Origin of the sequence: Pinisolibacter aquiterrae (genome assembly GCF_019160155.1) — a bacterium.
Taxonomy (GTDB): Bacteria; Pseudomonadota; Alphaproteobacteria; order Rhizobiales; family Ancalomicrobiaceae; genus Pinisolibacter; species Pinisolibacter aquiterrae.
Window position 1 is genome coordinate 1 of sequence record NZ_JAFNIH010000040.1, and the last position, 41,765, is coordinate 41,765.

Genomic DNA, 41,765 nt, shown 5'->3' on the forward strand with positions numbered 1-41,765 from the left:
AACTCGTAGAACAGGGAGTCTTGAACGACTTGCCGATCGCCCATCATCGACTTCACTCCTGCCGCCGTGACACGAGTGAATCAGTGATCGACGCTCGGCGCAACGCCTGAGTTTTTCAACAGAATCGACCCGAAGCGGCCGTTCGGCGTCCGGGTTTTCATCCGGCACCGACCGTGCCGCCATGGCGCGACGTCGATTTCGCGTGCACGATCACGACATCGAAAACCCGTTCGGCCGAACCAGACAATGTATTCCCGGAACCTCCCGAGACTCGGCATTCGAGGCCGACTTCTCTTCGCTTCGCTGATCGGTCTGCTCGGCCTCGTCGCGCTCGGCGCGGTCGCGACCGAGAGCATCCGCCGGCAGATGATCGACGATCGCATCACCATGGTGCGCAATCTGACCGAGCTCGCCCATACCGTGATCGCGCGGGAATACGCCAGGCAGAAGGCCGGCGAGATCGATGAGGCGACCGCCAAGCGCAATGCCGTGGAAAGTCTGCGGGTGATGCGTTGGGCCAATGGAGAATATTTCTTCATCGACGACTTCGACGCCCGTTCGGTCCTGCTGCCGATCCAGCCGGACTACGAGGGCAAGGACGTCTCCGACCTCACCGATTCGAGCGGCACCCGCTTCGTCCTCGCCCAGCGCGATCTGGCGGTCGCCGGCGGCGGCGTGATCCGCTACGAATTCACCAAGCCCGGCACCGGGTCGGCGGCGGAGAAACTGTCACATGTCCGGCCGTTCGAGCCGTGGCGTTGGTTCGTGGCGACGGGCATCTATCTCGACGACGTCGACCGCGAGGTGCGCACGGTGCTCCTCCAGACGACCGGCCTCGGCGCGATCGTCGCGCTGGTGACCTGGCTCCTCGGACGCGCCGTCGCGCGCTCGATCAGCCGGCCGCTCGGTCACCTCACCGAGGCGATCGACCGATTGACGCGGCGCGACTTCGCCGTCGACATCCCCGAGGTCGAGCGGCGTGACGAGATCGGCGACATCGCCCGGGCGGTCGATCAACTGCGAACCACGCGGCGTGATTACGAAGCCCTCCAGGAGGCCTCGCGGGTCGAGCGGGAGACGGCGCTCGCCTATCAGCGCGAGAGCGCGGCGCGGTTCGAGAAGACGGCGCGGCTCGTGAGCATGGGGGAGATGGCGACCAGCCTCGCTCATGAACTGAACCAGCCCTTGGCCGCCATCGCCAACTACTGCATGGGGTCGGTCCGCCGTCTCGAGGCCGGCTCCGGCGACCGCGCGGGCCTTCTCTCGGCGATGCGCAAGGCCTCCTCCGAAGCGGCGCGGGCGTCGCGAATCGTCGCGAGGCTCCGCCGCTTCCTGCGCCGCAGCGAGCCTTCGGTCGAACCGCAGCGGCTCGCCGACATCATCGACGAGGCGACGACCATGGCCTCCGTCGATCTGCGCCGGCGCGGCCACGCGATCGTCATCGACGCGCCCGACGACCTGCCGCCGGTGCGCTGCGATCGCGTCATGATCGGTCAGGTCCTCTTCAATCTGATCCGCAACGGGATCGAGGCGATGGAGGCCCGTCCGGTCGAACGCCGGCTTCTGGTGGTGGCGGCGCGCGCCGAGGTCGGGCACGTCGAGGTCACGGTGACCGATTTCGGAACCGGCATCGCCGAAGGCGACCGCGACAGGATCTTTCAGGCGTTCTACACCTCGAAGCCGGAAGGTCTCGGCGTCGGGCTCAACATCTGTCGGTCGATCGTGGAATTCCACGGCGGGCGGATCTGGGTGACCGACAATCCGGAGGGAGGAGCAGTGTTCCACTTCACACTGTCGATCGCATGAAGAAGGCCGGTGAACCCATGCCCCCGATCGAGACGGTTCACGTCGTCGACGACGACGACGCGTTTCGCGATTCGCTGGTCTGGCTGATCGAAGCCAATCACCATCACGTCGTCGCCCATGCCAACGCCGAGGACTTTCTCGCCGTGTGCACGCCCGACATGGCGGGCTGTCTGGTGGTCGACGTCCGCATGCCCGGCCTCGGCGGGCTCGAGCTGCACGATCGGTTGGTGGCCATGGGCGTGGACCTGCCGACGATCGTCGTGACCGGCCACGGCGACGTGCCGATGGCGGTGGAGGCCTTCCGCAAGGGAGCGGTCGACTTCGTCCAGAAGCCGCTCGACGACGACTACATGCTCGCGCGCGTCGACTTCTGCCTCGCGCGGGATCGCAACCGCCGGCGCAAGGCGCTCCACGAGCGCGACGTCGTGGCGCGTCTCGCCGCCTTGTCGGCGCGGGAACGCGAGGTCCTCGACTGCGTGGTCCAGGGCAAGCTCAACAAGCAGATCGCCGACATTCTCGACATCTCCATCAAGACCGTGGAAGTGCACCGCAGCCGGGTGATGGAAAAGATGCGGGTCGGCACCGTCGCCGAATTGGTGCGGCTGTGCCTCGAAGTCGAAGCGGCGACCACCGGCGACGAAAGCCCCGAGTAGTCCTGGGACCACTCGGGGCTCGGCGTGTCTCGACGATCGGAGGGAGGTCAGTCGTCGAGCGGGAGGCCGCTGCGATCGCGGGTGAGGCCGACGGCGACGAGCGAGACGAGGCCGCAGGCGACGAGGAACACGATCACGGGCACGTAGCTGCCGCCGTAGCTCGCCAGGAGCGCGGTGGCGATCAGCGGCATCGGGCCGCCGACCAGCGCGGCGCCGACCTGATAGCCGAGGGAGACGCCGGTGTAGCGCACGTCGGCCGGGAAACTCTCGGCGAAGAAGGTGCCGAGCACGGACCCGTAGGTCGACCAGATCACCGAGAAGCCGACGACGATGGCGATGGTGGCGATCATCGGCGACTTCAGCGAGAGCAGCCAGAAGAACGCGGGAATGTAGGCCATCATCACGACGGTGCCGGTGAGGAACACCACCTTGCGGCCGATCCGATCGGAGAGACCGCCGAAGAACAGCATCATCGGAACGGCGACGACGGCGGCGAGCAACACCATGTTGAGCGCGTCGACCCGCTTGTAGCCGAGACCGACGAGATAGGAGATCGAGAAGGTCGCGAAGAGGAAGAAGGTCGAGGTTTCGATCACCTTGGCGCCGATCACGACCAGCACCGACCGCCAATGATCACGGAAGGTGGTGAAGAGCGGCACGCGCTTGGTGGTGCGACGGCTCGCGACCATGCGGAAGGAGGGCGTCTCGTCGATCTGATGACGGATCCACAGGCCGATGAAGACCAGGACGATCGACAGAACGAAGGGAATGCGCCAGCCCCAAGCGAGGAAGTCGGCTTCCGGGATCGCCGACGACAGGAGGGAGGTCACGACGTTGCCGAGCGCCAGGCCGAGCAGCGCGCCGGTCTGCGGCACCGCGCCATAGACGCCGCGCTTCTCGCGGGGCGAATATTCGACCGCCAGAAGAAGACCGCCGCCCCATTCGCCGCCGAGCGCGAGGCCCTGCACCAGACGCAACGCGGTAAGCAGGATCGGCGCCCAGACGCCGACGGTCGCATAGGTCGGCATCAGGCCGATCAGCATGGTGGAGACGCCCATCAGCGACAGGGTCACCACCAGCGTCTTCTTGCGGCCGATGCGATCGCCGATGTGGGAGAAGACGATGCCGCCGATCGGGCGGATCAGGAAGGCGAGGGCGAAGGAGGCGAGCGCCAGGAGCTGGCTCGTCAACGCGTCGGTCGACGGAAAGAACAGCCTGCCGAACACGATCGCCGACATCGTTCCATAAAGGAAGTAGTCGTACCATTCGATCATGCTGCCGATGGCGCTGCCGAAGAGCGCGCGACGGCGATCTCCCGGCGAGACCAGTTGCGCCTTGTCTTCCATGGCGTTCGGATACGCCTGTGCAATCGACGTCATCGTCGTTCTCCCTGATTTATATGAAATTCGTTGGGGGTCTCAGGCCGCGGAGGTCTTTCGCGCCTCGAGGATGTCGAGGGCGACGTCGATGATCATGTCCTCCTGACCACCGACCATGCGACGCTTGCCGAGTTCGGTCAGGATCTCGCGGGTGTCGACGCCGTAGAGCTTCGAGGCGTTCTCGGCATGGCGCAGGAACGACGAGTAGACCCCGGCGTAACCGAGCGACAGGCTCTCCCGGTCGACGCGGACCGGACGATCCTGGAGCGGGCGCGCCAGATCGTCGGCGGCGTCCATCAGCTTGAAGAGATCGCAGCCGGTCTCGATCCCCTTGCGGTTCAACACCGCGATCAGAGCCTCGAGCGGCGCATTGCCGGCGCCCGCGCCCATGCCGGCGAGCGAGGCATCGACGCGAACCGCTCCCGCCTCGATGCCGGCGACCGCATTGGCGACGCCGAGCGTCAGGTTGTGGTGAGTGTGGACGCCGATCTCGGTCTCCGGCTTCAGTGCCGCGCGAACGGCCGTCACCCGCGCCGAATAATCCTCCGGCAGGAGCGCGCCGGCCGAATCCGTCACGTAGACGCATTCGGCGCCGTAGCTCTCCATCAGCAGCGCCTGCTCGACCAACTTCTCCGGCCCGACCATGTGAGCCATCATCAGGAAGCCGACGGTGTCCATGCCGAGCGCCCGCGCCGCCTCGATGTGCTGGCGGGCGACGTCGGCCTCGGTGCAGTGGGTCGCGACCCGTACCGAGCGGGCACCGGCGGCATGGGCCACCTTCAGGTCGTGCACGGTGCCGATGCCCGGCACCAGCAGGATGGTCGGCACCGCGTGAGTGCAGACCTCGGCGACGGCCGCGATCCATTCCGCGTCGTCGTGGCTGCCGAAGCCGTAGTTGAAGGTCGAGCCGGCGACGCCGTCGCCATGGGTGATCTCGATCGCGTCGACCTTGGCCTCGTCGAGCGCCTTGGCGATCGCCTGCGCCGCCTCGATCGAATAGGAATGCCGGATCGAATGCATGCCGTCGCGCAGCGTGACGTCCTGGACGTAGAGCTTGTTCGGATTCGGACGAGCCATCACGCGGCCTCCTCGGTGCGCACCTTGGCGGCCCAGTGGTCGGCGGTGACCAGGGCGGCGGAGGTCATGATGTCGAGATTGCCGGCATAGGCCGGCAGGTAATGGGCGGCGCCCTCGACCTCGAGCATGATCGTGGTCTTCAGCCCCGAGCAGAGGCCGACGCCGGGGATCCGGACCGGCGCGTTGTCGCCGATCACCTCGAACTGGACCTTCTGCTTCAGACGGTAGCCGGGCACGTATTTCTGCACCGTCGCCACCATCTCCAGGATCGAGGCCTCGATCGCGGCGGGATCGCCGCCCTGGCTGAGCGTGAACACCGTGTCGCGCATGATCAGCGGCGGTTCGGCCGGGTTGAGGATGATGATCGCCTTGCCGTGTTCGGCGCCGCCGAGCACCTCGATCGCCTTCGAGGTCGTCTCGGTGAACTCGTCGATGTTGGCGCGGGTGCCGGGACCGGCGGACTTGGAGGAGATCGAGGCGACGATCTCGCCCCAGATCACGCGCTTCGAGGCGCGCTTCACCGCATAGACCATCGGGATCGTCGCCTGGCCGCCGCAGGTGACCATGTTGACGTTGGTCTCGTCGATGTTGGCGTCGCCGTTGATGGCGGGGATGGTGAAGGGGCCGATCGCCGCCGGGGTCAGGTCGATGACCTTCTTGCCGTCGGCCCGGAGCAACGCGTCGTTGTGGAGATGCGCCTTCGCCGAGGTGGCGTCGAACACCACCTTGATGTCCCTGTATTCCGGCATCTTGCGCAGGCCGTCGATGCCCTCGTGGGTCACCGGGACCTTCAACCGGGCGGCGCGGGCGAGACCGTCGGAGGCGGGATCGATGCCGACCATCGCCCCCATCTCCAGGTTCTCAGACGTCCGCATGATCTTGATCATCAGATCCGTGCCGATGTTGCCCGATCCGATGATCGCGCATTTGACCTTGGCCATGAGTTCTCCTTCGCATCTCAGCGAAACATGGAAGAGCATTCACCGAGAAGACGCAGACCAAACAGGTCGGCGTGCCGAGCACCTGGCGAAACCCGGTTCGGTTCATGCTTCGTAATTGTTTGACGGAAGCAGCCTTGAATTCAGGCCGGATAGATCATCATCCGCTCGTCCCCCTGATTTATTTCTTGTTGGCGGGGATGCTAGGAGAAAACCGAATTTCGAGAAATTGGGGTATACCCCAATCGCCCCCTGCCGCCACGTCGCGCCCCCTCGGACGCCTGGCCGGGGCGAAGGCGCGGGAAGGCGCCGTGCGAATACCGTCGCGGTGTCGACGACCGCGCATGGCCGGACGCACCGAACGAGAGAGCGACCGGACCGCCGCCGTTCGCGGACGCCGCCTCCCGTGGAGGGACGGGAGCGCCGCCGGGCGTCGTCACGCGTTTCCGGCCGAAGCCCTGATCCAATCCAAGAAGAGTTCGGTCGCCGGCGACGGTTCGCGCTCGCGCGGCAGCGCCAGTTGGTATCCGCGATGCCAGACGACCTCTTCGGACAATGGAAAGACGAGGAACTCCTTGTCGACGAGATCGCGGACGAGGAGATCGACGCCGAGCGCGACGCCACCACCGGCAACCGCCGCGCGGATCATCACCTCGTAATTGTCGAAGACGGTGCGACGCAGAGTTTCCGGCGGACGAATTCCCGCCATCTGGAACCACTGCCCCCAACTCACCGAGAACTCGCCCTCGACGTTGCGATCGAGCAGGGTCGCGGACCAGAGATCGTCGATCGTCCTCAATGGGCCACGGCGCGCCAGATAGTCGGGCGAACACACCGGCCGGACACGGATGCCCACCAGCGGCAGGACCCGCAGATGCGGCCAATTGCCGTCACCGTATCGAATGGCGACGTCGATGTTCTTCTCCGCCGGATCGATGTCCGTGTTGTCGGTGAGGATGCGCAGATCGATTTCGGGGTGAGCGGCACGAAAGGCCTCGATCCGTGGGCCGAACCACAGGCTGGCGAAGGCGAGCGGCATGCCGATGGTCAGATAGGGCGACTTGGCCCGCGCCATCAAACGGGAGGCGGTGGCGGCGACGTGGGTGAGCCCGATCGTCACCGCGTCGAACATCTCCCGGCCCTCTTCGGTCAGAACCCGCCCGCGCCCCGATGGGCGAAACAGCTCGAGCCCGAGAAACTCCTCGATCCGGCGAATTTGGCGGCTCACGGCGGCCTGGGTCACTCCCAACTCCTCGGCCGCCAGCGTGAAGCTGCCGTTCCGCGCGGCCGCCTCGAACGCGACGATGCTGTTGGGCGGGGGCAGCCTGTGCCTCAGAGCCCCGACGGGGTCCATTTCGCATTCCTTTTTCTCATGTGAAATTGGAACAAAAAACCTACTAATTCCATAGTCTATTGGCTAGGCTGAAATCGATCCGGGAGCAAACCCGCCATTTTCCCATCAAGAACGCGATCTTTCCACGAGAAGTCGCGCGTGAACCTCGGCGATCCGCCTCGATGCTCGAAGAAAATGTAATTCGATATGTTAAAAAAAGTCAACAATGAATCCACTCGGAGCGGGGCTTCGGCGACCACCCGCGCGGCCTCGACCTTCGTCGATCTGGCGACGGCGGTGGCCTCGATCGCCGACGGCTCGCGGGTCGCGATCTCCAAGGTCGAGCCGATGGACGCGGCGCGAGCGCTCGCGCTGCTCGGGCGACGCGATCTCGCGCTGGTGGCCGTGCCGACCGCCGGTTTCGCCGCGGATCTGCTCGTCGCGGTCGGCGCCGTCGGCTCGATCGAGACGGGAGCGATCACTCTGCCGGGGCATGGTGGATCGCCGGCGGCGAGCCGCGCCCTCGCCGAGAGACGCCTGCGGCGCATCGAATCGGCCTGTCCCTTGCTCGAACTGCAGATCGAAGCGGGCGCTCTCGGGCTCCCGTTCACGCCGGTCCCCCATCTTCTCGGTTCCGACGTCGTCTCGTCGCGTGAGGATCTCCGCGTGATCGACGATCCCTTCGGGTCCGGCGACCGCATCGTCGTGGCTCCGGCGTTGCGCCCGGACGTGGCGTTGATCCACGGCCTGCGGGCCGATTTCGACGGCAACGTCGTCGTCTCCGCTCGCGGGGAGGATCGCCTCCTCGCTCGGGCCGCCCACGTCACGATCGTCACCGTCGAGGAGATCCGCGCCGACGCCACCGCGCAATTGGCCGACGACGAGATCGTCGTCCCCTCGATCTTCGTCACCGCGATCGCGCCGGCTCCGGGCGGGACGTGGCCGGTGGCGGACCCACACGGCAACGGCGCGGACGCCGCCGGTATCGCCGCCCATCTCGCCGCGTCGAGATCCGCCACGCCCGGAGCCGCGCATCTCGCGCTCGCGGCGGAGCGGCTCGAAGCCGAGCATCGACGCCCCCGCTGAGCCGCGCGCTCCGCCTCTCTCTCGATCCCCGTGATGGAAGGACCGATCTCAATGACCCGATCCCGAGGACTCCACCGTCGAGCGCTCCTTGCGAGCGCCGCCTCACTCGTCGCCCTGCCCTTCGCCGGCATCGAGAGCCTCTCCGCCGCGCCCACGGGCGCCGGCGGCGGCACGTTGACCTACGCGGTCTTCCCCGAGCCGACCAGCCTCGTCGCCATCTCGACCAGTGGCGGCGGCGATCGCCTGGTCAGCGCCAAGGTCGTCGAAGGACTGTTCACCTACGACTTCGAACTGAAGCCGAAGCCGCAACTGGCGCTGTCGTGGTCGGCGACCCCCGACGGCCTCGAATACACCTTCAATCTGCGACCGAACGTGAAATGGCACGACGGCAAACCGTTCACCTCGGCGGACGTCGCCTTCTCGCTCCTGCTCGTCAAGGAGATCCACCCGCGCGGCCGGGCCACCTTCGCCAACGTCCGGGCGGTGCGCACCCCCGATCCGCTGACCGCCGTGGTCGTCCTGTCGGCCCCCGCTCCCTATCTCGTCTACGCGCTCGCCGCCGGCGAGACGCCGATCGTGCCGAAACACGTCTACGAGACCGGAGACCCACGCACCAATCCCGCCAATCAGGCGCCGATCGGCACGGGACCCTTCGTCTTCAAGAGTTGGGCGAAGGGCAGTCACGCCGTCTACGAGCGCAACCGCGACTATTGGGACGCCGGCAAACCGCATCTCGACCGGCTCGTCGTCCGCTTCATCCCCGACGCCGGCGCGCGCGCCGCCGCGCTGGAGAGCGGCGAAGTGGACATTTCCGGCGGCAACCCGGTCGCCCTCTCCGATCTCGATCGGCTGAAGGCGCTGCCGAACCTCGCCATCACCACGGAGGGCAACAACTACCAGCCGCAGCAGGTGCAGCTCGAGTTCAACGTCGCCAATCGGTACTTCAAGGATCAGCGGGTTCGGCAGGCGGTCGCCCATGCGCTCGATCGCAAGGTGATCGTCGACACCATCTACTTCGGCTACGCCATCCCCGCGCCGTCGCCGATCAGCCCGCTCGACGCCCGCTTCTTCGATCCGACGGTGGAGACCTATCCGCTCGATCCGGCCAATGCCGAGGCGCTGCTCGACGCCGCCGGTCTGCCAAGGGGTGCGAACGGCAACCGCTTCGCCGTCACCCTCGACTACAACCCCTTCGCACCCGAGCGCCTGCAACTCGCCTATTACGTCAAACAGGCGCTGGCGAAGATCGGCATCGACGTCACGATCCGCACCCAGGACTTCCCGACCTTCGTCAAGCGGGTCTACACGGATCGTGATTTCGATTTCGAGATCAACGGACTGTCGAACATCGTCGACCCCACCGTCGGCGTCCAGCGCGCCTATTGGTCGAAGAACATCATCAAGGGCGTGCCGTTCTCGAACGGATCGGGCTACTCGAACCCGGAGGTCGACCGGCTGCTCGAGGCGGCGGCGATCGAGCCGTCGCACGAAAAGCGCGTCCAGTTGTTCAACGCATTCCAGCAGATCGTCGCCCGCGAGGTGCCGTTGATCAATCTGGTCACCAAGCTCGCGGCGACCGTCTACAACCAGCGGGTCTCCGACCACACGGTGACCGGCGACGGCCTCGAGGGCAACTTCTCCGACGTCCGCGTCGCGGCGAAGTGAGGCGCGAGACGGTGCGCGCCATCCTCGCCCCGCTGAAGGTGCTCGCCCACACGGTCCCGACGTCGGTCGGGATCGCCGTGGTGACCTTCCTGCTCGTGCAGCTCGCGCCGGGGGACGCCGTCGACGTGTTCGCCGGCGAATCCGGCGCGGCGACGGCGGAGACCATGGCCGGCCTCCGGCGCGCGCTGGGGCTCGATCTGCCCCTGCTCGACCGTCTCCTGGCCCATCTCTCCGGTCTCGTCCGCTTCGATTTCGGATGTTCGATCCGCTACAACGCGCCGGTCGCGAGCCTCGTCGCGGAGCGGCTGCCGAGCACGCTGGCGTTGATGGGCTGCGCCCTCGCCCTTGCGCTGGTCGTCGGCATCCTGCTCGGGACGCTGATGGCCTGCACCGCCGGATCCTGGCTCGATCGCGGCCTCTCGGCGGTGATCCTGTTCTTCTATTCGGTGCCCGGCTTCTGGATCGGCCTGATGTCGATCGTGTTCTTCGCCGTCCGGCTCGGCGTCCTGCCGACCGGGGGGATGGAGACGATCGGGGGCGACTTTTCCGGTCCGGGCGACGCGCTTCTCGACCGGCTGCGCCACATGGTGTTGCCGACGGTCTCGATGGCCCTCTTCTTCATCGCCATCTACGCGCGGCTGATGCGGTCCTCGACCTTGCAGGTATTGGGGCTCGACCACGTCCGGGTCGCCGCCGCCAAGGGACTGCCGCGATGGGTCGTGGTGCGGCGCCACGTGCTGCGCAACGCCCTGCTGCCGGTGACCACAATGGCCGGTGTCCACATCGGCGCGATGCTCGGCGGGGCCATCGTCATCGAGACGGTGTTCAGTTGGCCGGGACTCGGCCGCCTCGCCTACGAGGCCCTGATGAGCCGGGACTTCAAGATCCTGCTCGCGATCCTGTTTCTCTCGTCGATCCTCGTGATGTTCACCAATGCGTTGGTCGATCTGCTCCAGCTGTGGCTCGACCCGCGCATCCGGAGGCGCCGATGACCGCTCCTTCCCCGTCTGCTCCGGCCGCCGTCGCCGAGACGGCCGCGCGTCCGTCCCGCCCGACGATGCGCGCGCTCCGCGCCCTCGTCGGCTCGCGGCCGGCCGTCGCCGGGCTCGTCGTCCTCGGCCTCGTCGCTCTCGTCGCGATCCTCGCGCCGTTCGTCGCTCCGGGCGACCCTCTGGCGATGGTGGCCCGTCCCTTCGTTCGGCCGGGTGTGTCGGGCGCGGTGCCGCTCGGCTCCGACGCGCTCGGTCGCGACCTCTTCGCCGGCGTCGTCCACGGCGCCCGCGCCTCCCTGGTGATCGGCCTCGCCGCGACGGTGGTCGGTCTCCTGGTCGGTACTCTCGTCGGGGCCACGGCCGGCTATTTCGGAGGTCGCGCCGATCTCGTCCTGGTGCGCCTGATCGAGCTCTTCCAGACGATCCCGAACTTCGTGCTGGTGGTCGTCATGGTCGCGATCGTCCAGCCGACGATCGTCACCATCACCCTCGCCATCGGCATCGTCTCGTGGCCGCCGGTCGCCCGCCTCGTCCGAGCGGAGTTCCGCGCGCTCGGCGCTCGCGACTTCGTCCTCGCGGCCCGCGCCGCCGGCTGCGGCGATCTCCACATGATGCTGCGCGAGATCCTGCCGAATGCGCTGCCGCCGGTGATCTCCACCGCCTCGGTGATGGTCGCCTCCGCGATCCTGATGGAATCCGCCCTCTCCTTCCTCGGCATGGGCGATCCCAATCTGGTCAGTTGGGGGGCGATGGTGGGCGCCGGGCGGGATTCGCTGCGCTCGGCCTGGCACGTCTCCGCCGTTCCCGGCCTCGCCATCGTCGTCGTCGTGCTGGCGCTCAACTTCGTCGGCGAAGGATTGGAAGAGGCGTTCGATCCGCGCCGCACGGGAGAGCGCCGATGACGCGCGCGCCCCTTCTGCTGGTCGACGGTCTCTCCGTCGCCTTCCCCACCGCGACCCCGGTCCGCGACGTCGGCTTCACGGTCGGCGAGGGCGAGACGGTCGCGCTGGTCGGCGAGTCCGGTTCGGGCAAGTCACTGGTCGCCTCGTCGCTTCTACGCCTCCTGCCGGCCGGCGGCCGGATCGTCGGCGGGGCCGTTCGTTTCGAGGGCACCGACGTCACCCGTTCGACCGAGGCGGAGCTGACGCACCTGCGCGGGCGCCGGATCGCCATGGTCTTCCAGGAGCCGGCGACGGCGCTCGACCCGGTCATGACCATCGGCCGGCAGGTCGCCGAAGTGATCGAATGGCACGAAGGGGCGTCGAGACGCGCGGCGCGGGCGCGGGCGATCGAGTTGCTCGATCTCGTCCGCCTGCCCGATCCGTCCCGCCGGGTCGACTCCTATCCGCACGAGCTCTCCGGCGGCCAGCGGCAACGGGTGATGATCGCCATGGCGATCGCCTGCCGGCCGAAACTCGTCGTCGCCGACGAGCCGACCACCGCCCTCGACGTGACCATCCAGGCCCAGGTGCTCGAGCTTCTCGACCGGCTGCGTCGCGAACTCTCGATGGGGGTGCTGCTGATCAGCCACGATCTCGGGGTGGTCGGCCAATGGGCCGACCGAGTGGTGGTGCTCTATGCCGGCCGCAAGCTCGAGGAATTGCCGGCGGAACGGCTCTTCGACGGCGCCCGCCATCCCTACACACGGGGTCTCCTGGCCGCGTCGCCGCGACCGTCCGCCCTCGGCGCGGATGGTCTCCTCACCGAGATTCCGGGGCAGATCGACGGGGCCGATCGCCTGCCCGGCTGCCCCTTCTCGCCGCGCTGCGCCCTCGCCCGACCGAGTTGCGACGACCGGATGCCGGACCTCGTCGCGGTCGGACCGGAGCACACGGTCGCCTGTCCTGTCGCACCTCGGGGAGGGATCGCCGATGCCGTTGCTGTCGGTCGTTGACCTCGCCGTCTCCTACGGTTCGGGGCGAGATCGCCTTCGGGCGGTCGACGGCGTCTCCCTCGAAGTCGGACGGGGCGAGACGGTGGCCCTGGTCGGCGAATCCGGCTGCGGCAAGTCGACCCTCGGCCGCGCCGTGCTGCGGCTCGAGCCGGTCGAGCGCGGTCGGATCGATTTCGACGGAACCGATCTCGTCGGGCTCGGGGCGCACGCGCTGAAACGTCTGCGGCCCCGTCTGCAGATCGTCTTCCAAGATCCCTTGGGGTCGCTCAATCCGCGTCTCACGATCGGCGAGACGCTCGCCGTCCCACTCGCCGTCCAGGGGATCGGCAGGGCCGAACGGCACGAGCGGGTCGGCGCGATGCTCGCCGAGGTCGGCCTGCCGGTCGGCTCGGACCGGCTCTATCCGCACGAGTTCTCCGGCGGCCAACGCCAGCGCGTCGCCATTGCCCGAGCGCTCGTCTCGAAGCCGGATCTGGTCGTCTGCGACGAGCCCGTGTCCGCCCTCGATCTCTCGGTGCAGGCCCAGATCCTCAATCTGCTCGTCCGGCTGAAGCGGGAGTTCGGGCTCGCCTATCTCTTCGTCTCGCACGACTTGGCCGTCGTTCGCCACATCGCCGACCGGGTACTGGTGATGTATCTCGGCCGGGTGGTGGAGAGCGCGCCGAGCGAGGCGCTCTGGTCGCGCCCTCTCCATCCCTACACCCGCGCGCTGATCGAAGCGGTCCCCGATCCCGCCCGCCGCCGCCCCGCCGTGCCGCTCGCCGGCGATCTGCCGGACCCGCGCAATCCGCCGTCCGGCTGCCGATTCCGCAGCCGCTGCCCGATCGCGACCGCCCGCTGCGCCGAGGAGGACCCCGGCGTCCGCGAGATCGAACCCGGGCATGCCGTCGCCTGTCATCTCGCGCCGACGGGCTCGTTCGAAACCACCGTCCGAGGAGGCACCCCATGAGCGAACCGGACGACGTCACGGGCCTGATGGCCATCCTCTGTGCTCGCGAGATCCGGCCCGGTGACCGCTTCGGGATCGGTGTCGCCTCGCCGATCCCGAGCCTCGGCGCGCGGATCGCTCTGTCGCTCGGCGCGCGCGACGCGATCCCGATCGGCCGCAATCTGCCGGGCGGCGTGCCGCTCGCCGGGTCTCTCGACTTCACGGCGATGGTGCTGCAGGGGCGGGTCGACCTCTTCTTTCTGTCCGCCGCCCAGATCGACGCGACCGGCGCGATCAATCTCCAATACGTGGGCGACGGAGAGAGGCGGCGCGCCTTCTTCGGGGCCTTCGCGGCGCCGCTCTACTATCCGGCGGTCGGTCGCACCGTCCTCTTCCGCGAGGAACACAGTCCGAGGACCTTCGTCGAGCGGGTCGACTGGGTGACCGCGACGCCTCCGGAGGCGCCGCGCCACGACCGGCCGGTGGTCGTGGTGACGCCGAAGGCGGTGCTGAGGTTCTCCTCGGCGCGCGGGGGCTTCGAACTCGAGTCCTTTCATCCCGGCGAGACGATCGCCTCGGTTCGCGACGCGACCGGCTTCGATCTGCCGGCCGCCGCCGAGGTGCACGAGACCCCGGCGCCGAGCGCGGCCGAACGCGCGCTTCTCGCTCGGTTCCGCGCCGAGACCGCGTCTTCCCCATCCGATCCCGGCAAGGCCTGACACATGACCGAAACCTCCTCCTCCGAAGCGCGAGGGCCGTGGTGCCCCCCCGATCCGACCGACGAGCGGCCGCTCGCGGGGCTGCGCATTCTCGAACTCGCCACCATCATCGCCGGGCCCTTCGCCGGCATGTTGTTGGCCGATTTCGGGGCCGACGTGATCAAGGTCGAACACCCCGCCGGCGACCCGGCGCGGGCGCTCGGCAACAAGAAGAACGGCTCGGCTCTGGATTGGAAACGGCTCGCCCGCAACAAGCGGCTCGTCGCTCTCGACCTGCACGATCCCGAGGCCCAGGCCACGGTGCGCGGACTGGCGGCCTCGGCCGACGTGGTGATCGAGAACTTCCGGCCGGGCACGCTGGAGCGCTGGGGGCTCGGTTGGGACCGGCTCTCGGCCGACAATCCCGGTCTCGTGCTGCTGCGGGTCACCGGCTGGGGGCAGGACGGGCCCTATGCGCCGCGACCGGGCTTCGGTTCGATCACCGAGGCCATGGCCGGCTTCGCGGCGATCAACGGCGACCGGGACGGACCGCCGCTGCTGCCCCCGTTCGGCCTCGCCGATCACCTCTCGGGCCTCTACGGCGCCTTCTCGATCCTGACCGCGCTCAGGGAACGCGACCGCTCCGGCCGGGGACAGGTGATCGATCTCGCGATCTACGAGAGTCTCTTCTCGATCCTCGGCTCGATGGTGATCGACTACGACCAGCTCGGTTTCGTCCAAGAGCGGATGGGCAACCGGGTCCACTACTCCGCGCCGCGCAACGTCTACCGCACCGCCGACGACGAATGGGTGGCCCTCTCCGGCAGCACGCCGAACACCGCGCGGCGGGTCTTCACGGTGATCGGGCGCCCGGAGCTCGCCGACGATCCGCGCTTCGTCGACAACGCCGCCCGGCTCGCCCACGCCGACGAACTCGACGCCCTGGTCGCGGAGTGGATCGGCGCCCATCCGCTCGACGAGGTGCTCACCCGATTCGAGCAGGCGGAAGTGGCTCTGGCGCCGGTGCAGGCGATGGACCGGATCTTCACCGATCCTCATTTTCTCGCACGCGAAGCGATCGTCTCGGTGCCCGATCCCGAGCTGGGACCGATCCGGATGCAGGGCGTGTTTCCGAAGCTGACCCGGACCCCCGGTCGGATCGCCTGGGCCGGTCGCCACCGCGACGCGGATCGCGCGGCGGTGCTCTCCGGGGGCGAGCCCGCCGCCGAAAGCGCCTCGCCCGAGGGATCGCCGTCTCGCGGCGGCGGCGTCGCGCCATGAGAGATCCCGTCGACGTGCTCGTGGTCGGGGGCGGCATCCACGGCCTCTCCTCGGCCCTCCATCTCGCCCGTCGCGGCGCGCGTGTCGTGCTCCTGGAAAAGGATCGCGTCGCGCGCCATGCCTCGGGGGTGAACTTCGGCGGCATTCGCCGGCTGATGCGCGACGAGGCCGAGGTGCCGCTCGCCCTCGAGGCGATCGAAAGGTGGCACCACGTCGCCGACCTTCTCGGCGCCCCGTGCGGCTTCGTCGCCAACGGGCAGTTGGTGATCGCCGAGGCGGAGGCCGACTTCGAGCGCCTGAAGCGGCGCGCGGCGCGGATGCGGTCGCTCGGCTGGACGCACGAGCAGTTGATCGAGGGCGACGACCTCTTCGAACTGGTGCCGGCCGCCGCGCGCCATTGCCGAGGCGGGCTCCACGCGCCGGGGGACGGCTCGATCAATCCCTTCGTCGCGGCGACCGCCTTCCGTCGCGCCGTCGAGGCCGCCGGAGCGACGATCCACGAAGGGGTCACGGTCGAGGCGATCGCCCGGCACGGCGACCATTGGCAGGCGACCACGGCAGGCGAGATCTTCCGCGCCCGCCATCTCGTCAATGCCGGTGGCGCCTGGGCCGGCCGGCTCGCCGCCTCGATCGGGGAGCCGGTGCCGGTGGAGGTGATCTCGCCGATGCTGACGGTCACCACGCCGCGTCCGGCCTTCCTCGGCCCCGTCGTGCTCGGTGTCACGCGGCGCTGTTCGATCCGGCAGGCGCCCAACGGCACGGTGCTGGTCGGCGGGGCTTATCAAGGCCGCCCCGACCTCGCCACCGGCCTCGCCCGCGTCGACCATCGCAATCTGAAGACCAACGCGCAGGCGGTTCTCGGTCTCTTTCCCTCGATGCGCGACGCCGCGATCGTCCGGACCTGGTCGGGGATCGAGGCGCGCACGTCGGACGATCTTCCGATTCTCGGTCCGAGCGAGACCGAGCCCGATCTCGTCCACGCCTTCGGCTTTTCCGCCCACGGCTTCGCTCTCGGCCCGGTCACCGGCGAAATCGTCGCCGATCTCGTCGTCGACGGCACCACGCGCCACCCGATCCGGCCGTTCCGAATCGGTCGCTTCACCCTGACCGACGCGGACGAGATCGTCGCCCGCATCCGCTTCTGATCGGAGGATCGCGATGTTCCGCAGACCGACCGACCTCGCCGAACGAGCGCCCCTCGCCTTCGTCTGCGACGGCCGCCCACTCACCGGCCGTGTCGGCGACACGGTCGCGGCCGCCCTGCTCGTCGCCGGCGTGGCGCATCGGCGCGACGCCGGGACGGGGGCACCGCGCGGTCCCTATTGTCTCATGGGCGCCTGCCAGGAGTGCCGCGTGACGATCGACGGCGTTTCGGATCGGCGCGCCTGCCGAGAAACGCTCGCCGAAGGGATGGTGATCGAGACGCGCTCGCCGCTCGACCGGAAGGAAATCCCATGAACGTGCCCCTCGCGTCCTCCTTCGGCGACGTGCCGGAGGGTCCTGTCGATCTGGCGATCGTCGGCGCCGGCCCGGCCGGCCTGCGGGCCGCGATCACCGCCGCCGAGAACGGTCTCGCCGTCCTCCTGATCGACGACCATCCCGCGATCGGCGGCCAGATCCACCACGGTCTCCTCACCTCGCCGCTGCCCGAAGGGGCCGTCGCCGCAGCCGATCGGGACCACGTCCGACGTCTCGACGCGCGGATCGCGGCGTTGTCGATCCACCGGCTGCGGACCACGTCCGTCTGGTCGATCGAGCCGACGGACGGGGGCTTCGAACTCGGCGTCACGCGCGACGGGGCCGCCCGTCTGATCGGCGCACGCCGGGTGATTCTGGCGACCGGCACCCACGAGCGTCCCCTGCCGATCCCCGGCTGGACATTGCCCGGCGTATTGACGGCCGGCGCCGCTCAGCGCGCGCTGAAGGCGCAGGGTCTGGTGCCGGACGGACGCGTCGTCCTTGCCGGATCCGGGCCCCTGCTCCTTCTCGTGGCGAGCCAACTCCTCGCCGCCGGCGCCGAGGTGGTCGCCGTCGTCGATACGACGCCGCACGCGAACCTCGCGCATGCCGCCGCCGCTCTGCCGCGCTTCCTCCCGTCGCCGCCGGCGGCGCGGGGTCTCCGGCTGGCGTGGACGGTCGCGCGCGGAACCGAACTCGTCCTCGGCGCCCGCGATCCGCAGGTCTCCGGCGAGGGGCGGGCGTCCGGGCTTTCGTTCGTCGCCGGGCGTCACCGGCGCGAAATCGCCGCCGACGTGGTGTTGCTCCATGCGGGTCTCCTGCCCGACACGGTTCTCGCGCGCGCCGCCGGTTGCGACCTCGCCTGGGACGAGACGCTGCGGGGCTTCCGCCCGGTCCGCGACGACGACCTCGAGACGTCGCGGCCCGGTCTGGCGATCGCCGGTGACGGAGGCGACATCGGCGGGGCGGAGATCGCCGCCCTCGAAGGGGAGATCGCGGCGCTCGCCGCCGCCCGCGCCCTCGGCCGAACGGTCACGGCCGACCGGAGGGCCGCTCTGCACCGCCGCCGTCGGCGGCTCGCCCGGAGCCGCGCCTTCGTCGATCGCCTCTGGCGGATCGGCGACGAAACGGCGGCGCCGACGAACGACGCGACGATCGTCTGTCGTTGCGAGAGCCTGACCGCCGGGGCGATCGCCGAGGCGGCGGCCGATCCCTGCCTGCAACCCGATCAGATCAAGTCGCTGCTCCGCGTCGGCATGGGTCCGTGTCACGGCCGTCAATGCCTGACCGTGCTTACGGAAATCGTCGCCCGCGAGCGCGGACTTTCGCCGTCGGCGGTCGGGCTGCCGCGCGCCCGCACGCCGGCCGGACCTCTGCGTCTCGGCGAACTCGCCGAACTCGAGTGGAGCCGACCGGCATGACCCGCCCCCCGTGCGGCGGCGCCGATGGCCCGGTGGCGCGGCCGGCGACCCGTTCGAGCGCCGCGCCTCGGCGCGGCGCGTTCCATCCCCCCCGATCGACCTCGATAGACCCGAGAAAGGACATCCGATGCCCGAAGCCCTGATCCGCCCCCTCCCCGACACGGCGTTCACGCCGGAGCAGACGGCCGCCTACGATCGCAAGATCGCCCGTGACGGCCGCGTCACCAACATGCAGCGCACGCTCCTCCATTCGGTGCCGTCGTTCGACGCCTATATCGGGTGGTACGACCTGCGCGACATCGTGGTGCCGGTCTTCGGCGAGCGCGCGATCTGGATCTTCTGCCACACGATCTCGGCCGGCACCGACTGCCTGATCTGTTCGACCTTCTTCCGTCGGCTGCTGATCGACGCCGGCCTGTCGCCGGAAACCTACGAGCCGAGCGAAACCGAGCGCCTGCTCGAGTCCCTCGGCCGCACCTTCGTCGCCGGGGGGCACGGCGTCGATCCGGCGACCTGGTCGGCGCTCAGGGCCGGGTACACCGACGAGCAACTCGTGGCGCTGGTGTCGTTCGGCGGGCTGATGGTGGCGAACAACCTCTTCAACAACCTTCTGAATCCGCCCCTCGACGAATACCTGCACGACTACCGCAAGCCGGCGTCGGTCGACGCCTGACCCGAGGCAGACCCGGAGGATCGGCGACGATCCGACCGTCGCCGACTTCGTCGATCGCGTCCCCTTCCCGGTCGCCGGGGCCGGCGTCTTCGACGATCGCCGCGGCGCGTCGCGCCGGGGCCGGGCTCAGCGGCCGCGGAAGGACGGCGGGCGCTTGGCGAGGAAGGCGGCGACGCCCTCGCGGAAATCGGCCGTCCCGGTCCCCGCGACGAAGGCGGCGCGTTCGGCTTCCAGTTGCTCGGCGAGGCGGCGCGACGGTGCCTCGTCGAGGAGGCGCTTGAAACGGCCGAAGGCGTGCGTCGGTCCGCGCGCGATCGCCTCCGCCAGAGCCTGCCCGCGCGCCTCGAGTTCGCCCGCCGGCACCACTTCGGTGACGATGCCGATGTCGCGTGCCTCGGTCGCGGTCAATCGGCGGCCGGTCAGCATCAGTTCGAAGGCGCGCGCGCGGCCGACCCGGCGCTCCAGAAACCACGTGCCGCCGCAGTCTGGCGTGGCGCCGAGCCGGTCGTAGGCGACGAGGAAGGCCGCCGTCTCCTCCGCAACCACCACGTCGGCGCCGAGCACGAAGGAGAAGCCCGCGCCGGCGGCCGCGCCGCGCACCAGCGCCACGACCGGGGCCGGCGCCGCGCGCAAGGCCAGCACCGCCGGATGGACCGCATCGAGAAGCCCATGGACGATCGCCGCGACGTCCTCGCCCGCCGCCGCGAAGGAGCCGACGTCGCCGCCCGCCATGAAGGCGCGGCCGGCGCCCGAGAGCACGATCACCCGGACGTCCGGATCGCGCGTCACCCGCTCGACCGCCGCCGCGAAGGCCCGCGCCGTGGCGAGGTCGAGCGCGTTCAGCACCTCGGGGCGTTCGAAACGCAGCGTGGCGACGCCGGTCGCCGGGTCGATCAGGCAGGAGACGAGGTCGGAAGCCATCGCAGGGTCTCACTCGAGAGGCGGATCGTCGAACGCGGTCGGCGGGGTCGTCCCGTCAGGCGGCGGGGGTCATTTCGGCGCCATGCGCAGCGCGCCGTCGAGGCGGATCACCTCGCCGTTCAGCATGGGATTGTCGACGATGGCGAGCGCCAGCTTGGCATATTCGGAGGGGCGGCCGAGCCGCGAGGGGAAGGGCACCGAGGCGCCGAGACTGTCCTGCACCGCCTGCGGCAGGCCACGCAGCATGGCGGTCTCGAAGATGCCCGGCGCGATGGTGCAGACGCGGATCCCGACCTGGGCGAGCTCGCGGGCGATCGGCAGCGTCATGCCGACGACGCCACCCTTCGAGGCGGCGTAGGAGGCCTGACCGATCTGGCCGTCGAAGGCGGCGATCGAGGCGGTGTTGACGACGACGCCGCGTTCGCCGTCCTCGTTCGGCGCGAGCGTCGCGGCGCCGGCGGCGACCAGACGGATCAGGTTGAAGGTGCCGATCAGGTTGACCTCGATGCCGCGCCGGAAGTCGTCGAGGGCCATGGGGCCGGTCTTGCCGACGACGCGGGCGCCGGGCGCGATGCCGGCGCAATTGATCAGGATCCGCGCCGGACCGTGAGCGGCCGCCGCCGCGGCCACCGCCGTCTCGGCGCTCTCGGCGCTCGACACGTCGCATTTCACGGCGATGCCGCCGATCTCGGCCGCCACCGTCTCCGCCGCCGCGAAATTGAAGTCGAGGATGGCGACCTTCGCGCCCGCCGCCGCCAGCGCCCGAGCCGTCGCCTCGCCCAACCCCGAACCGCCACCCGTGACGATCGCCGTCTGCCCCTGAACCCGCATCGAATCTACCCTCTTCAATCGTCGTCTCGTGTTCGCCCGTGCGCGTGGCCCGAAGCCCTCACACCAGTTCGAAGGCCATCGCGGTCGCCTCGCCGCCGCCGATGCAGAGGCTGGCGACGCCGCGCTTCAGGCCGCGCGCCTTCAGCGCCGCGAGCAGCGTCACCACGATGCGCGCGCCCGAGGCGCCGATCGGATGGCCGAGCGCGCAGGCGCCGCCGTTGACGTTGACCGTCTCGTGGGCGAGCCCCATCTCGCGCATGGCGATCAGCGCCACCACCGCGAAGGCCTCGTTGATCTCCCAGAGATCGACGTCGCCCCGGGTCCAGCCGACTCGATCGAGCAGCTTCTCCATCGCGCCGACCGGCGCCGTGGTGAACCACGCCGGTTCGGCCGCGTGGCCGGCGTGGCCCTTGATCACCGCGAGCGGCGTCAGCCCGCGCTTCTCGGCCTCCGACATCCGCATCAGGGTCAGCGCCGCCGCGCCGTCGGAGATCGAGGAGGAATTGGCCGCCGTCACCGTGCCGCCGTCGCGGAAGGCCGGCTTCAGCTGACGGATCTTCTCGGGCTTCGCCTTGCCCGGCTGTTCGTCGATCGCGATCTCGCCCGCCTTGGTGGCGACCGGCACCACCTCCTCGGCGAAGCCGCCGGAGGCGATCGCGGCGAGCGAACGTTCGAGCGAGGCGAGCGCGTAGTCGTCCTGCGCCTCGCGGGTGAACTGGAAATGCGCCGCCGCGTCCTCGGCGAAGGTGCCCATCAGGCGACCCTTGGCGTAGGCGTCCTCGAGCCCGTCGAAGAACATGTGGTCGATCACCCGGCCGTGGCCGAGCCGGTAGCCGCCGCGCGCCCGGTCGAGCAGATAGGGGGCGTTGGACATGCTCTCCATGCCGCCGGCGACCACCACCCTCGCGCTGCCGGCGGCGATGGTGTCGTGGCCGAGCATCAAGGCCTTCATGCCCGATCCGCAGACCTTGCCGACGGTCGTCGACGGCACCGAGATCGGCAGACCGGCGCCGAGCACCGCCTGACGCGCCGGCGCCTGACCGACGCCGGCCGGCAGCACGCAGCCGACGAAGGCCTCGTCGACGTCGTCGCCGGAAAGACCGGCACGAGCGACCGCCGCTCGGATGGCGGTCGCGCCGAGGTCGGTCGCGCTCCTGCCGGCGAAATCCCCCTGGAAGCCGCCCATCGGGGTGCGGGCGGCGGAAGCGACGACGATCGGATCGGTGGACATGGCGAACCTCTGCTCGGATTGGATCGGGCCGTGGTCACGCCGAGGCGTAGAGCCCGGCGATTTCGGCGGCATATTTGGTCTGGATGTTGGAACGGCGGACCTTCATCGTCGCCGTCACCTCGTCGTCGTCGTGGTCGAGTTCCTTGGTCAGGAGGTGGAACTTGCGGATGTGCGAGACCTGGGCGAGGCCGGCGTTGGCGATCGCCACCTCGTGCTCGATCATCTCGCGCACCTTCGGGTTCTCGACCAGACTGCGGAAATGGGTGAAGGCTATGCCCTGCTCCTCGGCCCATTTCGACACCGTCTCGAAATCGATCTGGATCAGCGCGGAGACGTATTTCTTCGCCTCGCCGATGACGATGCACTCCTTGACGTAGGGGCTCGCCTTGACGGTGTTCTCGATCTCCGACGGCGACAGGTTCTTGCCGCCGGCGGTGATCATGATGTCCTTGAGGCGGTCGACGATGCGGTATTCGCCGTCGATCTCGGCGACGACGTCGCCGGTGTGGAGCCAGCCGTCGACGATCGCCGCCTTCGTCGCCGCCTCGTTCTTGTAGTAGCCGGCGAAGACCATGTCGCCCTTGACCAGCAACTCGTCGAAGTCGCCGCGCTTCAGCTCGACCCCGGCCGCCGCCGCGCCGACCGAGCCGGGCACCAGCCGGTCGAGCTTCTGCGCGGTGACGAGGCCCGAGGTCTCGGTGGCGCCGTAGACCTCGATCAGCGGCACGCCGAGCGTGCGGAAGAAGCGCACGATCTTGGGGCTGATCGGCGCCGCGCCGGTCAGAGCGATCTTCGCGCGCCGAAGGCCGATGAAGTTGAGGAGCGCCCGGAAGACGAGCACATGGGCGAGCCACGCGGTCACCCGCTGGGGGAGCGTGCGCTCGGCCGGCGGCACCTCGGCGAAGGGCTCGCAGGCGGCGTAGAAGCCGTCGAAGAGCTTCTTTCGGAGGCCGCCCGCCTCCATCGTCTTGATGTGGATCGACGAGGCGAGCTTCTCCCAGATGCGCGGCACGCCGAGGAACATCGAGGGCGCCACCTCGCGCAGGTCCTCCTGGACGGTGCGCAGGCTCTCGCCGAAATCGATGCGACTGCCGAGATGGAGCGGCGCCACCGTCGTCAGCATCTGCTCGGCGACGTGGCAGAGCGGCAGGTAGGAGAGATGGCTGGTGTCGGCGTCGAGGCCGAGGCGCTCGATCACCGCGATCGCCTCGGCGCGCAGGTTGCGCCAGCTCAGCATCGCCCCCTTGGGCCGGCCGGTCGAGCCGGAGGTGTAGATCATCAGCCCGATGTCGGCGAGGGTCTGGCGGGCGAGCCGCTCCTCGACGAGGCGCGGCCGGTCCCTCTCCTCGGCGCGGCCGAGCTCCTCGACGGTGGCGAAGGAGAGCACCAGATCGGCCGGATAGGCGCGCATGCCCTTGGTCTCGATCACCACGATGCGCTGCAGACGGGGCAGCTCGTGGCGCTTCTCGAGGACCTTGTCGACCTGTTCCTGATCCTCGCAGACGACGATCTCGGCGTCGCAGTGGCCGAGCACATAGGCGACCTCGACTGCCGGCGAGGTGGCGTAGACGCCGACCGTCACCGCGCCGACGAGGCCGGCGCCGAGCTGCGCCAGCACCCATTCGACCCGGTTCTCGGAGAGCACGGCGACATGGCCCTTCTCGGGAACCCCGAGAGCGGTGAGGCCGAGGCCGAAATGGGAGGCGCGTTCGAAGTAGCGCGCCCAGGAGAGCGGCCGCCAGATGCCGAATTCCTTCTGGCGAACGGCGGTGCGATCCGGCCGCAGGCGGGCCTGTTCGCGCAGCATCTGCGGCAGGGTGAGCTCGGGAAGGGTCGGAATCATGGAACGTCCTCGCGCCGTCAGGAGAGCCAGCGCTTGCGGCGCTTGTAGTGCTTGATTTCGCGGAAGCTCTTCTCCTCGCCGTTCGAACCGCCGAGACCGAGATAGAACTCGCGCACGTCCTGGTCCCGCATCAGTTTCTCGACCGGGCCGTCGATGACGATCTTGCCGGTCTCCATGATGTAGCCGGAGTGCGAGACCGCCATGGCGATCGCCGCGTTCTGCTCGACGAGCAGCATCGAGACGCCGCGTTCGCGGTTGATGCGGGCGATGATGGTGAAGATCTCTTCGGTGAGCCGGGGCGAGAGGCCGAGCGACGGCTCGTCGAGGAGGATGAGCTTCGGCTCGGCGATCAGCGCCCGGCCGATGGCGAGCATCTGCTGCTCGCCGCCGGAGAGATAGCCGGCCCGGCCCGACCGCCGCTCGTGGAGCCGCGGGAAATATTCGTAGACGAGATCGAAGGACGGCTTGCCGAGGTCCCGGCGCCCGGAGCGGGCGAAGGTGGCGGCGACGAGATTCTCCTCGACCGTCAGGTCCTCGAAGATCCGCCGCCCCTCCATCACGTGGAAGAGCCCCCGCCGCACCAGACCGTGCGGCGTGAGATGGGAGACGTCGTCTCCGTCGAAGGTGATGCGGCCGGCGGTGACCGCGCCGTCCTCGAGGGCGAGCAGGTTGGAGACGGCCTTGAGCGTCGTCGACTTGCCCGCCCCGTTGGAGCCGAGCAGGGCGACCACCTCGCCCCGGGGAACCCGGAGCGAGAGGCCACGCAGCACCTGGACCGTGTGGTTGTAGACCACTTCGATGTTGGCGATCTCGAGGATGGCGTCGGTCATCGCGTCTCTCACTTTCCGAGCTGGATCCAGTCGGAGTTCGGCAGCATCGCCTTCTTGACCGCGTCGTAGCGGTAGACGCGGCCGACCGGGATCGAATTGCCGGTGATCGTGATCGGCGTGCCGATGATGCCGCCGGTGTCGAAGTCCTTGATGGAGTTGAGCGCGGCCTTGAGGTTGGGGCCGTTCAGCTCCTTGCCGCCCTCGAGCACGCGCTTGGCCGACTCGAGATAGAGCATCGTCGTCAGGAAGCCCTGGAGGTAGGGCGTCGACTGGTACTCCGGACGCATCGCCCGGATCTTCTCCAGCATCGGCGACTTGCCCTCGGCGTCGTAGTAGTAGCGATAGGGCATCACGCCCATGAAGCCGTCGGCGGCCTCGCCGACCTTGCCCCAGAGCGAATTGTCCATCGACCAGAACGTGCCCATGAACTTGGTCTTCAGGCCGAGCTGCTTGGCCTGGTTCATGAACTCCGGCAGGGGCGCCAGCACGTAGCCGTGGAAGATGGTGAAGTCCGGATCGGCGCGGCGCAGCTTGAGGATCTCGGTCGAGACGTCGACGGCGGTCGGCGGGGTGACGATCTTGACCACCACGTCGAGGCCGAGCTTCTTGGCGTGCGCCTCGGAGGGGCCGATCGGATCGCGGCCGAACTCGGTGTCGGAGTGGACGAAGGCGATCTTGGCGCCGGGTTTGGTCTTGGCGATGTACTGCAGCAGGATGCCGACCATCTCGGTGTAGTCGGGTCCCGCCATGAACTGCAGCGGATAGGCCTTGGGATCGTTCAGCTCGGTGGCGAAGGAGGCGCCGGCCATCATCATCGTGCCCAGGCGGTTCAGCTCGGGGTTGATGGTCTTGGCGAAGCCGGTGGAGTCTCCGTAGTAGAGATTGACCTTGTTCTGGCTGGTGAGCTTGTTGAACACCGCGACCGACTGATCGACCTTGTAGGCGGTGTCCTCGGCCACGTAGACGACCTTGCGCCCGGCGATGCCGCCGGCGTCGTTGACGATCTTCACGTAGTCTTGGATGCCCGCGTGGACGCCGATGCCGGCGAAGGCGAAGACGCCGGTGAGCGGCATCGATCCGGCGATGACGATGTCGTCGGCGGCGCGCGCCGGCGCCCCGGCGAGCGTGGTGGCGGTGGCGAGCGCCAGGGCGAGGGCCGTGCGTCGAGTGATGCTCATGGGTTTCCTCCGAAGTTTCTTTTGATTTTCGGTCTGCGGATTTCCGCCGGTCGCGTCGAGGCGGCCGACCCTGTCGGGCCTCAGGTCTTGAACGGCCACAGATGGAAGAAGCGACGGATGCGGCGCCAGATCTCGGCGAGCCCGTGCGGCTCGAAGATCAGGAAGCCGATGATCAGACCGCCGAAGACGATGGTGCGGACCGGCGACAGCAGCGCCACGGCGTCCGAGAGGAAGGGCGACATCACGCCCACGCCGAGCTTCAGGACCTCCGGCACCATGGTCATGAACACCGCGCCGAGGATCGAGCCCAGGATCGAGCCCATGCCGCCGACGATGACGGCGGCGAGGAAGAAGATCGAATAGACGAAGGGGAAGCTCTCCGGCGTCACCACACGGAAGAAATAGGCCCACAGTCCGCCCGCCACACCGGCGTAGAAGGAGGAGAGCGCGAAACTCATCAGCTTGTACCGGAGCAGCGGGATGCCCAGCACCTCGGCCGAGATGTCGCGGTCGCGGATGGCGATGAAGGCCCGGCCGATGCGGGTGCGAAAGAGGTTGGAGGCCGAGAACACGGCGAGGAAGGCGATCGGCACGATCAGGAAGTAGAGCGCGAACGGCCGTCCGAACTCAACGCCGAGGATGCTCGCCGGCGGCAGCGAGATGCCGCTGACCCCATGGGTGACGGAGTTCCAGTTGGCGAAGACGAAGTGGAGGATGAAGGAGGAGGCGATCGTCGCGATGGCGAGATAGAGGCCCTTCACCCGGAGCGAGGGGATGCCGACCACCGCGCCGACCGCCGCGGTGATCGCGCCGGCGGCGATCAGATTGAGGAGGACCGGCGTGCCGAAGCGCGTCTCCGCCACCGCCACCGTATAGGCGCCGACCCCCATGAAGGCGGCCTGGCCGAGCGAGACGAGGCCGGTGAAGCCGGTGACGATGTTGAGCCCGGTCACCGAGATGACGTGGATGGCGACGAGGCAGGCCATGTAGAGCCAGTATTCGTTCGCCGTGAAGGGGAAGAGCGCGCAGACGGCGACGAAGAGGGCGAGCCAGACGCGCTGCGTCGGCGTGTCGAACAGCGCCTCGTCGGCGGCGTAACTCTCTTTGGCGGTGGCGATACGCATGTCAGAGCCTCTCGATCTCGACCGTGCCGAAGAGCCCGTAGGGCCTGACCATCAGCACCGCGATGAGCAGGCCGAAGGTGATCAACGTCTTGAATTCGCCGCCGAGGTAGGTCCCGGTCCAGGCTTCGATCAGCCCGACCAGAACCCCGCCGATCAGCGCGCCGACCACGGAATCGAGCCCGCCGACGATGACGACGACCAGCGCCGACAGGCCGAAGATGCCCATGGCGGGCGAGATGCCACCGACCGCGCCGACCAGGATGCCGGCGCCGGCCGCCGCCACACCGGCGAAGACCCAGGCCATCGAGAACACCACCGGCACGTCGATGCCGCAGGAATAGGCCGCGCCCTGATCGGTGGCGGTGGCGCGCAGCGCCACGCCGCCGCGCCAGAAGCGGAAGGCGAGGATGAAGAGCGTGATCACCGTCGCCGCCACCGCGAAGCCGATGACGATCTTGCGCGACACGTAGGCCGGCCCGAGGAACACCGGCGAGGTGCCCATGAAGTCCGGCAGTTGCGCCGGATCCGCGCCCCACAGCAGTTCGACGGCGCCGATCAGCACCGAGCCGAGCCCGATCGTCACCATCAGCACCGAGATCGCGCTCTCCCCCAGCATCGGCCGGATCACCGCGCGCTCGATCACCGCGCCGAGCAGACCGCCACAGGCGAGCGCGGCGGGAACCGCCGCCCACCACGGCAGGCCGAGGCCGGCGGAGAAGGAGAAGAAGGCATAGGCGCCGATCATCAGCATCTCGCCGATGGCGAGGTTCACCGCCCGCGTCGCCTTGTAGATCAACACGAAGGACAGGCCGGTCAGCGCCAGGAGCGCGCCGGAGCCGAGCCCGGCGAGCGACACCTCGAGGAAGAAGAGCCAATCGAAATCGATCATGCCGCGACCTCCCCCTGCACGGTGCGGCGAAGCACCTCGACGTCGCCCGAGCCGAGATAGGCGCGGATCACGTCTTCGTTCGACGTGACCTCGGCGGGCTTTCCGGCCGCGATCACCTGACCGAAATTCAGCACCACGACATGGTCCGACAGGTCCATCACCAGCCCCATGTCGTGTTCGACCATCAGGATGGTCACGCCCCATTCCTCCTTCACGTCGAGGATGAAGCGGGCCATGTCCTCGGTCTCCTCGCGGTTCATTCCGGCGACCGGCTCGTCGAGCATCAGGATCTTCGGCTTCATCGCGAGCGCGCGGGCGAGTTCGACCCGCTTGCGCAGGCCGTAGGCGAGCGAGGCCACCGGCTTGTTGCGGATGTGGTCGATCTCGAGGAAGTCGATGATCTTCTCCTCGACCTCGGCGCGCAGTTCCGTCTCCTCGCGGCGGGCGCGGCCGAAATAGGCGAGCGCGTCGAAGAGCGACGTCTTCATGTGCGCGTGACGGCCGAGCTTGATGTTGTCGAGCACGGTCATGCCGCGGAAGAGGGCGATGTTCTGGAAGGTGCGGGCGAGCCCGAGCTCGGCCCGCTGCGGTGGATGCAGGTGGCCGATGTCGGTGCCCTGGAAACGGATCGCGCCGCTCTTCGGCCGATAGAAGCCGGAGATGCAGTTGAACATCGAGGTCTTGCCGGCGCCGTTGGGGCCGATGATCGCCGTCACGGAGCCCTTCGGCACCGTGTAGGACACGTCGGTCAGCACCTTGAGGCCGCCGAAGGCCAGCGACAGATCGCGCACCTCGAGAATCGGCTCGCTCACATCACTCATGTTTCCTCCCAGTCCCGCCGCGGCGCCTTTTCGCGCTCTCGGGGACGATGTCGTGCCGTTCGTGTGGTTCATTCCCCCGGCGGCGCCAGGGTGCGGGCGTAGACCCGCTCCACCGGCTCGTCGAGGTCGCGCCCCGCCCTTTCGAAGCCCTTGCGCCAATCGACGAGATGTCGCCGCATCCAGGTCGCCGCCGCCGCCGCGTCATGGGCCCGGAGCGCGTCCAGGATCAGACGATGTGCCTGCAACATGCGTGGCGCGCCTTCCGGCAGACGCCGGCAGATCATCTCGGCGGTGGGAAAGAACAACAGGCTCGCCGGTTCGCGCGCGAGTTCCAACACGCGGTTGCCGGCCGCCTTGGCGAGAAGGGCATGAAAATCCGTATCGAGTTCGCAGAGCCGCACGGGGTCGTCCATGACCGCCTCGGACTCCGCGATGTTCTTCTCCATCGCCGCGAGGCTCTCCTCGCCGACGTTGACGACGGCATGGGCGACGGTCGCCATCTCGAGCGCCAGGGTGGCGTCGTAGAGTTCGCGAAAGGTCACCTCGTGCAGCACCATGGCGCGGCTCATGCGCGACGACAGACGCGAGTAGCGCGGCAGGCTGGCATAGAGCCGGCGATCCGGCCCCCGACTGACGTAGCCGCCCTCCTCCAGCGCGCGAATGCCCTCGCGCACCGTCGATCGATTGACGCCGAACTGGCGGCCGAGCTCGACCTCGGTGCCGATCGCCTCGCCCGCGCGCAGACGCCCGGTGACGATCTCGCGCTCGATCGCCTCGGCCACCAGCCGATAGGCCGCCGGCATCTGGATCTTCTCGAAACGCTCGCTGCCACCCGCCGCCATCACGCCGCTTCCACCCTCGAAATCTCGGTCGGGACACCGTCCCATGGTTTGTCCGACAAAGTCAATCGAAACGATTGAATTCCGCTCCGAAAAGTGAAGTTCTTTTTCTTCACATGGAGTTATGGGACGTCACGCCGCTCCGATTCTTTGTCCGACAAACTCGTTTTGCAATTCCCGCCGGTCGACCGGCCGAAACGTCCGGGCCCGCGCCGCGCGTCACCCTCCCGCGCCGGCGACGGCGCGGGCGATGACCATCCGCTGGATGTCGCTGGCGCCCTCGTAGATCTGGCAGACGCGCACGTCGCGATAGATGCGCTCGACCGGATAGTCGGCGAGATAGCCGTAGCCGCCGTGGATCTGGATCGCGTCGGAACAGACGCTCTCCGCCATCTCCGAGGCGAAGAGCTTGGCCATCGAGGCTTCCGTCAGGCAGGGGAGCCCGGCCTCGCGCAAGCTCGCGGCATGATGGACCATCTGGCGCGCCACCTCGATCCGGGTCGCCATGTCGGCGAGACGGAAGGCGACCGCCTGATGTTCGGTGAGCTTCTTGCCGAAGGTCTCGCGCTCGTTGGCGTAGTCGCGCGCCGCCTCGAAGGCCGCCCGCGCCATGCCGACCGACTGCGCGGCAATGCCGATGCGTCCGCCCTCGAGATTGGAGAGGGCGATCTTGTAGCCCTCGCCCTCGGCGCCGAGCCGGAGATCGTCGGAGAGCCGCATTCCCTCGAAATGGATCTGGCAGGTGTCGGAGGCGTGTTGACCGAGCTTCCTCTCGATCGAGCCGACGGTGTAGCCGGGCGTGTCGGTCGGCACGATGAAGGCGGTGATGCCCTTCTTGCCGCGCGCGGGGTCGGTGACGGCGAAGGCGACGATCACCTGCGCGGTCGAGCCGGAGGTGATGAACTGCTTGGTGCCGTCGAGGATCCAGTCGTCGCCGACGCGGCGCGCCCGGGTCTTCAGCGCCGAGGCGTCGGAGCCGGCGCCGGGCTCGGTGAGGGCGAAGCCGCCGATCCACTCGCCGGTCGCCATCCTGGGCAGGAAACGCGCCTTCTGCGCCTCGGTGCCGAACTTCAGGATCGGCATGCAGCCGACCGAATTGTGGACGCTCATGATGGTCGAGATCGCGCCGTTGCCGGCCGCGATCTCCTCGAGCGCGATCGCATAGGCGAGCTGGCCGGCGTTCGAGCCGCCCCAGTCCTCCGGCAGCAGCATGCCGAAGAAGCCGGTCTCACCCATGGCGGCGAGCGCCTCGCGGGGATGGGCGTGGGTCCGGTCCCATTCGGCCGAGAAGGGCTTCAGCCGTTCCTCGGCGAAGGCGCGGGCCATGTCGCGGATCTGGATCTTCTCTTCGTCGAGGATCATCGAGGCTCTCCGGCGGAGACGGGGACAGAATACATACGGTCGTTCGTTTCGGGCGCCATGGCAATCGAGAAGGTGGCCCTCCCGTCCCATCCGGGAGGGTTCCTCGGTGCCGATCGCGCGCCGTCACAGGCTCCGCGCGATCAGTTCCTTCATGATCTCGTTGGTGCCGCCGTAGATCTTCTGCACGCGGCTGTCGGCGTGGAGACGGGCGATCGGATATTCCATCATGTAGCCGTAGCCGCCGAACATCTGCAGGCAGGTGTCGACGATCTCGCACTGCTTCTCGGTGGTCCACCACTTGGCCATCGACACCGTCGGCACGTCGAGCCGGCCGGCGGCGAACTTCGCCACGCAGTCCTCGACGAAGACCCGGCCGATCCGCGCCTCGGTGGCGCATTCGGCGAGCTTGAAGGCGGTGTTCTGGAAGGCGGCGATCGGCTGGCCGAAGGCGGTGCGCTCCTTGGTGTAGGCGCGGGTCAGGTCGAGCGCCCGGTCGATCGAGCCGATCGCCCCGATCGCCAGCACCAGACGCTCGTAGGGCAGCTGCTCCATCAGCTGATAGAAGCCCCGCCCCTCCTCCGCGCCGAGGAGATTGGCGACCGGCACGCGGGCCTCGTCGAAGAAGAGCTCGGCGGTGTCCTGGGCCTTCTGGCCGAGCTTCTCGAGGTTGCGGCCGCGACGGAACCCGTCGAGCCCGTCGGTCTCCACGCAGAGGAGCGACACGCCCTTGGAGCCCTCGCCGCCGGTCTTGGTCACGGTCATCAAGAAGTTGGTGTTGATGCCGTTGGAGATGAAGATCTTCGAGCCGGAGAGGCGGTAGTCGTCGCCGTCCCTCACCGCGCGGGTCTTCACCGCCTTGAGGTCGGAGCCGGTGCCGGGCTCGGTCATGGCGATGGCGCCGATGAGTTCGCCGGAGGCGAGCCTCGGGAGCCAGCGCGTCTTCTGCTCGTCGCTGCCGTAGGCGAGCAGGTAATGGGCGGCGATCAGATGGACGTGGATGCCGAAGCCGGTGATACCGAGCTTCCCGAGCACGTCGAACAACACCGCGTCGTGGTGGATCGAGCCACCGACGCCGCCGTATTCCTCCGGCAGCGACAGGCCGAGGATGCCCGCCGCGCCCGCCTTCTCCCAGAAGGCCCGGGGCACGATCCGCGCCTTCTCCCAGTCCGCCTCGTGGGGCAGATATTCGGCTTCGAAGAAGCGGGTGAGACTGTCCTCGAGGATCGACAGCTCCTCGTTCCACCAGATCGGACGATCGACCATGTTCGTTTTCCTCAGAACGAGATGCCGCCGCCGACGATCATCACCTGACCGCTGACGTAGTTGGATTCCGGAGCGCAGAAGAGATAGACGCCGTCGGCCGCCTCCTCGGGCGTGCCGGGACGCCCGAGCGGGATCATGCCGCGGATCATGTCGACGACCTTGCCGGGCATGCCGATCGCCACCTCGTTGCCCTCGACCATGATGGTCTTCTTGGCGTCGGTGGCCTCGGTGAGGCGGGTCTCGATGTAGCCGAAGGCGACGCAGTTCACGTTGACCTTGAAGCGGCCCCACTCCTTCGACAGCGCCTTGGTCAGACCGATGACGCCCGACTTGGCCGAGGAATAGTTGGCCTGTCCGACGTTGCCGCCGGTCCCGGCGACGGAGGAGATGTTGACCACCTTGCGGAACACCTCGCGCCCCTCGGCCGCCTCCTTGGCGGCGCGGATGCGGATCGGCTCGGCGGCGGCGCGCAGGATCCGGAACGGCGCCTTGAGATGGACGTCGATCATCGCGTCGAACTGCGGATCGGTCATCTTGGCGATCAGGCTGTCCCAGGTGTAGCCGGCGTTGTTGACGATGATGTCGATCTCGCCGAAGGCGTCGAGCCCGGCGCCGACGAAGCGCTCGGCGAAACCGTCCTCGGTCACCGAGCCGACCACCGCGAGGCCGTCGCCGCCCATCGCCCGGATCTCGGCGAGGACCGCCTCGGCCGGTTCGGCGTCGAGATCGTTGACGACGACCTTCGCGCCCTCGCCGGCGAGCTTCAGCGCAACGGCGCGGCCGATGCCGCGACCCGAGCCGGTGACATAGGCGACTTTGCCGGACAATCTGGTCATGGAACGATGAGCCTTCAAATCGAAGAAAGGGCGACGGTGGCACCGCCGACGAGTTTCACCTCGCCCGCCTGATCGGTGACCGACAAGTCGAAACGCGCCCGACGTTCGCCGTCGACGGTTTCGACCGCGACCACCGTGCCGCGGCAGGTGAGACGGTCGTGGACGCGGGTGACGGCGGCGAAGCGGGTGGAAAAGGCGCGCAAGGCCTCGATCGGGACATGCGCGGTGAGGAGGCGGCCGAGTTCGGCCATCACCAACATGCCGTGGGCGAAGACGTCGGGCTGGCCGGCGGCGCGCGCGAAGTCGATGTCGATGTGGATCGGGTTGTGATCGCCCGACGCCCCGGCGAAGAGCGCCAGTTGCGCGCGCGTCACGGGGGGAAGCTCGAGGGCGGGCAGTTCGTCGCCGGGCGCGAGATCGTGGAGCGGTTTCATGTCGACCTCAACCGTTGCGAATGACGAGGACGGTGGTGAGATCGGCGACGGCGGCCCCGGCCGCGTCGGTGACCTTCGTCTCGCGCACCACGAATTCGAGCGCCCCACCCTTCTTGTCGTAGATGTCGGCGACCCGGGCGGTGAAGGTGAGCGTCTCGCCGGCGTGGGCCGTGCGGTGATGGGTGAAGCTCTGTTCGCCGTGCAGCAGCCGGGCGAAGTCGATGCCGAGCCGGTGGAAGAAGGCGAAGGGCTCCGGCCCGTCGAGCTCCATCGAGAACAGGAAGGTGGGCGGCAGCGGCAGGCCCGGATGGCCCGCGGCCCGCGCCGCCGCCTCGTCGACGAAGACCGGGTTCGTCTCACCGATGGCGCGGGCGAAGAAGCGCAGCCGCCCCGCCTCCGCCGTCACCGTGAAGGGCTCCATTTCCAGCCCGATCAGCGCACGATCGATCATCGCCGGCCTCACCCCGCCCGATAGAGTGTGACGACGCAGGCGCCGCCGAGGCCGAGATTGTGCTGGAGGCCGATGCGCGCGCCCTCCACCTGGCGCGCGCCCATGGTGCCGCGCAGCTGGCCGGTCAGCTCGAAACACTGGGCGAGGCCGGTGGCGCCGAGCGGATGGCCCTTGGAGAGGAGGCCGCCGGACGGGTTGGTCACCACGCGCCCGCCGTAGGTGTTGTCGGCGTCGACGATGAACTTCTCCGCCCCGCCGGCCGGGCAGAAGCCGAGGCCCTCGTAGGTGATGAGCTCGTTGGCGGTGAAGCAGTCGTGCATCTCGGCGACGTTGACGTCCTCCGGACCGATGCCGGCTTCCGCATAGGCGGCGGCCGCCGCCGCGGCGGTCATGTCGTAGCCGACGACCTTCATCAGGTCGTGGTCGGCGAAGGTCGAGGGGAAGTCGGTCGTCATCGACTGGGCGACGATGGTGACGCGACCGTCGAGGCCGTGGCGGCGGGCGAACTCCGGCGAGCACAGGACCGCCGCCGCCGCGCCGCAGGTCGGCGGGCAGCACTGGAGACGGGTGAGGAGGCTCGTCACCTTGGGCGCCGCCATCACCTCGTCGACCGTCACCTCCTTGCGGAAGATGGCGCGCTCGTTGTGGACCGCGTGGCGCGAGGCCTTGGCGCGGATCATCGCGAAGGTCTCGGACCGGGTGCCGTATCTGCGCTGGTGCTCGATGCCGGCACCGCCGAACATCTTCGGCGCCATCGGCGCGCCCGGATCGAAGTTCGCCTCGTCGGCGGCGCGGACGAACTCGTCGAGCGGGCCGGGGCGGTCCTGCCAGTGCTCGACCAGCGCGCCGGGCTGCATCTGCTCGAAGCCGAGCGCCAGGACGCAATCGGCGCGGCCGCTCAGGATCGCGTTGCGGGCGAGCCAGAGGGCGGTCGAGCCGGTCGCGCAGTTGTTGTTGACGTTGATCACCGGGATGCCGGTCATGCCGACGCCGTAGAGCGCGCGCTGACCGCAGGTGCTGTCGCCGTAGACGTAACCGACATAGGCTTCGCGGATGCTCTCCCAGCCGAGGCCGCAGTCGGCGAGCGCCATGCGCACCGCATCCGCGCCGAGCTCGGTGTAGCTCGGCGATTCGCTCGGCTTGACGAACCGCGTCATGCCGACACCGGCGACGACCACCCCGTTGTTCATGGACGACATCCTCCTGCTGGGCGGCCCCGGCGCGCCCGAAACGAGACCGAGGGCGAGGCGAGGCCCCACCCGCGAAAGGCGACGAAACGACGGCCGGGCGAAGAGAATTCAGGCGCGATCGACACGCGTCCGCGACGAACCGCTCGGGTCCGCCACGCCGTTTCCTCTCCCCGTGCGGCTCTCGTCCGCCGGCGACCTTCCAGCCCTTCGGCCGGGGTCGCTCTACTTTGTCGGACAATGTATCCCACCAGTGGGCTACATTGTCAATCGCGTCGAAACGGATAAAATCGCGGCGGTCGGACGCGCGTCGGGAGGCACGCGTCCGCCGCCCCTCGGGCCGCCACGACGGCCGCGCGAGGTGGCGTAGGCACGAAGGTGAGGCGGCGAACGGGCATGACGGAGCGCGACCATCGCGAAGGCGAGACGATCGAGGCCGTGGAGGGCGAGGCGCATGTCGGCGCGCGCGAGGAGATGCGCCGCGCCAAGCGACTGGCGGTGCTCGAGACGGGCGCGCGCATGTTCAATCGCCGCGGCTACGACCGCACGCGGCTCGAGGACATCGCGGCGGAACTGTCGGTGTCGAAGCGGACGCTCTACTACTATGTCGCCAGCAAGGACGACATTCTCTTCCAGTGCAACGTGATGGCCTACGAGTCGCTGGAGCCGGCGCTCACCGTCTGCGCCGACCGCGCGATCCCGCCACTCGAACGGATCCGAACCCTGCTGCGCGCCTACGCGCGCCTTCTCGCCGACGATTTCGGCGCCTGTCTGGTGCTCACGCGCGAGAACCTGCTGTCGCCGGAGGGCGCCGCCATCCTGCGCGACAGCCGCCGCCGCCTCGACATCACCCTGCGTGGTCTGATCGAGGAGGGGCACGCGGACGGGTCGATCGCGCCGTGCGATCCCAAGCTCGCCGCCGCCGCCGTCTACGGCGCCTTCAACTGGCTGCCGCATTGGCGTTCGCCGGCGAAGACGCCGGGCTACGGCGAGATCGGAGAGGCCTTCCTCGACCTGCTCTTCGACGGCCTCGTCGCCAAGGGACGCGACGCCCCGGCCTGAGGCCGCCGCCGCGCCCGGGCTCGGGGCTCAGGCCCTCTCGATCACCATGGCGATGCCCTGGCCGACGCCGATGCACATGGTGACGAGGGCGTAGCGGCCGGAGCGGCGCTCCAGTTCGCGCAACGCCGTCGTCACGATCCGCGCGCCGGAGGCCCCGAGCGGATGGCCGATGGCGATGGCGCCGCCGTTCGGGTTGAGGCGATCGTCGCCGGCGGTGAGATCGAGGCCGCGCAGGCAGCCGAGAACCTGCGTGGCGAAGGCCTCGTTGATCTCGATCACGTCCATGTCGGCGAGGCGCAGACCGGCGCGCTCCAGCGCCTTCCTCGAGGCGGGAACCGGGCCGAGGCCCATCACGCGCGGCGCCACGCCGGCCACGGCGGAGGCGAGGATGCGGCCGCGCGGCACGAGACCGTGACGATCGGCGATCACCTGCGACCCGAGGAGGAGGACGGCGGCGCCGTCGTTGACGCCGGAGGCGTTGCCGGCGGTCACGACGCCGCCCTCGAAGAGCGGGCGCAGCTTCTCCAGACTGGCGAGAGTGGTCAGGGGACGCGGATGCTCGTCGGCGGCGACGACCAGCGGCGGCCGGCCGCGCCCCTGGGCGACCTCGACCGGCAGGATCTCGCCGTCGAAGAAGCCGGCGGCGCGCGCCGCCTCGTATTTCTCCTGCGAGCGCAGCGCATAGGCATCGGACTCGGCCCGGCCGATGCCGAGATCACGGGCGATGTTGTCGGCGGTCTCGGGCATCGAGTCCGTGCCGAAGACGGCGTCGAGACGCGGATTGGAGAAGCGCGCGCCGATGGTGGAATCGTGGACCCGCACCTCACGGCCCCAGGCCGTACCCTGCTTCGCCATGACGAAGGGCGCCCGCGTCATCGATTCCACGCCGCCGGCGAGGAAGAGATCGCCCTCCCCGCACCGGATCGCCCGCGCCGCGTCGGCGATCGCCGACATCGCCGAGCCGCACAGACGATTGAGCGTCACCCCGCCGACCGTCTCGGGCAGGCCCGCGAGGAGCGCGGCGTGGCGGGCGACGTCGCGGGCGTCCTCGCCGGCCTGGTTGGTGCAGCCGGCGACCACGTCCTCGATCGCGGCGCCGGGGATCCCGGCGCGCCGCACCACCTCCTTCAAGAGCCCGGCGAGAAGGTCGTCCGGGCGCACCGAGGCGAGCGCCCCGGCGTGGCGGCCGAAGGGCGTGCGCAGACCGTCGTAGATCGTCGCGTGCTGCATCATCGTCTCCCGAATGTGCGCGCCGGCTCTCCGGCGCCGTCGCGAGACCATGGTCCGACGAAAAAAATATATCAATACCTTGACATGAAATTCGGTGGTCCGTATGGTCACCGGCAAATGCAGCAATGCATTTATATATAAACGAAGGGTGGAACGATCGAGCGAGGATGCGACCGGATCCGGCGCGAGTGCGCCCGGCCGTGCCGGCCATCCCTTCGTCGCGACGCCGACACCGAGACGGGACGCCCATGACCGATCAGGCCGCTTCGACCGCATCCACGCCGCAATTCTCTCTCACCGCCGACCAACTCGCCTTCCGCGAGACCGCCGCGCGGTTCGCCGCCGAGGTTCTCGCCCCGACCTACAAGGCGCGCGAGAAGGCGGCGACCGTTCCGATCGCGCTGCGCCGGCAGATGGGCGAGATCGGCCTCATCGGCGTCGAGTTTCCGGAGAGCTGCGGGGGTCTCGGCGTCGACCACGTCACCGCCGGCGTCGTGCTCGAGGCGATCGCCGAGGGGGACTTCAACGTCGGTTACGTCCAGCTCCTGTCGTCGCTCTGCGGCGCCATCCTCTCGCGCCACGCCGCGCCGGAGATCGCCGCCGATCTCCTGCCGAAGGTCGTCGGCGGCGAGGTTCTCCTCTGCATCGCGCTGACCGAACCGCAGGGCGGCTCGGACGCCGCCTCGCTCCGCCTCAAGGCGGTGCGCGACGGCGACGACTGGGTGCTGACGGGCGAGAAGACCTCGATCTCGATGGCCGATCAGGCCGATTGGGCGGTCGTCTTCGCCCGCACCGGCACGGTGGAATCGCGCGCCCACGGCATCTCCGCCTTCCTCGTCGACATGCGGTCGCCGGGGATCTCCACCACGCGTTTCGACGATCTCGGCCAGCTCGCGATCGGACGCGGCTCGATCTTCTTCGACGGCGTGCGGGTGCCGGCCACCCACATGTTGGGCAAGGAAGGCTCCGGCTTCGTCCAGGTCATGCAGGGGTTCGACTTCTCCCGCGCGCTGATCGGCCTGCAGTGCCTGTCGGTGGCGCGCGTCTCGCTCGCCGAGACCTGGGCCTACGTCCAGGAGCGCAAGGCCTTCGGCAAGCCGCTCAGCGACAATCAGGGCGTCACCTTCCCGCTCGCCGAGGCCGAAACCCTGGTCGAGGCGGCGCGGCTCCTCTGCTTCAAGACGCTCGCCGCCAAGGACGCGGGCCTGCCTCACACCAAGGAGGCGGCGATGTGCAAGTGGTGGCCGCCGAAGCTCGCCTACGAGGTGGTCAACACCTGCCTGCTCCTGCACGGCCATGCCGGCTACGACGTCGGCCTGCCGTTCGAGCAGCGAATGCGCGACGTGCTCGGTCTGCAGATCGGTGACGGCACCGCGCAGATCATGAAACTCATCATCGCCCGCGAAGCGCTGCGTGCCGCCGCGGCCTGAAGAACGAGGCGCCACGAGAGCGCCGGAGGGAGGAGAGACGATGTCGAACGATCTCGGAGTGAAGGCGCGGCGCGATGCGATGATCGCCGCCGGATCGTGGCGGGACGAGACCCTGCTCGACCACTTCCGCCGCAACGTCGCCCGGCTCGGCGACAAGGTCGCGGTGATCGCGACCCGTGCCGAGCAGGGCGACGAGACCCGCCTGACCTATGCCGAACTCGATCGCCTGTCGGACCGGGTCGCCGTCGGCCTCGCCCGGCGCGGCGTCGGCGAGGGGGACGTCGTCTCCTTCCAGCTGCCCAACTGGTGGCAGTTCACGGTGTTGCATCTCGCCGCCCTCAAGGTCGGCGCGGTGTCGAACCCGCTGATGATCATCTTCCGCGAGCGCGAGCTGACCTTCATGCTCGGTCTCGCCGAGAGCAAGATGCTGGTCGTTCCCGCGAGCTTCCGCAACGTCGACCATCGCGCCATCGCCAAGGCGGTGCAGGCCGGCGTCCCGACGCTCGCCCATGTGATGGTGGTCGACGGCGAGGGCGAGGAAGCCTTCGACCGGCTGATCGCCGAGGACGCCACCGACGCCGAGCTCGCGGCGCTTCGCGCCCGCCGGCTCTCGCCCGACGCGGTGATCGAGCTCCTCTACACATCCGGCACCACCGGCGAGCCGAAGGGGGTGAGCCACACCTCCAACACCATGCTCGCCAATCTCGTGCCCTTCGCCGAGCGCCTGCATCTCGGCGAGAGCGACGTCATCCACATGCCCTCGCCGATGGCGCATCAGCTCGGCTTCATGTACGGCCTGGTGCTGCCGGCGATGCTCGGCGCGACCGCCATCCTCCAGGACATCTTCGTCGCCGCGACCATGGCGAAGCAGATCGCGCAGGAGGCGGCGTCCTTCACCATGGGCGCCACGCCCTTCCTCAACGACCTCTCCGATCACTGCATCGCCACCGGCTCGACGACACCGACGCTGCGCATCTTCGTCTCGGCCGGCGCGCCGATCCCGCGACCGCTGGTCACCAAGGCGCGGCGCGCCCTCGGCGCGGCGGTCATCTCCGCCTGGGGCATGTCGGAGAACGGCGCCGTCACCACCACCCGGCTCGAGGATCCCGAGGAGAAGGTGACCGGCACCGACGGCTGCCCCCTGCCGGGCATGGAGGTGCGCGTCGTCGATCCCGCCGGCCACGGCGTCGGGGTCGGCGAGGAGGGCCAGCTCCAGGTGCGCGGCTGCTCCAACTTCATCGGCTACATGAAGCGCCCGGGCCTCGCCCAGGTCGACGCCGACGGCTGGTTCGACACCGGCGACATCGCCCGCATGGACGCCGACGGCTACATCCGCATCGCCGGCCGCTCCAAGGACATCATCATCCGGGGCGGCGAGAACATTCCGGTCGTCGAGGTCGAGGACATGCTGTTCAAGCACCCCTCGGTCGCCACCGTCGCCATCGTCGGCTACCCCGACGCCCGCCTCGGCGAACGCGCCTGCGCCTACGTCATCCCGCGCCCCGGCGCGACGCTCTCCTTCGAGGAGATGGTCGCCTACCTGAAGGAGCAGAAGATGGCGGTCCAGTACATCCCCGAGCGGCTCGAGATCGTCGAGGACGTGCCGCGCACCCCCTCGGGCAAGATCCAGAAGTTCAAGCTGCGCGACATGGCCAAGGGCTCGGCCTGAGGCGTCCCGTCTACACGAAGCCGGCCGACAGCCGGAACCAGGAGTTCTTCCATGGACTATCAGGACATTCTCTACGAGGTTCGTCCCGAGGGCGTCGCCCGCATCACCATCGACCGGCCCGACAAGTACAACGCCTTCCGCGCCGAGACGGTCGAGGAGCTGATCCACGCCTTCCAGACGGCGGGTTGGGATCGCTCGATCTCGGTGATCGTGCTGACCGGCGCCGGCGACAAGGCCTTCTGCACCGGCGGCGACCAGTCCTCGGCCTCGCACGACGGCCAGTACAGCGGCCGCGGCACCATCGGCCTGCCGATCGACGAGTTGCAGAGCCTCATCCGCGACGTGCCGAAGCCGGTGATCGCCCGCATCAACGGGTTCGCCATCGGCGGTGGCAACGTGCTCGCCACGATCTGCGATCTGTCGATCGCCTCCGACAAGGCCCAGCTCGGTCAGGTCGGTCCCAAGGTCGGCTCGGTCGATCCGGGCTTCGGAACCGCCTATCTCGCCCGCTGCGTCGGCGAGAAGAAGGCCCGCGAGATCTGGTATCTGAACAAGCGCTACACCGCCGCCGAAGCCCTGGCGATGGGCCTCGTCAACGCGGTCGTGCCGCACGACGAGCTCGACGCCGAGGTCGATCGCTGGTGCGCGGAACTGGTGGAGCGTTCGCCGACCGCGATCGCGCTCGCCAAGCGCTCGTTCAACGCCGACACCGAGAGCATTCGCGGCATCTCCTCGCTCGGCATGGCGGCGCTCAGCCTCTACTACGACACGCCCGAATCCAAGGAGGGCGGCGTCGCCTTCCGCGAGAAGCGCAAGCCGGATTTCCGTCGCCACTACGTGAAGAAGGGCTGAGCCCTTCCCACCAGCGGGGCTCGACACCTCCTCCCGTCGAGCCCCGCGCCTCGTTCCCTTGCGAAGATGCGAGTGCCCCCATGAAAATCCTCGTGCCCGTGAAGCGGGTGGTCGACTACAACGTGAAGATCCGGGTGAAGCCGGATGGCTCGGGGGTCGACCTCGCCAACGTGAAGATGTCGATGAACCCGTTCGACGAG

General features: G+C 68.8%; 39 protein-coding genes and 1 pseudogene. 19 read left to right on the top strand and 21 right to left on the bottom strand.

Annotated features, from left to right (window positions below; translation table 11 throughout):
• The first annotated feature begins 246 nt into the window (after positions 1-246).
• Together J3S89_RS15280 and J3S89_RS15285 are read left to right on the top strand one after the other, a co-directional pair.
• Positions 247-1,806, top strand: a complete 1,560-nt coding sequence (locus J3S89_RS15280) for a cache domain-containing protein (RefSeq protein ID WP_217928576.1) — start codon at positions 247-249, stop codon at positions 1,804-1,806.
• A gap of 17 nt (positions 1,807-1,823) precedes the next feature.
• The gene (locus tag J3S89_RS15285; RefSeq protein ID WP_230488879.1) at positions 1,824-2,459 is read left to right on the top strand and encodes a response regulator transcription factor; all 636 of its coding nucleotides are present in this window, start codon (positions 1,824-1,826) and stop codon (positions 2,457-2,459) included.
• Between the two features lie 47 nt (positions 2,460-2,506).
• Here J3S89_RS15285 and J3S89_RS15290 read toward each other — a convergent pair whose 3' ends face one another.
• From J3S89_RS15290 to J3S89_RS15305, 4 genes are all read right to left on the bottom strand, one after another.
• Positions 2,507-3,838: an MFS transporter gene (locus J3S89_RS15290; RefSeq protein WP_217928578.1), complete on the bottom strand. Its 1,332-nt coding sequence runs from the start codon at positions 3,836-3,838 to the stop codon at positions 2,507-2,509.
• Positions 3,839-3,877: 39 nt separating this feature from the next.
• The gene (gene dmpG / locus J3S89_RS15295; protein WP_217928580.1) at positions 3,878-4,915 is read right to left on the bottom strand and encodes a 4-hydroxy-2-oxovalerate aldolase; all 1,038 of its coding nucleotides are present in this window, start codon (positions 4,913-4,915) and stop codon (positions 3,878-3,880) included.
• Positions 4,915-5,856 carry an acetaldehyde dehydrogenase (acetylating) gene (locus tag J3S89_RS15300; protein ID WP_217928581.1) on the bottom strand — a complete coding sequence of 314 codons (942 nt, stop codon included), beginning with the start codon at positions 5,854-5,856 and terminating at the stop codon, positions 4,915-4,917. The genes dmpG and J3S89_RS15300 overlap by 1 nt, the downstream gene beginning before the upstream one ends.
• 433 nt (positions 5,857-6,289) lie before the next feature.
• Positions 6,290-7,207 (bottom strand): LysR substrate-binding domain-containing protein, encoded by a 918-nt coding sequence (locus tag J3S89_RS15305; RefSeq protein WP_217928582.1) that lies wholly within the window; start codon positions 7,205-7,207, stop codon positions 6,290-6,292.
• 186 nt (positions 7,208-7,393) lie between these two features.
• Here J3S89_RS15305 and J3S89_RS15310 point away from each other — a divergent pair, with 186 nt between their 5' ends.
• The 12 genes from J3S89_RS15310 to J3S89_RS15365 all read left to right on the top strand — a co-directional run bounded on the left by J3S89_RS15310 (position 7,394) and on the right by J3S89_RS15365 (position 19,282).
• Positions 7,394-8,272: a CoA transferase subunit A gene (locus J3S89_RS15310; protein ID WP_217928583.1), complete on the top strand. Its 879-nt coding sequence runs from the start codon at positions 7,394-7,396 to the stop codon at positions 8,270-8,272.
• A 51-nt stretch (positions 8,273-8,323) separates the two neighbouring features.
• Entirely contained in the window at positions 8,324-9,937 is a 1,614-nt protein-coding gene (locus J3S89_RS15315) for an ABC transporter substrate-binding protein (RefSeq protein WP_217928584.1), read from the top strand.
• An 11-nt stretch (positions 9,938-9,948) separates the two neighbouring features.
• Positions 9,949-10,929, top strand: a complete 981-nt coding sequence (locus J3S89_RS15320; protein WP_217928585.1) for an ABC transporter permease — start codon at positions 9,949-9,951, stop codon at positions 10,927-10,929.
• Positions 10,926-11,831, top strand: coding sequence for an ABC transporter permease (locus J3S89_RS15325; RefSeq protein WP_217928586.1), 906 nt, complete (start codon positions 10,926-10,928; stop codon positions 11,829-11,831). Before J3S89_RS15320 ends, J3S89_RS15325 begins: the two co-directional genes overlap by 4 nt.
• On the top strand, positions 11,828-12,823 hold the full coding sequence (locus J3S89_RS15330; protein WP_217928587.1) for an ABC transporter ATP-binding protein: 996 nt from the start codon (positions 11,828-11,830) through the stop codon (positions 12,821-12,823). Before J3S89_RS15325 ends, J3S89_RS15330 begins: the two co-directional genes overlap by 4 nt.
• A complete protein-coding gene (locus J3S89_RS15335) occupies positions 12,801-13,772 on the top strand; it encodes an ABC transporter ATP-binding protein (RefSeq protein WP_217928588.1) in 972 nt (323 codons plus the stop codon). The genes J3S89_RS15330 and J3S89_RS15335 overlap by 23 nt, the downstream gene beginning before the upstream one ends.
• Positions 13,769-14,470 (top strand): CoA synthetase, encoded by a 702-nt coding sequence (locus J3S89_RS15340; RefSeq protein WP_217928590.1) that lies wholly within the window; start codon positions 13,769-13,771, stop codon positions 14,468-14,470. Before J3S89_RS15335 ends, J3S89_RS15340 begins: the two co-directional genes overlap by 4 nt.
• Positions 14,471-14,473: 3 nt before the next feature.
• Positions 14,474-15,730, top strand: coding sequence for a CaiB/BaiF CoA transferase family protein (locus J3S89_RS15345; protein ID WP_217928592.1), 1,257 nt, complete (start codon positions 14,474-14,476; stop codon positions 15,728-15,730).
• On the top strand, positions 15,727-16,875 hold the full coding sequence (locus tag J3S89_RS15350; RefSeq protein WP_217928593.1) for an NAD(P)/FAD-dependent oxidoreductase: 1,149 nt from the start codon (positions 15,727-15,729) through the stop codon (positions 16,873-16,875). Before J3S89_RS15345 ends, J3S89_RS15350 begins: the two co-directional genes overlap by 4 nt.
• A gap of 13 nt (positions 16,876-16,888) precedes the next feature.
• Entirely contained in the window at positions 16,889-17,188 is a 300-nt protein-coding gene (locus J3S89_RS15355) for a (2Fe-2S)-binding protein (protein ID WP_217928594.1), read from the top strand.
• Positions 17,185-18,609 carry an FAD-dependent oxidoreductase gene (locus J3S89_RS15360; RefSeq protein WP_217928595.1) on the top strand — a complete coding sequence of 475 codons (1,425 nt, stop codon included), beginning with the start codon at positions 17,185-17,187 and terminating at the stop codon, positions 18,607-18,609. Before J3S89_RS15355 ends, J3S89_RS15360 begins: the two co-directional genes overlap by 4 nt.
• Before the next feature lie 127 nt (positions 18,610-18,736).
• On the top strand, positions 18,737-19,282 hold the full coding sequence (locus J3S89_RS15365; RefSeq protein ID WP_217928596.1) for a carboxymuconolactone decarboxylase family protein: 546 nt from the start codon (positions 18,737-18,739) through the stop codon (positions 19,280-19,282).
• 126 nt (positions 19,283-19,408) lie between these two features.
• Here the strand turns inward: J3S89_RS15365 and J3S89_RS15370 are convergent, their stop codons facing one another.
• The 16 genes from J3S89_RS15370 to J3S89_RS15445 form a co-directional block, all read right to left on the bottom strand.
• Positions 19,409-20,203: an enoyl-CoA hydratase/isomerase family protein gene (locus J3S89_RS15370; RefSeq protein WP_217928597.1), complete on the bottom strand. Its 795-nt coding sequence runs from the start codon at positions 20,201-20,203 to the stop codon at positions 19,409-19,411.
• A gap of 69 nt (positions 20,204-20,272) precedes the next feature.
• Positions 20,273-21,034, bottom strand: a complete 762-nt coding sequence (locus J3S89_RS15375) for an SDR family NAD(P)-dependent oxidoreductase (protein WP_217928618.1) — start codon at positions 21,032-21,034, stop codon at positions 20,273-20,275.
• Positions 21,035-21,092: 58 nt separating this feature from the next.
• Positions 21,093-22,265 carry an acetyl-CoA C-acyltransferase gene (locus J3S89_RS15380; protein WP_217928598.1) on the bottom strand — a complete coding sequence of 391 codons (1,173 nt, stop codon included), beginning with the start codon at positions 22,263-22,265 and terminating at the stop codon, positions 21,093-21,095.
• A 34-nt stretch (positions 22,266-22,299) separates the two neighbouring features.
• Positions 22,300-24,108 carry an AMP-dependent synthetase/ligase gene (locus J3S89_RS15385; protein WP_217928599.1) on the bottom strand — a complete coding sequence of 603 codons (1,809 nt, stop codon included), beginning with the start codon at positions 24,106-24,108 and terminating at the stop codon, positions 22,300-22,302.
• A 17-nt stretch (positions 24,109-24,125) separates the two neighbouring features.
• A complete protein-coding gene (locus J3S89_RS15390) occupies positions 24,126-24,938 on the bottom strand; it encodes an ABC transporter ATP-binding protein (RefSeq protein WP_217928600.1) in 813 nt (270 codons plus the stop codon).
• Between the two features lie 8 nt (positions 24,939-24,946).
• Complete coding sequence (locus tag J3S89_RS15395; RefSeq protein WP_217928601.1) at positions 24,947-26,116, bottom strand: ABC transporter substrate-binding protein; 1,170 nt, start codon at positions 26,114-26,116, stop codon at positions 24,947-24,949.
• An 80-nt stretch (positions 26,117-26,196) separates the two neighbouring features.
• Positions 26,197-27,240 carry a branched-chain amino acid ABC transporter permease gene (locus J3S89_RS15400; protein ID WP_217928602.1) on the bottom strand — a complete coding sequence of 348 codons (1,044 nt, stop codon included), beginning with the start codon at positions 27,238-27,240 and terminating at the stop codon, positions 26,197-26,199.
• 1 nt (position 27,241) lies between these two features.
• Positions 27,242-28,129: a branched-chain amino acid ABC transporter permease gene (locus J3S89_RS15405; RefSeq protein WP_217928603.1), complete on the bottom strand. Its 888-nt coding sequence runs from the start codon at positions 28,127-28,129 to the stop codon at positions 27,242-27,244.
• On the bottom strand, positions 28,126-28,950 hold the full coding sequence (locus tag J3S89_RS15410) for an ABC transporter ATP-binding protein (protein ID WP_217928604.1): 825 nt from the start codon (positions 28,948-28,950) through the stop codon (positions 28,126-28,128). Before J3S89_RS15410 ends, J3S89_RS15405 begins: the two co-directional genes overlap by 4 nt.
• Positions 28,951-29,018: 68 nt before the next feature.
• Complete coding sequence (locus tag J3S89_RS15415) at positions 29,019-29,792, bottom strand: FadR/GntR family transcriptional regulator (protein ID WP_217928605.1); 774 nt, start codon at positions 29,790-29,792, stop codon at positions 29,019-29,021.
• Positions 29,793-30,008: 216 nt separating this feature from the next.
• On the bottom strand, positions 30,009-31,151 hold the full coding sequence (locus J3S89_RS15420; protein ID WP_217928606.1) for an acyl-CoA dehydrogenase family protein: 1,143 nt from the start codon (positions 31,149-31,151) through the stop codon (positions 30,009-30,011).
• Positions 31,152-31,274: 123 nt separating this feature from the next.
• A complete protein-coding gene (locus J3S89_RS15425; protein WP_217928607.1) occupies positions 31,275-32,414 on the bottom strand; it encodes an acyl-CoA dehydrogenase family protein in 1,140 nt (379 codons plus the stop codon).
• 11 nt (positions 32,415-32,425) lie between these two features.
• Positions 32,426-33,250 (bottom strand): SDR family NAD(P)-dependent oxidoreductase, encoded by an 825-nt coding sequence (locus J3S89_RS15430; protein ID WP_217928608.1) that lies wholly within the window; start codon positions 33,248-33,250, stop codon positions 32,426-32,428.
• 14 nt (positions 33,251-33,264) lie between these two features.
• Positions 33,265-33,684: a MaoC/PaaZ C-terminal domain-containing protein gene (locus J3S89_RS15435; protein WP_217928609.1), complete on the bottom strand. Its 420-nt coding sequence runs from the start codon at positions 33,682-33,684 to the stop codon at positions 33,265-33,267.
• A gap of 7 nt (positions 33,685-33,691) precedes the next feature.
• Positions 33,692-34,135 (bottom strand): MaoC family dehydratase N-terminal domain-containing protein, encoded by a 444-nt coding sequence (locus J3S89_RS15440; RefSeq protein ID WP_217928610.1) that lies wholly within the window; start codon positions 34,133-34,135, stop codon positions 33,692-33,694.
• An 8-nt stretch (positions 34,136-34,143) separates the two neighbouring features.
• On the bottom strand, positions 34,144-35,325 hold the full coding sequence (locus J3S89_RS15445) for a lipid-transfer protein (RefSeq protein ID WP_217928612.1): 1,182 nt from the start codon (positions 35,323-35,325) through the stop codon (positions 34,144-34,146).
• 393 nt (positions 35,326-35,718) lie between these two features.
• Here J3S89_RS15445 and J3S89_RS15450 point away from each other — a divergent pair, with 393 nt between their 5' ends.
• Positions 35,719-36,384, top strand: coding sequence for a TetR/AcrR family transcriptional regulator (locus J3S89_RS15450; RefSeq protein WP_217928613.1), 666 nt, complete (start codon positions 35,719-35,721; stop codon positions 36,382-36,384).
• A 27-nt stretch (positions 36,385-36,411) separates the two neighbouring features.
• Here J3S89_RS15450 and J3S89_RS15455 read toward each other — a convergent pair whose 3' ends face one another.
• Positions 36,412-37,614 (bottom strand): 3-oxoadipyl-CoA thiolase, encoded by a 1,203-nt coding sequence (locus J3S89_RS15455; protein WP_217928614.1) that lies wholly within the window; start codon positions 37,612-37,614, stop codon positions 36,412-36,414.
• 248 nt (positions 37,615-37,862) lie between these two features.
• Between J3S89_RS15455 and aliB the strand changes: the two genes are divergently transcribed.
• The 4 genes and pseudogenes from aliB to J3S89_RS23190 form a co-directional block, all read left to right on the top strand.
• Complete coding sequence (gene aliB, locus J3S89_RS15460) at positions 37,863-39,044, top strand: cyclohexanecarboxyl-CoA dehydrogenase (protein WP_217928615.1); 1,182 nt, start codon at positions 37,863-37,865, stop codon at positions 39,042-39,044.
• Between the two features lie 40 nt (positions 39,045-39,084).
• Positions 39,085-40,713 (top strand): AMP-binding protein, encoded by a 1,629-nt coding sequence (locus J3S89_RS15465; RefSeq protein ID WP_217928616.1) that lies wholly within the window; start codon positions 39,085-39,087, stop codon positions 40,711-40,713.
• A gap of 51 nt (positions 40,714-40,764) precedes the next feature.
• Positions 40,765-41,565 carry an enoyl-CoA hydratase-related protein gene (locus tag J3S89_RS15470; protein WP_217928617.1) on the top strand — a complete coding sequence of 267 codons (801 nt, stop codon included), beginning with the start codon at positions 40,765-40,767 and terminating at the stop codon, positions 41,563-41,565.
• 80 nt (positions 41,566-41,645) lie between these two features.
• A pseudogene (locus J3S89_RS23190) lies at positions 41,646-41,765 on the top strand (electron transfer flavoprotein subunit beta/FixA family protein); the annotation flags it as partial.

Excerpts from the sequence above, each read along its gene's own strand:
- J3S89_RS15280 (WP_217928576.1), top strand. The coding sequence starts at position 247 with ATGTATTCCCGGAACCTCCCGAGACTCGGCATTCGAGGCCGACTTCTC.
- J3S89_RS15285 (WP_230488879.1), top strand. The coding sequence starts at position 1,824 with ATGCCCCCGATCGAGACGGTTCACGTCGTCGACGACGACGACGCGTTT.
- J3S89_RS15290 (WP_217928578.1), bottom strand. The coding sequence starts at position 3,838 with ATGACGTCGATTGCACAGGCGTATCCGAACGCCATGGAAGACAAGGCG.
- dmpG (WP_217928580.1), bottom strand. The coding sequence starts at position 4,915 with ATGGCTCGTCCGAATCCGAACAAGCTCTACGTCCAGGACGTCACGCTG.
- J3S89_RS15300 (WP_217928581.1), bottom strand. The coding sequence starts at position 5,856 with ATGGCCAAGGTCAAATGCGCGATCATCGGATCGGGCAACATCGGCACG.
- J3S89_RS15305 (WP_217928582.1), bottom strand. The coding sequence starts at position 7,207 with ATGGACCCCGTCGGGGCTCTGAGGCACAGGCTGCCCCCGCCCAACAGC.
- J3S89_RS15310 (WP_217928583.1), top strand. The coding sequence starts at position 7,394 with ATGTTAAAAAAAGTCAACAATGAATCCACTCGGAGCGGGGCTTCGGCG.
- J3S89_RS15315 (WP_217928584.1), top strand. The coding sequence starts at position 8,324 with ATGACCCGATCCCGAGGACTCCACCGTCGAGCGCTCCTTGCGAGCGCC.
- J3S89_RS15325 (WP_217928586.1), top strand. The coding sequence starts at position 10,926 with ATGACCGCTCCTTCCCCGTCTGCTCCGGCCGCCGTCGCCGAGACGGCC.
- J3S89_RS15330 (WP_217928587.1), top strand. The coding sequence starts at position 11,828 with ATGACGCGCGCGCCCCTTCTGCTGGTCGACGGTCTCTCCGTCGCCTTC.
- J3S89_RS15335 (WP_217928588.1), top strand. The coding sequence starts at position 12,801 with ATGCCGTTGCTGTCGGTCGTTGACCTCGCCGTCTCCTACGGTTCGGGG.
- J3S89_RS15340 (WP_217928590.1), top strand. The coding sequence starts at position 13,769 with ATGAGCGAACCGGACGACGTCACGGGCCTGATGGCCATCCTCTGTGCT.
- J3S89_RS15345 (WP_217928592.1), top strand. The coding sequence starts at position 14,474 with ATGACCGAAACCTCCTCCTCCGAAGCGCGAGGGCCGTGGTGCCCCCCC.
- J3S89_RS15350 (WP_217928593.1), top strand. The coding sequence starts at position 15,727 with ATGAGAGATCCCGTCGACGTGCTCGTGGTCGGGGGCGGCATCCACGGC.
- J3S89_RS15355 (WP_217928594.1), top strand. The coding sequence starts at position 16,889 with ATGTTCCGCAGACCGACCGACCTCGCCGAACGAGCGCCCCTCGCCTTC.
- J3S89_RS15360 (WP_217928595.1), top strand. The coding sequence starts at position 17,185 with ATGAACGTGCCCCTCGCGTCCTCCTTCGGCGACGTGCCGGAGGGTCCT.
- J3S89_RS15365 (WP_217928596.1), top strand. The coding sequence starts at position 18,737 with ATGCCCGAAGCCCTGATCCGCCCCCTCCCCGACACGGCGTTCACGCCG.
- J3S89_RS15370 (WP_217928597.1), bottom strand. The coding sequence starts at position 20,203 with ATGGCTTCCGACCTCGTCTCCTGCCTGATCGACCCGGCGACCGGCGTC.
- J3S89_RS15375 (WP_217928618.1), bottom strand. The coding sequence starts at position 21,034 with ATGCGGGTTCAGGGGCAGACGGCGATCGTCACGGGTGGCGGTTCGGGG.
- J3S89_RS15380 (WP_217928598.1), bottom strand. The coding sequence starts at position 22,265 with ATGTCCACCGATCCGATCGTCGTCGCTTCCGCCGCCCGCACCCCGATG.
- J3S89_RS15385 (WP_217928599.1), bottom strand. The coding sequence starts at position 24,108 with ATGATTCCGACCCTTCCCGAGCTCACCCTGCCGCAGATGCTGCGCGAA.
- J3S89_RS15390 (WP_217928600.1), bottom strand. The coding sequence starts at position 24,938 with ATGACCGACGCCATCCTCGAGATCGCCAACATCGAAGTGGTCTACAAC.
- J3S89_RS15395 (WP_217928601.1), bottom strand. The coding sequence starts at position 26,116 with ATGAGCATCACTCGACGCACGGCCCTCGCCCTGGCGCTCGCCACCGCC.
- J3S89_RS15400 (WP_217928602.1), bottom strand. The coding sequence starts at position 27,240 with ATGCGTATCGCCACCGCCAAAGAGAGTTACGCCGCCGACGAGGCGCTG.
- J3S89_RS15405 (WP_217928603.1), bottom strand. The coding sequence starts at position 28,129 with ATGATCGATTTCGATTGGCTCTTCTTCCTCGAGGTGTCGCTCGCCGGG.
- J3S89_RS15410 (WP_217928604.1), bottom strand. The coding sequence starts at position 28,950 with ATGAGTGATGTGAGCGAGCCGATTCTCGAGGTGCGCGATCTGTCGCTG.
- J3S89_RS15415 (WP_217928605.1), bottom strand. The coding sequence starts at position 29,792 with ATGGCGGCGGGTGGCAGCGAGCGTTTCGAGAAGATCCAGATGCCGGCG.
- J3S89_RS15420 (WP_217928606.1), bottom strand. The coding sequence starts at position 31,151 with ATGATCCTCGACGAAGAGAAGATCCAGATCCGCGACATGGCCCGCGCC.
- J3S89_RS15425 (WP_217928607.1), bottom strand. The coding sequence starts at position 32,414 with ATGGTCGATCGTCCGATCTGGTGGAACGAGGAGCTGTCGATCCTCGAG.
- J3S89_RS15430 (WP_217928608.1), bottom strand. The coding sequence starts at position 33,250 with ATGACCAGATTGTCCGGCAAAGTCGCCTATGTCACCGGCTCGGGTCGC.
- J3S89_RS15435 (WP_217928609.1), bottom strand. The coding sequence starts at position 33,684 with ATGAAACCGCTCCACGATCTCGCGCCCGGCGACGAACTGCCCGCCCTC.
- J3S89_RS15440 (WP_217928610.1), bottom strand. The coding sequence starts at position 34,135 with ATGATCGATCGTGCGCTGATCGGGCTGGAAATGGAGCCCTTCACGGTG.
- J3S89_RS15445 (WP_217928612.1), bottom strand. The coding sequence starts at position 35,325 with ATGAACAACGGGGTGGTCGTCGCCGGTGTCGGCATGACGCGGTTCGTC.
- J3S89_RS15450 (WP_217928613.1), top strand. The coding sequence starts at position 35,719 with ATGACGGAGCGCGACCATCGCGAAGGCGAGACGATCGAGGCCGTGGAG.
- J3S89_RS15455 (WP_217928614.1), bottom strand. The coding sequence starts at position 37,614 with ATGCAGCACGCGACGATCTACGACGGTCTGCGCACGCCCTTCGGCCGC.
- aliB (WP_217928615.1), top strand. The coding sequence starts at position 37,863 with ATGACCGATCAGGCCGCTTCGACCGCATCCACGCCGCAATTCTCTCTC.
- J3S89_RS15465 (WP_217928616.1), top strand. The coding sequence starts at position 39,085 with ATGTCGAACGATCTCGGAGTGAAGGCGCGGCGCGATGCGATGATCGCC.
- J3S89_RS15470 (WP_217928617.1), top strand. The coding sequence starts at position 40,765 with ATGGACTATCAGGACATTCTCTACGAGGTTCGTCCCGAGGGCGTCGCC.